Annotated in this window: 53 protein-coding genes and 1 pseudogene (1 of these 54 cut by a window edge); 38 read left to right on the top strand and 16 right to left on the bottom strand. The window is 45.1% G+C overall.

Annotation, left to right across the window (positions count from 1 at the left end; genetic code table 11):
- Both dinB and B2751_RS06300 read right to left on the bottom strand, forming a co-directional pair.
- Window positions 1–806 carry the 5' portion of a DNA polymerase IV gene (gene dinB, locus B2751_RS06305; protein ID WP_056059951.1) on the bottom strand. It extends 274 nt beyond the left edge of the window, so only the first 806 of its 1,080 coding nucleotides appear in the window; the start codon lies at window positions 804–806; its stop codon lies off the left edge, out of view.
- Window positions 807–869: 63 nt separating this feature from the next.
- A complete protein-coding gene (locus B2751_RS06300; RefSeq protein ID WP_290773580.1) occupies window positions 870–1,775 on the bottom strand; it encodes a magnesium transporter CorA family protein in 906 nt (301 codons plus the stop codon).
- Between the two features lie 104 nt (window positions 1,776–1,879).
- Between B2751_RS06300 and B2751_RS06295 the strand changes: the two genes are divergently transcribed.
- Both B2751_RS06295 and namA read left to right on the top strand, forming a co-directional pair.
- Complete coding sequence (locus tag B2751_RS06295) at window positions 1,880–2,800, top strand: HD domain-containing protein (protein WP_290773577.1); 921 nt, start codon at window positions 1,880–1,882, stop codon at window positions 2,798–2,800.
- Window positions 2,801–2,812: 12 nt separating this feature from the next.
- Window positions 2,813–3,844 carry an NADPH dehydrogenase NamA gene (gene namA, locus B2751_RS06290; RefSeq protein ID WP_056059956.1) on the top strand — a complete coding sequence of 344 codons (1,032 nt, stop codon included), beginning with the start codon at window positions 2,813–2,815 and terminating at the stop codon, window positions 3,842–3,844.
- A 60-nt stretch (window positions 3,845–3,904) separates the two neighbouring features.
- On the opposite strand, the gene B2751_RS06285 is transcribed toward namA, so the two are convergent.
- The 4 genes from B2751_RS06285 to B2751_RS06270 all read right to left on the bottom strand — a co-directional run bounded on the left by B2751_RS06285 (window position 3,905) and on the right by B2751_RS06270 (window position 6,619).
- Window positions 3,905–4,819, bottom strand: a complete 915-nt coding sequence (locus tag B2751_RS06285) for a peptidylprolyl isomerase (protein WP_035409413.1) — start codon at window positions 4,817–4,819, stop codon at window positions 3,905–3,907.
- A 265-nt stretch (window positions 4,820–5,084) separates the two neighbouring features.
- Entirely contained in the window at window positions 5,085–5,654 is a 570-nt protein-coding gene (locus B2751_RS06280; protein WP_035409411.1) for an HTH-type transcriptional regulator Hpr, read from the bottom strand.
- Between the two features lie 83 nt (window positions 5,655–5,737).
- Window positions 5,738–6,079, bottom strand: coding sequence for a hypothetical protein (locus B2751_RS06275; RefSeq protein ID WP_035409409.1), 342 nt, complete (start codon window positions 6,077–6,079; stop codon window positions 5,738–5,740).
- Between the two features lie 114 nt (window positions 6,080–6,193).
- Complete coding sequence (locus tag B2751_RS06270) at window positions 6,194–6,619, bottom strand: HIT family protein (protein WP_035409407.1); 426 nt, start codon at window positions 6,617–6,619, stop codon at window positions 6,194–6,196.
- Window positions 6,620–6,749: 130 nt separating this feature from the next.
- On the opposite strand from B2751_RS06270, the gene B2751_RS06265 reads away from it, so the two are divergent.
- The gene (locus B2751_RS06265; protein ID WP_290773571.1) at window positions 6,750–7,802 is read left to right on the top strand and encodes a TcaA second domain-containing protein; all 1,053 of its coding nucleotides are present in this window, start codon (window positions 6,750–6,752) and stop codon (window positions 7,800–7,802) included.
- Window positions 7,803–7,859: 57 nt separating this feature from the next.
- On the opposite strand, the gene B2751_RS06260 is transcribed toward B2751_RS06265, so the two are convergent.
- Together B2751_RS06260 and B2751_RS06255 are read right to left on the bottom strand one after the other, a co-directional pair.
- Window positions 7,860–8,111 carry a GlsB/YeaQ/YmgE family stress response membrane protein gene (locus tag B2751_RS06260; protein ID WP_023467348.1) on the bottom strand — a complete coding sequence of 84 codons (252 nt, stop codon included), beginning with the start codon at window positions 8,109–8,111 and terminating at the stop codon, window positions 7,860–7,862.
- Window positions 8,112–8,144: 33 nt separating this feature from the next.
- A complete protein-coding gene (locus B2751_RS06255; RefSeq protein ID WP_035409405.1) occupies window positions 8,145–8,393 on the bottom strand; it encodes a GlsB/YeaQ/YmgE family stress response membrane protein in 249 nt (82 codons plus the stop codon).
- A 316-nt stretch (window positions 8,394–8,709) separates the two neighbouring features.
- Here B2751_RS06255 and B2751_RS06250 point away from each other — a divergent pair.
- Both B2751_RS06250 and B2751_RS06245 read left to right on the top strand, forming a co-directional pair.
- A pseudogene (locus B2751_RS06250) lies at window positions 8,710–9,446 on the top strand (ABC transporter ATP-binding protein).
- Window positions 9,443–10,579, top strand: coding sequence for an ABC transporter permease (locus B2751_RS06245; protein ID WP_290773568.1), 1,137 nt, complete (start codon window positions 9,443–9,445; stop codon window positions 10,577–10,579). Before B2751_RS06250 ends, B2751_RS06245 begins: the two are co-directional and overlap by 4 nt.
- A 62-nt stretch (window positions 10,580–10,641) precedes the next feature.
- Here the strand turns inward: B2751_RS06245 and B2751_RS06240 are convergent, their stop codons facing one another.
- A complete protein-coding gene (locus B2751_RS06240) occupies window positions 10,642–11,940 on the bottom strand; it encodes an ammonium transporter (RefSeq protein WP_035409402.1) in 1,299 nt (432 codons plus the stop codon).
- A 117-nt stretch (window positions 11,941–12,057) separates the two neighbouring features.
- Here B2751_RS06240 and B2751_RS06235 point away from each other — a divergent pair, with 117 nt between their 5' ends.
- The 7 genes from B2751_RS06235 (at window position 12,058) to mscL (ending at window position 18,827) form a co-directional block, all read left to right on the top strand.
- Window positions 12,058–12,360 (top strand): MerR family transcriptional regulator, encoded by a 303-nt coding sequence (locus B2751_RS06235; RefSeq protein WP_035409401.1) that lies wholly within the window; start codon window positions 12,058–12,060, stop codon window positions 12,358–12,360.
- A gap of 142 nt (window positions 12,361–12,502) precedes the next feature.
- Window positions 12,503–13,549 (top strand): uroporphyrinogen decarboxylase, encoded by a 1,047-nt coding sequence (gene hemE / locus B2751_RS06230; protein WP_035409400.1) that lies wholly within the window; start codon window positions 12,503–12,505, stop codon window positions 13,547–13,549.
- Window positions 13,546–14,478: a ferrochelatase gene (gene hemH, locus B2751_RS06225; protein ID WP_290773565.1), complete on the top strand. Its 933-nt coding sequence runs from the start codon at window positions 13,546–13,548 to the stop codon at window positions 14,476–14,478. The genes hemE and hemH overlap by 4 nt, the downstream gene beginning before the upstream one ends.
- The gene (hemG, locus tag B2751_RS06220) at window positions 14,468–15,877 is read left to right on the top strand and encodes a protoporphyrinogen oxidase (RefSeq protein ID WP_035409399.1); all 1,410 of its coding nucleotides are present in this window, start codon (window positions 14,468–14,470) and stop codon (window positions 15,875–15,877) included. Before hemH ends, hemG begins: the two co-directional genes overlap by 11 nt.
- Window positions 15,878–16,013: 136 nt before the next feature.
- Complete coding sequence (gene cls, locus B2751_RS06215; protein WP_290773562.1) at window positions 16,014–17,465, top strand: cardiolipin synthase; 1,452 nt, start codon at window positions 16,014–16,016, stop codon at window positions 17,463–17,465.
- A gap of 75 nt (window positions 17,466–17,540) precedes the next feature.
- Window positions 17,541–18,422, top strand: a complete 882-nt coding sequence (locus B2751_RS06210; RefSeq protein WP_290773559.1) for a Cof-type HAD-IIB family hydrolase — start codon at window positions 17,541–17,543, stop codon at window positions 18,420–18,422.
- Between the two features lie 12 nt (window positions 18,423–18,434).
- Complete coding sequence (gene mscL / locus B2751_RS06205; protein WP_290773557.1) at window positions 18,435–18,827, top strand: large conductance mechanosensitive channel protein MscL; 393 nt, start codon at window positions 18,435–18,437, stop codon at window positions 18,825–18,827.
- Between the two features lie 51 nt (window positions 18,828–18,878).
- On the opposite strand, the gene B2751_RS06200 is transcribed toward mscL, so the two are convergent.
- The gene (locus B2751_RS06200) at window positions 18,879–21,041 is read right to left on the bottom strand and encodes an ATP-dependent helicase (RefSeq protein WP_035409392.1); all 2,163 of its coding nucleotides are present in this window, start codon (window positions 21,039–21,041) and stop codon (window positions 18,879–18,881) included.
- A 247-nt stretch (window positions 21,042–21,288) separates the two neighbouring features.
- Between B2751_RS06200 and B2751_RS06195 the strand changes: the two genes are divergently transcribed.
- A complete protein-coding gene (locus tag B2751_RS06195; RefSeq protein ID WP_035409789.1) occupies window positions 21,289–21,786 on the top strand; it encodes a GNAT family N-acetyltransferase in 498 nt (165 codons plus the stop codon).
- 50 nt (window positions 21,787–21,836) lie between these two features.
- Here B2751_RS06195 and B2751_RS06190 read toward each other — a convergent pair whose 3' ends face one another.
- From B2751_RS06190 to B2751_RS06180, 3 genes are all read right to left on the bottom strand, one after another.
- Window positions 21,837–23,303 (bottom strand): glycoside hydrolase family 32 protein, encoded by a 1,467-nt coding sequence (locus B2751_RS06190; protein WP_290773555.1) that lies wholly within the window; start codon window positions 23,301–23,303, stop codon window positions 21,837–21,839.
- A gap of 86 nt (window positions 23,304–23,389) precedes the next feature.
- Entirely contained in the window at window positions 23,390–24,973 is a 1,584-nt protein-coding gene (locus B2751_RS06185; protein WP_290773553.1) for a diguanylate cyclase domain-containing protein, read from the bottom strand.
- Between the two features lie 26 nt (window positions 24,974–24,999).
- Window positions 25,000–25,470, bottom strand: coding sequence for a GNAT family N-acetyltransferase (locus B2751_RS06180; protein ID WP_052019076.1), 471 nt, complete (start codon window positions 25,468–25,470; stop codon window positions 25,000–25,002).
- Window positions 25,471–25,622: 152 nt separating this feature from the next.
- On the opposite strand from B2751_RS06180, the gene B2751_RS06175 reads away from it, so the two are divergent.
- A complete protein-coding gene (locus B2751_RS06175; protein ID WP_035409389.1) occupies window positions 25,623–26,540 on the top strand; it encodes an ABC transporter ATP-binding protein in 918 nt (305 codons plus the stop codon).
- Entirely contained in the window at window positions 26,518–27,261 is a 744-nt protein-coding gene (locus B2751_RS06170; protein ID WP_035409387.1) for an ABC transporter permease, read from the top strand. The genes B2751_RS06175 and B2751_RS06170 overlap by 23 nt, the downstream gene beginning before the upstream one ends.
- A gap of 56 nt (window positions 27,262–27,317) precedes the next feature.
- Here B2751_RS06170 and B2751_RS06165 read toward each other — a convergent pair whose 3' ends face one another.
- Window positions 27,318–27,890, bottom strand: coding sequence for a hypothetical protein (locus B2751_RS06165; protein ID WP_290748644.1), 573 nt, complete (start codon window positions 27,888–27,890; stop codon window positions 27,318–27,320).
- A gap of 239 nt (window positions 27,891–28,129) precedes the next feature.
- Here B2751_RS06165 and B2751_RS06160 point away from each other — a divergent pair, with 239 nt between their 5' ends.
- The 14 genes from B2751_RS06160 (at window position 28,130) to B2751_RS06095 (ending at window position 41,509) form a co-directional block, all read left to right on the top strand.
- Window positions 28,130–28,693, top strand: coding sequence for a glycerol-3-phosphate responsive antiterminator (locus B2751_RS06160; RefSeq protein ID WP_290773549.1), 564 nt, complete (start codon window positions 28,130–28,132; stop codon window positions 28,691–28,693).
- Window positions 28,694–28,889: 196 nt separating this feature from the next.
- Window positions 28,890–29,714, top strand: a complete 825-nt coding sequence (locus tag B2751_RS06155) for an MIP/aquaporin family protein (RefSeq protein WP_035409382.1) — start codon at window positions 28,890–28,892, stop codon at window positions 29,712–29,714.
- Between the two features lie 30 nt (window positions 29,715–29,744).
- Window positions 29,745–31,235, top strand: a complete 1,491-nt coding sequence (gene glpK, locus B2751_RS06150; RefSeq protein WP_035409380.1) for a glycerol kinase GlpK — start codon at window positions 29,745–29,747, stop codon at window positions 31,233–31,235.
- 133 nt (window positions 31,236–31,368) lie between these two features.
- Entirely contained in the window at window positions 31,369–33,024 is a 1,656-nt protein-coding gene (locus B2751_RS06145) for a glycerol-3-phosphate dehydrogenase/oxidase (RefSeq protein WP_035409379.1), read from the top strand.
- A 146-nt stretch (window positions 33,025–33,170) separates the two neighbouring features.
- A complete protein-coding gene (locus B2751_RS06140) occupies window positions 33,171–33,851 on the top strand; it encodes a DsbA family oxidoreductase (RefSeq protein ID WP_290773547.1) in 681 nt (226 codons plus the stop codon).
- A gap of 39 nt (window positions 33,852–33,890) precedes the next feature.
- On the top strand, window positions 33,891–34,880 hold the full coding sequence (locus B2751_RS06135; RefSeq protein ID WP_214856732.1) for a lipoate--protein ligase: 990 nt from the start codon (window positions 33,891–33,893) through the stop codon (window positions 34,878–34,880).
- A 50-nt stretch (window positions 34,881–34,930) separates the two neighbouring features.
- On the top strand, window positions 34,931–35,818 hold the full coding sequence (locus B2751_RS06130) for a glucose 1-dehydrogenase (RefSeq protein ID WP_035409372.1): 888 nt from the start codon (window positions 34,931–34,933) through the stop codon (window positions 35,816–35,818).
- A gap of 124 nt (window positions 35,819–35,942) precedes the next feature.
- Window positions 35,943–37,490, top strand: coding sequence for a fatty acid--CoA ligase family protein (locus B2751_RS06125; protein ID WP_035409371.1), 1,548 nt, complete (start codon window positions 35,943–35,945; stop codon window positions 37,488–37,490).
- 66 nt (window positions 37,491–37,556) lie between these two features.
- Window positions 37,557–37,991, top strand: coding sequence for a methylglyoxal synthase (gene mgsA / locus B2751_RS06120; protein ID WP_029340960.1), 435 nt, complete (start codon window positions 37,557–37,559; stop codon window positions 37,989–37,991).
- A 96-nt stretch (window positions 37,992–38,087) separates the two neighbouring features.
- Window positions 38,088–38,243 carry a hypothetical protein gene (locus B2751_RS06115; RefSeq protein WP_290748659.1) on the top strand — a complete coding sequence of 52 codons (156 nt, stop codon included), beginning with the start codon at window positions 38,088–38,090 and terminating at the stop codon, window positions 38,241–38,243.
- 134 nt (window positions 38,244–38,377) lie between these two features.
- The gene (locus B2751_RS06110) at window positions 38,378–39,040 is read left to right on the top strand and encodes a response regulator transcription factor (protein ID WP_290773542.1); all 663 of its coding nucleotides are present in this window, start codon (window positions 38,378–38,380) and stop codon (window positions 39,038–39,040) included.
- On the top strand, window positions 39,037–40,419 hold the full coding sequence (locus B2751_RS06105; RefSeq protein ID WP_035409370.1) for a sensor histidine kinase: 1,383 nt from the start codon (window positions 39,037–39,039) through the stop codon (window positions 40,417–40,419). Before B2751_RS06110 ends, B2751_RS06105 begins: the two co-directional genes overlap by 4 nt.
- Window positions 40,420–40,529: 110 nt before the next feature.
- Window positions 40,530–41,003, top strand: a complete 474-nt coding sequence (locus B2751_RS06100) for a competence protein ComK (protein ID WP_035409368.1) — start codon at window positions 40,530–40,532, stop codon at window positions 41,001–41,003.
- A 98-nt stretch (window positions 41,004–41,101) separates the two neighbouring features.
- Window positions 41,102–41,509 carry a hypothetical protein gene (locus B2751_RS06095; RefSeq protein ID WP_023467385.1) on the top strand — a complete coding sequence of 136 codons (408 nt, stop codon included), beginning with the start codon at window positions 41,102–41,104 and terminating at the stop codon, window positions 41,507–41,509.
- Between the two features lie 44 nt (window positions 41,510–41,553).
- Here B2751_RS06095 and B2751_RS06090 read toward each other — a convergent pair whose 3' ends face one another.
- Entirely contained in the window at window positions 41,554–41,895 is a 342-nt protein-coding gene (locus tag B2751_RS06090; RefSeq protein WP_029340963.1) for a hypothetical protein, read from the bottom strand.
- Window positions 41,896–41,955: 60 nt separating this feature from the next.
- On the bottom strand, window positions 41,956–42,333 hold the full coding sequence (locus B2751_RS06085; RefSeq protein ID WP_231496881.1) for a truncated hemoglobin: 378 nt from the start codon (window positions 42,331–42,333) through the stop codon (window positions 41,956–41,958).
- Between the two features lie 138 nt (window positions 42,334–42,471).
- Between B2751_RS06085 and addB the strand changes: the two genes are divergently transcribed.
- The 9 genes from addB to B2751_RS06040 all read left to right on the top strand — a co-directional run.
- Complete coding sequence (addB, locus tag B2751_RS06080; protein ID WP_290773539.1) at window positions 42,472–45,903, top strand: helicase-exonuclease AddAB subunit AddB; 3,432 nt, start codon at window positions 42,472–42,474, stop codon at window positions 45,901–45,903.
- Complete coding sequence (gene addA, locus B2751_RS06075) at window positions 45,900–49,451, top strand: helicase-exonuclease AddAB subunit AddA (protein WP_290773535.1); 3,552 nt, start codon at window positions 45,900–45,902, stop codon at window positions 49,449–49,451. Before addB ends, addA begins: the two co-directional genes overlap by 4 nt.
- 198 nt (window positions 49,452–49,649) lie before the next feature.
- Window positions 49,650–50,027 (top strand): response regulator, encoded by a 378-nt coding sequence (locus B2751_RS06070; protein WP_035409361.1) that lies wholly within the window; start codon window positions 49,650–49,652, stop codon window positions 50,025–50,027.
- Window positions 50,008–52,551, top strand: a complete 2,544-nt coding sequence (locus tag B2751_RS06065; protein ID WP_290773531.1) for a HAMP domain-containing sensor histidine kinase — start codon at window positions 50,008–50,010, stop codon at window positions 52,549–52,551. Before B2751_RS06070 ends, B2751_RS06065 begins: the two co-directional genes overlap by 20 nt.
- A gap of 84 nt (window positions 52,552–52,635) precedes the next feature.
- Window positions 52,636–53,016 (top strand): DUF1516 family protein, encoded by a 381-nt coding sequence (locus tag B2751_RS06060; RefSeq protein WP_056060012.1) that lies wholly within the window; start codon window positions 52,636–52,638, stop codon window positions 53,014–53,016.
- 139 nt (window positions 53,017–53,155) lie between these two features.
- Window positions 53,156–54,154 (top strand): class I SAM-dependent methyltransferase, encoded by a 999-nt coding sequence (locus B2751_RS06055; protein ID WP_290773528.1) that lies wholly within the window; start codon window positions 53,156–53,158, stop codon window positions 54,152–54,154.
- A 106-nt stretch (window positions 54,155–54,260) separates the two neighbouring features.
- On the top strand, window positions 54,261–55,751 hold the full coding sequence (locus B2751_RS06050; protein WP_035409353.1) for a phytoene desaturase family protein: 1,491 nt from the start codon (window positions 54,261–54,263) through the stop codon (window positions 55,749–55,751).
- Complete coding sequence (locus B2751_RS06045; RefSeq protein ID WP_290773525.1) at window positions 55,748–57,229, top strand: phytoene desaturase family protein; 1,482 nt, start codon at window positions 55,748–55,750, stop codon at window positions 57,227–57,229. Before B2751_RS06050 ends, B2751_RS06045 begins: the two co-directional genes overlap by 4 nt.
- A partial coding sequence (locus B2751_RS06040) for a phytoene/squalene synthase family protein (protein WP_290773522.1) occupies window positions 57,189–57,671 on the top strand: 483 nt, incomplete at its 3' end. The genes B2751_RS06045 and B2751_RS06040, both read left to right, overlap by 41 nt.

The raw sequence follows: 57,671 nt of genomic DNA, 5'->3' as shown, positions 1-57,671 counted from the left end.
GATTCTCGAATCAACGTCTCAAATATCGTATCGATATCCTCCGTATCTTCTTCAAAGGTAGTCTCAGAACCAATCGATTTTCGCTCGCGTTCCGGACGAACTGGTCGTTCATCGATTCCATGCGCCATCGCATGTAGTTCCGTTCCCCGATCGCGTCCAAGCAAAGCCCGCAATTGTTCGACGGGCATTGCTTGAACATCTGCGACGGTTTCAATCCCTTGTTTTCGTAACGCTTGTTCCGTGACTTTTCCGACGCCATGTAAATCTCCAATTTTCAATGGAGACAAGAAATTGAGAACTTCTTCTGGTGGGACGACGGTCATCCCGTTTGGCTTTTCATATCCGGAAGCGACCTTCGCGACGAGCTTAGAGTTAGAGACACCGGCAGAGGCTGTCAGACCCGTCCGTTCTTTAATTTGTTTCAGGATATATTGCGCAATATACGTCGCACTTTTTTGATCGAAATAATTTTCCGTGACGTCAAGATACGCCTCATCAAGCGAGAGCGGCTCGACGAGCGGTGTCACTTCTCGAAAAAGCTCCATGATTTGCGCACTGACGGTCCGGTAGACATCAAAACGAGGACGAATGAAGACCGCGCGAGGGCACAGTTGGAACGCGCGTCTTGAAGGCATCGCGCTATGGATACCGTATTTCCGTGCTTCATAGGAACAGGTCGCTACGACACCACGGGCATGAGGGGGTCCACCGACGACGACAGGAACACCTTTTAATCGAGGACGATCGCGTTGCTCGACGGAAGCATAAAAGGCGTCCATGTCAATATGAATGATTTTTCGTTCCATCGGACAAGCGTCTCCTTTCAGTGGATATGATACAATTAGTATAACGAACTTATGTTCTGATATCTATTTTTTTGGTCGACTATTCTTTGGCATACGCACAAGAGCGCCTAACCATCCACGCCAGCGCATCCAGTAAAAGATACCACTAGTCGATAAAAAGATTAGACCGAGGGATATGGCGTAGCCGTATTTCCAGTCTAATTCCGGCATGATTTTAAAGTTCATCCCCCAAATCGCACCGAGGGCCATCGTCGGTGTCGCGACGGCAGTAAAGATCGTTAATGCCTTCATAATCTCGTTTCCTCGGAAGTTCGAAACGGTCGTTGATAAGTCGAGAAGGACTTCAATGTCTTTTTGGTAGTGTTCAATGAGCATCAACAGACGGCGGACACGTTTCGTAGCTAGTTTCAAGGAAATGTCCTCAAGATACGTTTCTTCCTCGAGAAACGACTCTTCGCCAGCCATGACGAGTTCTTGAAATGGAACGATCAAATCGGACCAGTTCTCAATCGTGTCGCGTAGCGCGAAGATGCTATCAAGCGAATCTTCATTGATGCTGCCGCGTAGTTCATCTTGTCTTGAAAACAGTTCTGTCTCAAACTGATCGATACCGGCGAAATACGTATTCAACTGTAAAGCGAGAATCGTATAAAAAGCCGCGAATGGATGAGCGGGAGAATAGGGTGCGACTAGGGACACGATTGAATCCGACAATCCGATCGTGATCAGTTTTTCTTTCGTTACATAAAAGCAAATCGAGCGACGGTCACTTTTGTCGACGGGATTTTGCCATGTGACGACAGCACCGTAAAGAACCCCTTTTTCTGAACGCGTGAAGTTCATATCTTTCGATCGCAACTGCGTGATCCAGTCCATTTCGGATTGGTCGACGGCAGCCGTCGGAAATATTTGTTCATAGTCAGCTAAATCAAGATAGCGGGACCAATTAAATTGAGGTTCCAGTTCCATGTTCATGACTCCCATATAGTAGAATGAAATAGTATATGCCTTAAGTGTAGTCAATGGAATATAAAAAAGACACCTATTTTACAGATAAAGGACGTGTTTCAAGAATGAAAGGAATCGGGAAGTTAGCAGTTGGAGAAACGCTCGATCAACGAGCGATGATCAAGCAAGCAGTCAAAGGAATTGCAGCAAATGGGAAACCATACCTGACGCTCATCTTGACGGATAAGACAGGCGAAATCGAGACGAAGATGTGGGATACGAGTGACCTTGAAAAATATGCGCCAAAGTCAATCGTTCATGCTGCTGGAGAAGTCATGGACTATCGAGGACGGACACAACTGAAGCTCAAACAAATTACGGTCCTAGAGGAGACGAATGTCGAGGACTATGTTCAATCAGCACCTATTCCACGAGAGCAGATTGAGACGGAAGTACTCGCGTTCATAGAATCGATTCAAAACAGTGACATGAAAAAGCTCGTCAAACATTTGATCACTTCACGATTTGACGCCTACTTCACGCATCCGGCAGCGGTCAAGAACCATCATGCCTTTTACTCGGGACTGTCGTACCACGTCCTTTCGATGTTGCGCTTAGCGGATCAAATCGCTCAACTCTATCCGACCTTAAACCGTGACGTGCTAATCAGTGGCATCATTCTACACGATTATGCGAAAATCAAGGAGTTATCCGATCCGGTTGCACCGGAATATACGTTGCCTGGTAAACTCGTCGGTCATATTACGATGATGGTAGCGGAACTCGAAAAAGTCGGAGCAGAATTACAAATTGACGCAGAAGTACTGACTGTCTTGCAACATCTCGTCTTAAGCCATCATGGACGACCGGAATGGGGATCTGCTGTAGCACCACAAATGCGTGAGGCTGAAGTCTTGTTCTTGATCGATAACCTCGATGCGCGAATGACGATGATGGATCGTCTTCTTGAATATGTCGAACCGGGACAGTTCTCAGAACGATCATTTGCACTAGATAATCGTGCTTTCTATCGTCCGAAGCTATAAGGGGGAAGAAAGATGAAGACGAAGTTGTTTGATACGGTTCAACTCGGAACGTTGACATTCCGCAATCGGGTCATTATGGCGCCAATGTGCATGTACAGTGCAAAAGAAGATGGACTCGTGACGGATTGGCACGTCACACACTATGCAACCCGTGCAATGGGAGGCGTTGGTGGTGTCATTTTAGAAGCGAGTGCTGTCACGCCAGATGGTCGCATTTCAGCTGGGGACCTTGGGATCTGGTCAGATGCACATATCGAAGGATTACAACGAATCGCAGAGCAAGTCAAAGCAGCGGGCGCAAAAGCGGGGATCCAACTGGCCCATGCCGGGCGTAAAAGCACGACGGCAGAACCACCCGTCGCACCGAGCGCTTTACCGTTTGATGATACGTATATGCATCCACATGCATTGACACTTGAGGAAATCGCGACAATCAAACAACAGTTCATCGATGCAGCATTAAGAGCGGAACGAGCAGGATATGACTTCATTGAAATCCATGGCGCACATGGTTATTTATTGAACACGTTCCTCTCTCCGTTATCCAATATTCGAGAAGACCAGTACGGCGGATCGACTGAAAATCGGATGCGCTTGTTGTTAGAAATCATTGATGGAATTCAAGCAGTCTCACAGCTCTCGATTTGGGTCCGGATTTCAGCAGCGGATCACGCAACAGGGGGAATGACGGCGACGGATTATATTCCACTTGCGAAAGAACTAGCAGCACGTAACATCGACCTACTCGACTGTAGTTCAGGTGCTGTCGTCGCCAATGCTGTACCGGAAGTATATCCGGGCTATCAAGTGAGCTATGCGGAAGAATTGAAACGAGAGACAGGCATGGCAACAGGAGCGGTTGGATTGATTACGACAGCAGCTCATGCAGAAGAAATCGTCCGTAACGGTCGAGCAGATATTGTCCTGCTCGCACGTGAACTTCTTCGCCAACCTTATTGGGTCTATCATGCGGCAGCCGAACTAGGAGATACGGTCGCCTTGCCGAAGCAATACGAACGAGCTCCGATCCGGACGGTTCGCTAATTCTTCACTCTCTATGAAAAACAACGTAAAAAAGGAAGCCTTCACGGCTTCCTTTTTTGATTATTGCTGTTGTTGCATCATTTGTTGTTGCATTTGTTGTTGTTCTTGTTTGTCTAGATCGAAAGCGTCTTTGAAGTCTTTGTTTTCGACTTTGACATTGTATTCTTTCATGAGTGAACGATAAATATCGTTCGGGTTGACTTGTGCTGCTTTTTCTTCAGCAAGTGCTTTTTTAATACGTGCTTTTTCTTTATCGAGCGTGAAGTTTTTCTTCTCTTTACGATCGACTACTTTAATGATGTGATAGCCGAACTGTGTTTTGATCGGATCGGAGATTTTACCTTCAACGCCATCCTTGAACGCGTAATCTTCGAATTCCTTGACCATCTTACCTTTTGTGAAGTACCCGAGGTCTCCACCTTTTGCACCACTACCTGTATCTGTTGATTTTTCTTTTGCAAGTTTCGCGAAGTCTGCACCTTTATCCAATTGCTTTTTGATGTCTTTTGCTTCTGACTCTTTCGCAACAAGGATATGGCTTGCTTTGACTTCGACTTTTTCTTGATCGAAACGCTCTTGGATTTCTTTATCTGTTACTTTGGATTTCGCAGATTTTGCTTCTGTTAAGAGCATTTGTGTGCGAAGTACTTTTTCGAATTCTTTTTCGTTCTTGATTCCAGCAGATTTCAGTGTTGAGCTGAACTGCTCTTTATCCGGGAACTGGTCTTTTGTTTTCTTGACTTCTGCTTCGACTTCTTTGTCCGTGACTTCCTTACCGTATTTCTTTTCAAGCAATTTGTTCATCGTTTGCTGGAAGGCGATTTGAGCACCAGCTTTTTCGTATGCTTCATCTTGGACGTCAGCCTTGTTGACTTCGCCACCTTTGTAATTGATGACGGCTTCGTCATTTGATCCACATGCTGCTAACGTAAATACACTTGCGACTGCTGCTGCGCCTAACAATTTCTTTTTCATACATACACCCCTAATTTACCATTTATTTCAACCGTTTTATCATATCATATTCTCGTTTGGTTGACAGCTGTATCTTGTCATGCCAAGAGATACTTGCTCTTTTCCATGCTATCACATCCAGGTAGTCGGTTGAGGATAATTTTTATGGGAAATTGTGAGGGAAATAACGCTCTTGAGACATAGTAGTAATGTCCCTGTCATGAGGAAATAAGACCTAAAAAAAGCATTCTAGCTGAAGGCTAAAACGCTTTTGATGATAGTATGCTTATGCTTTTTTTATCGAGTCCATGACAGGATCTTGCGGACGGCGATCTGCTTCTTCCGTGATCATCTTCGATGTCTCGGCAAAGATGTCCATGAAGCTGTCTCCGTACAAACGACGCACAATTGCAGAAATATCCGTCAGTTCTGGGAACTTACCGTACAATTCCTGAAGAGGAAGTGATGCGCGGAAGACGCCATTTTCTTCGGGACGGAATGCTTGGATCGTCTCGAGTAAAAGCGATTCGCCTGCCGGTGTCAACTGGACATAGGTATTTCGTTTATCGGTTTCCTTTTTCGAGAACGTCAACAATCCGCGGTCCTCTAACTTCTTCGAGAAGTTGAATGCCGTCGAGACGTGCATGACACCATACTTCGCGATCTCAGAAATCGAGGCACCACCTAGGGCATGCGAAATCCATAAAATATGGTGTTCGTTGATGTTCAGATCAAAAGGCTTGATCCAATTTTGCCAATCTTTTTCTACCGTTTTCCATAGTGCTTTGCTTAATTGGACAATTTTATGGCTATACAATAATGCTTCTTGTCCAGGATATAACTTTTCGTGTTCCATATCTGACTCATCCTTTCGAAAGGTGACAATGGCTCAAACGCGCAAAATGCAAACTATACAAAAACAAATCGAAGCAACGGATCTTACTTTTGTGGAGAAAGCTGGTCTGCTTCCTGTTTCGCTTCATCAGCGAGAGACTGGATCTTCGTGAGCGATGCTTGGACTTCCGTTTGGTATTCCGAGACGCTCTGCATGACTTCTTCCTTGAAGTGCATACCAGACACTTTTGCTGTCTCTACTAAGTTCTTGCCCTCGTGGGTCAAATCCTGCACATTCGTTACGATTGTAGAATAAGAATTTCGACGTTGATGACCGTTCGAAGAGTCGCTTTTCGTACCTTGGCGAAGCGCCTTCAGACCATAAAAAGTCACAAGTGTTAGCGTAGCACCAAAAGCGACCCAGTTACGGGCGGGACGCTTCGACATGATAAACCTCCTTTTTAATATTAAAATATTTGTTTCATATTATTTTACCGAAAATTGAGTGAAAGAAACCTATTTCGGCAATATTTTTCTAAGAAGAGAAGAAAAAGAACAGCCTTAGATATGCGAAGCGATTGAATTTGCGAGCTCAGCCAATTCTTCTGCCGTATACTCGTCGTTATGGACTTCCCACTTCGCGCTGAATCCGTCTTGCTTATCGTGACGAGGAATGAGATGCAAATGGAAGTGTGAGACTGATTGACCAGCTACTTTTCCTGTATTGGATAGAAGGTTCATACCAGCTGCATTTGTCTCTTGTTGAAGCGCACGGCTGATTTGCGGAATCGTCGCAAACACGTCCTGTGCCTGTTCAGGCGAGAGATCATACATATTATCGGCATGCTGTTTTGGGATAACGAGCGTATGTCCTTTCGTCACTTGTGACAAGTCGAGGAAGGCGAGAACGGTTTCGTTCTCAAATACGATATGACCAGGGACTTCTTTGCGAGCGATTTTACAGAAGATACATGATTCTTTTTGCATGGAACAGTCACTCCTTTGGGTAAGATAATATTAGTATACGGAAAGTTTCCGCCTTCCGCACGATTGACAGTCAACTTGAACCCGATACACTTAAGACCATACAGCTAATGGAGAAAAAGGAGCGAAGTGCATGGCATCACGAATAGCCTCAACGGCACAGAAAAAACGAAAACGACGTTTACTCATTGGTAGCGCCTTCATCGCCTGTCTGTTTTTGTTAGTTGCCTTTTGGTTTGGGCGCAACATGCAAGAGGCGGCAAAAATGGAGAAAACGGACGAGCGGCTTGCTACTCTATTGAAGGAAAAGGATCAGCGTGGATTCCAACAACTAGTCACGATGAACGATAAACCATTACCGATGAGTGAGGCGACACGACTCATTACTTGGTTGACGACTGAATCAGAACGAACAGATCGGGTCATCAAACAAGTTAAACAGGATCAAGACTCTGGTAAACAAGTAAAGGCACATCTATTTACGTTACAAAAAGAGGATGGATGGCTTTGGTATGACCGGTATTCTCTCGATCTGAATCCACAACGATTGATCGTTTCAAGTGATGTCCCTAAAACAGAAGTATCATTAGACGGGGAAGTCATTGGAACGATGGATGGAACATCACTAGAAATCAAGCGTTCTCCAGGAGAATATGATGTCCAGGTGAGTGCCGACCAATCAGGACAGACCGTTCAGGACTCAAAAACCGTTCAACTCGGTGATGAACCAAACACGGCAGTTGATTTTAAATTAGCTGATCAGTTCAATACGACTGTATCAAACGAATATGCAGTCGATATTAAAACATTACTTGAGACGGAAGTGAAAGCGCGGACTGGAAAAAGTATCGATACGATGACCAGCTATCTCGGGAAATCGCGCGATGCATTCGAGAACGCGTTCGGAACGCCTGATTCGACAGTTGCGAATCGAGCACGGTACGATGGATATGAAGTGACCTATCAGTCGGGACAGGTGGAGGAGTTATTAATCCGATTGAATAAAACTCCGGATGAATTGGAAGCTGTCGCTGGAAAACCAGAACGAAAGAAGCGAGAGCGCGTCGGTACGGTTTGGGAATATCCATCTAGCTTTCTCGAAGGCGTGTTCGAATGGTTGAATTTACGAGTGGAAAAACGTGTCGTCGAGCGAGAAGATGGCATGTGGTTACAATTAAAAGATTAAAGTATAAAAAACTAGCGCATAAAAAATCCTCGGACATCATGTCCGAGGATTTTTTGTTTATCGTTTATTCACCGCACGGAGAATGAACGATACAATGAGGATGAGAATGATAGCTCCGAGTAAAGCAGGTACGATTGCGAATCCAGCAACCATTGGACCCCAATTTCCGAATAATGCTTGACCGATCAATGCACCAACGAAACCAGCGATGATGTTACCAATGATACCGCCTGGTACGTCTTTACCTAAAATTAGACTTGCTAACCATCCAATAATACCACCAACGATTAATGCCCATAAGAATCCCATTTCAAAACACTCCTTTTCGATTAAAATATATGATTACTTGCGTACTGCCCGGAGAATAAGTGAGACGATGAAGATCAAAATGACTGCCCCGAGAATAGCCGGAATGACTGCAAATCCGCCAATTTCTGGTCCCATTGAACCAAAGATAGCTTGACCAATCATCGAACCGATGAAACCAGCGATGATGTTACCGATGATGCCGCCCGGCACATCTTTTCCAATGATTAAACTTGCGATCCAACCGATGAGACCACCAACGATTAATGCCCATAAGAATCCCATTTTTAAACAACTCCTCTACATATTAGTTTTACCTGTTTTCAGGCAGTTATAAACACGTGTGAAAGTGAAAAAATTGAAATCATTCATTCATTGAAAGGACTAGAAGATTAGACCACTTGATAAAGATTAAATGAACGATTCATCGTTTTCACTTTCGATTTGCATGTAAATCGTTTTCATATATTGATGTAACGATTACACTTAGAGTAATTGCCGAAAAAACAAGTATTAAAACATTATATTTTAAAAAATGAGGCACGAAGCTAGAAAGTCTAAGAAGATCTACCTTACGATGAGCTTAAAGGGAGTGGCAAACATGTTATTAGAGATCAAGGGTTTATCAGGAGGATACGGATCTAAAACAGTCCTTCATGATATCAATATTGAAGTGGATCAAGGGGAACTCGTTGGTTTAATCGGTTTAAATGGTGCGGGGAAATCAACGACGATTAAACACATCCTCGGTCTATTACCGGTCAAAACGGGATCTGTACGAATCAATAGATTGGATTTAGCGACGAACGAAACCGAGTATCGTCGTCAAGTCGCGTATATTCCGGAACAGCCGATGTTATATGAACAACTAACGTTACGGGAGCACCTTCGCCTCATGGCACAAGGATATGATGTCGAAGAAGCAGCAGCGATAGAACGAGCAAATCATTATGCTGAACGTCTTCGGATGACGAAACAATTAGAGTGGTTTCCAAGTGTCTTCTCAAAAGGGATGAAACAAAAAGCAATGATCNNTTGTGCGCCCTTGTCACGGGGAGTGAATTGTTGATCGTTGATGAACCATTCGTTGGACTTGATCCACTGGCAATCCGAGAGTTGCTTCAGATTTTCAGTGAACTCAAGCAGGACGGTAAAGGAATTTTAATGTCAACGCATATCCTGGAGACAGCCGAGCGCCACTGCAACCGATTCGTTCTCTTACATGAAGGACATATTGCGGCGGAAGGGACAACGGCTGCTTTACGAGCTCGCTATGGACTACAAGATGGAACGCTGGATGATCTGTACGTTGCTGCGATCGAGGAGGCAGAACGATGAATAGCCAGTCCTTATGGAAGGAACGGTATCAGGCGGCGATGACGGAAACAGTGAAATATACACGATATATGGCGAATGGTGGACTATTATTCACCGTCTACTTTGTTATTTTATACGCATTAGTCGTCTACGGTCGTTTCCTCGACCAACTCGATCCATCATTTCCAGGTCGATTCGTCATGGCAGCCTTATTTCTGATTCTGCCGCTCTACCGGACAAGTCGAACGTTTCTTGTCGAGGCGGATCAAGTGTTTCTATTACCCGTGTTAGCGAAGTTATCCAGTTTCATGCAGCAGGTGCGCGCATATAATGCGATTTTTGGTATCATTCGTGCCGTGATTCCGTTTCTAGCAGTCGTTGTTCTATATGTTCGGACAGAACAGACGACACCGTTTGAACTTGTCTTAATGGGCGTAGCTCTTGCCCTATTCGGAGCGGCAGCGAATTTGTCGAAACTTGAAGGCATCGCACATCGAACAGTGTTATTGTATGCATTTGGAGCAGCACTACTCGTCATCATCGATATGGCGTGGATGTCGATCGTCGTTGCCTTGCTGTTAATGATCGTCCTTCATCTGAAGCGTCAGGATCATCTTCCGTTACGTGAATGGATTGCGCTCGAACGAGAATCACGTGATCGTTTTTATCGACTAGCCAACTGGTTCGTCGATGTTCCACATCTATCGGCAACGTATAAACACCGTCGTCTCTTAAGTAACATGGTCGAGCGGTTTCCGTACCAAGCCCAGACGACATTTGATTATTTGTATGTCAAACAGTTCATCCGGAGTGGGGACGGCATCGGATTGATTGTTCGTTTAACACTGATCGGGGCTGTGTTCATGTGGTTGGCGAGCGGTAACGTTTGGTTCGTTGCACTTGCGATTCCTGCATTTGGTGGGCTGACGAGTTTTCAATTGGCGCCGTTTACGAAAGCAGTCGATCAGCATCTGTTGACTCGCTTACTGCCATTTGGGAATGCCGTACATGCTAAACGGAAAATCATCCGCTTCGCAGCAATCAGTCAATGCATCGTTTTGACGCTACTTGGATTCTTCTTAAGTGGATCCATGTATGTCGTTGGTGGGGCAGCCATAGCACTTGTAATTGGTGAATACTATGCCCGAAAATAATAAACAAGAAAGAGCCTACGCGATGGATGTTCATCGCATAGGCTCTTATTCGTTATGAACCATTAATTGACACGTTCGTTTGATAGATCTTCTTCTTCAACCATATGCAATTCCTTGCTGACAGGAGCAGGAAGATCGTAAGAAGCTTGACCATGTTCCGCGACGTCAAGACCACGGAGTTCATCTTCGCGTGTGATTCGAAGTCCGATCGTAAGGTCGAGGACTTTTAAGAAAGCATAACTTAAGACGCTGACGATGACGATAGCAAAGACGACACCAAGAGCTTGAACACCGAGTTGCGTGAAGCCACCTCCATAGAAGAGTCCTGCTTGTCCGATACCTGTGATTTCAACGAGTCGAGGTGAAGCGAAGAATCCAGTTGCGAGTGTACCCCAGATACCAGCGACGCCATGAACGGAGAAGGCACAAAGTGGATCATCCACGCGACTTGCGAGAAGAATGCTCGTTCCATACGTGATCACACCAGCAAGGAATCCAATGACGACGGCTGCCCATGGTTCGACGAAGGCACAGGCTGCTGTGATGGCAACGAGTGCAGCTAACACACCGTTGATGATCGAAGGGATATCTGCGACGCGACGGTGCCAGAACGAGATGGCAAGAGCGCCGAGGGCACCTGCTGCAGTCGCGAGTAACGTCGTCAAAGCAACGTAACTAAAGAATCCGTCGGCAATCGTTAATGTCGAACCAGCGTTGAAGCCGAACCAACATAACCAGAGGATGAAGGCACCGACGACAGAATAAATGACATTGTGTCCAAGCAACGGTGTTTTTTCAGCACCGATTCGTTTCTTAAGCAGTAAAGCAGCAACAAGTGCAGCAATCCCACCTTGTAAGTGGACGACCGTTGACCCGGCGAAATCTTGCATTCCGAGCGAACCAAGGAATCCACCTGCCCAAACGGAACGAGCAATGATCGGATAGATGATAGCAACGAAAAACGTTCCGAACAACAAGTAAACGGATAATTTAGCACGTTCTGCGAATCCGCCCCAAGCGATTGCGAGAGAGACGGCGACAAACGAGAGTTGGAAGAGGAACTTTACATCAATCGTGATGTTCGACCAATCAAGGCTGCTGAATCCTCCATGTAAGAAGAATCCTTCTGTTCCGATAATGGAGTTACCATCACCGAACGTCAATCCGAATCCGATAGCCCAAAAGGCGAGAGCGGCAACTGAGAAGCTGATAATTTGTTTAACAGCGACGTGCCCCGCGTTCTTTGCCCGTAACATCCCTGTTTCCAGAAGTAAGAATCCGATTTGCATCGTAAAGACGAGCAGTGCTGCGAATAAGACATAAAACGTATCGACTGAAATTGCGAGTTGTTCCAGTTTCATTGTCGTTCCTCCTTTATCCATTTAAAGTATGTGTTTACTTTAGACGGAAATACTTTCAAAGAAACGTATTGTGTCAGAAAATCTGACATGGTATTTTTGTGGAAAGGAGTGACGAAGATGAAGTACCGCGAAAAAAAGGTGATGTCGATCGGAATCGTCTGTGAATTGACCGGCTTGTCAGAACGTCAGATTCGTTACTATGAAGAACGGAAATTAATCTTTCCAGAACGGACAAATGGAAAGACGCGAAAATATTCGTTTACGGATGTCGAGCGACTCGTCGAAGTCGCGGAAAAAATCGAGGATGGTTGGCGCACGCACGAAATTCGAGAAAAAGAACGTAAGGTAACGGAACAGCAACGTTCTGACTTAATTCGTGGTCAGTTAAACGCTGCATTCGGTCTTTACAAGAAACAGTGAACATTTCATGAACTGGTAACAGAACTGTCATTTTGTAAACGATTTATTGGCACAGACTTCTTAATTTCAGATATAATGTTTCTGTGTTCACAAACTTATCGTACGTTTTTTGGGGCGTTAGAACGAGTATAAAGGGGTAGTTATGATGAAGAAATTCAATGATACGTTTTTGCGGGCGATCCGTGGCGAGCAGATTGATCACGTTCCCGTCTGGTACATGCGACAAGCAGGTCGTTATCAAGCGGAATATCGTGAAATCAAGAAGACACGGACGCTTTTCGAGATCACACATGACTCGGAGCTAGGCGCATATGTGACAGAACTACCTGTAAAACAACTAGGGGTCGATGCAGCGATTCTATATAAAGATATCATGACGCCACTTCCGTCGATGGGCGTTGATGTTGAAATCAAGAGTGGCATCGGTCCAGTCATTGCGAATCCGATTCGCACGATGGCAGATGTCGAAGCACTGCAACCGTTCAACCGTGAAGATATTCCGTACATTTATGAAACAATTCGTTTATTACGGGAACGACTTGAAGTGCCATTAATTGGTTTTTCCGGGGCGCCATTTACACTTGCGAGCTATATGATTGAAGGTGGACCTTCAAAGGGATACCATAAAACGAAAGCATTGATGTATGGACAACCTGAAGTATGGCATGCCTTAATGGAGAAACTAGGTGACATGGTCATCGATTACATCAAATCACAAGTAGATGCAGGGATTCAAGCGTTCCAAATCTTTGATTCATGGGTCGGAACGACAAGCCGGAAAGATTATGTCCGTTACATCAAACCGACGATGGAACGCATTTTCACGGAACTAAAAGATACAGGCGTGCCGATGATCATGTTCGGTGTAGGGGCGAGTCATTTGGCAGAAGAGTGGCATAGCTTACCGTTAGACGTCGTTGGACTCGATTGGCGCTTATCGATCGATGAAGCACGTGAACGTGGGCTGACGAAACCCGTCCAAGGGAACCTCGATCCGTCTTATCTGTTAGCACCATGGGATATCCTTGAAGCGAAAGCGAAGGAGATTCTCGACATGGGAATGAAACAACCAGGGTTCATCTTTAACCTCGGTCACGGTATCTTCCCGGAAGTTGATCCAGAAGTATTGAAACGTTTGACTGCATTTATCCATGATTATTCGAAAGAAAAAATGGAGGTAGAAAAATGAAGACGTTAGGATTACTTGTCATGGCGTATGGTACGCCGTATAAACCTGAAGATATCGAGCGGTATTATACGCATATCCGCCGCGGACGCAAACCGTCTCCAGAAGCATTGGCAGAGTTGACGGAACGCTACGAAGCCATTGGTGGAGTCTCACCACTCGCACAAGTCACGATTGACCAGGCAGAAGAGCTGCACCGTCAATTGTCTGAGAAATATGCCGGTGAAATCGAGTTTAAGCTTTATCTTGGTCTAAAGCACATCGAGCCATTCGTTGAGGATGCTGTCGAGCAAATGGCAAAAGACGGCATCACAGAAGCGGTCACAGTCGTTTTAGCACCGCACTATTCGACGTTCAGTATTCGTTCATATAATGGTCGTGCGAAGGAAGTCGCAGATCAGCACGGTATTCGTCTCGCATCCGTTGAATCGTGGTACAAAGAAGAAGCATTTCTCGATTGGTGGGGGAAAGAAATCCGCAAGACGTTCGACGCTTTACCAGTTCCTGAAGAAAAAGCCGTTCTCGTCGTTTCAGCGCACAGTCTGCCTGAGAAAATCATCGCAAACGGCGATCCGTACCCAGAGCAATTGAAAGAAACTGCCGAATTGATTGCACAACGTGCCGGTGTACCGCATATGATCACAGGTTGGCAATCAGCTGGACAAACACCTGAGCCATGGCTCGGCCCTGATGTTCAGGATCTGACACGTGATGTTTACGAAGAAAAAGGATACGAAGCGTTCGTTTACGTGCCAGTCGGCTTCGTTGCGGACCATCTAGAAGTATTATTCGATAATGACTATGAGTGTAAAGTCGTCTGCGACGAACTCGGAATCTATTATGCGCGACCTGTCATGCCAAACGCGGATCCTGCTTTCATGAAAGCTGTCACGGAAGCCGTCGCGAAACAGGTGGGTAGTTATGTCCAGTAAACGTCTCGTCATCGTGGGCGGCGGTATATCAGGACTTGCGGCCGCCTATTATGCAGAGAAACAGTTTCCGGAAATGAACATCACGTTACTTGAGGCAGAAGGTCGTCTCGGTGGTAAGGTGGCAACATATCGGGACGAAGGATTGACGATCGAGCGGGGACCAGATTCGTATGTAGCACGAAAACACGTACTGACGGATCTCATCGAAGAGATTGGATTAGGGGAGCAACTCGTTCGTAATAACACGTCGCAAGCCTATATATTGGATGCGCGAGGTCTCCACCCGATTCCAAAAGGTGCCGTCATGGGTATCCCGACGGATTTAGAGTTATTTGCAGAGACTTCTTTGTTGACGGAAGAAGAAAAAGCAGAAGTGTCAGAACGATTGCTTCACCCGGCTCCTGATTTGACGATTCCAGAAACAGATATCCCACTAGGAGAGTATTTGCGTCCGCGTCTTGGAGATGCGCTCGTCGAGAAGCTGATCGAACCGCTTCTTTCAGGCATTTATGCTGGTGATATCGATCGGATGAGTACGTTTGCGACCTACCCACAATTTGTTGCAAATGAACAAAAGGCAGGAAGTTTGTTTGAAGGAATGCGTCTCATGCGTCCGCTTGACCAACAACAAGGTCCGACGCTCAAAGCGACAGGTCAATTTTTATCGCTCGCTACTGGACTCGAGTCTCTCGTCGAGCGGCTAGAAGAGGTGCTTGAACGGACAGAAATTCGTCTTGAGACACCACTTCGCTCGATTAAACGGGAAGAAGATGGGCGGTATCGTCTCGAAACGGATCATGGTCCAGAGTATGCCGATGATATTTTGTTGACGATTCCGCATCGCCAAGTCGTGTCCCTGTTACCAGAAGCGACGCTGCCTGGGCTTGCGAACCTCTCGACACACTCGACAGCGACAGTCACGTTGATTTTCGATAAGGAAACAGCGTTGCCGATCGATGGAACAGGTTTCATCGTCAACCGTCAGGCACCGTATTCGATTACAGCGTGTACGGCGATTGATCAAAAGTGGAATCATGCAGCACCGAATCATACCGTGCTTCGTGCCTTCATCGGTCGTCCCGGAAAAGATGCACTCGTTCGTGAATCAGACGAAATGATTGAACGGGTCGTCTTAGAAGATCTTGAAGCCATCTGTGGTCGTCCGTTGCAACCGGAACGTGTCGTCATCAGTCGTCTATTAGACGGCTTACCGGCCTACACGGTAGGGCATGCACAGCGGATTCAAGAAGTGCGAGAAACCATCGCTTCGCACTATCCACACATTCATTTAGCCGGACTTGCTTATGATGGTGTTGGATTGCCAGACTGTGTAGCAGGTGTCAAAGCGACACTTGAACAAATGGCGTTACAACAACCGGAACCATGTCAAGAATCATGAAAGACCTAAACCTTTTTGAAGCCATTCGTGCTTTAAAAAGGTTTTTTTTGTCTTCAAAAGAATGACGCGGAAGGAAACGGGAATAGGAGACAAGGGACCAAAATCGAACAATACCGTTGAAACGGGAGGGAATCGTATGGTGGAAGTATGGAGTACGTTCACGATCATCATCGTCTACGGATTGCTCATCATGAATATCTTGGCGGTCCTAACGGTTATTTTTCTCGAACGGCGCGATATTGGTGCGACGTGGGCATGGGTGTTCATCTTGTATTTCGTTCCGCTCGTTGGGTTTCTCGTCTATCTGTTTTTCGGAAGATTGTTGAAAAAATCGAATTTTTATCGTATTACGGAAGAAGAACAACTAGAACACGATAGACGGATTGCCTTACAGAAAAAAGAACTCGTGACGATGGGGCGGCACCCGATGATTCAAAAGCACCGGGATATGATTCGGATGAATCTGATGTCGAACGGTTCGTTACTCAGTCTCTCGAATCAACTGCAGATTCTTTCGGATGGAGAACAGAAATTCAATCGGATGATTCAAGATATCCGCCAGGCAGAGCATGAAGTGAATATTCAATACTACATCATTCAGAAAGATCGCCTTGGGCTAGCGTTGATCGATACATTAACCGAATGTGCCCGTCGTGGAATCAAAGTCCGTCTATTATATGATGCTGTCGGATCACGTAGTCTCAAACGGACGGATTTCAAAGATTTACTGGTACATGGGGGAGAAGTGTTCGCTTTTTTCCCGTCGACGATTGGTTTCGTTAATTTTCGCTTAAATAACCGCAATCACCGTAAATCCTGTATCATTGACGGTCGAATCGGCTACATTGGTGGATTTAACGTCGGTACGGAATATCTAGGTATCGATGAAAAGTTCGGCTACTGGCGGGATACGCATTTTCGCTTGAAAGGTGATGTCGTTCACGATCAGCTCGACCGTTTTATTCTTGACTGGAATCAAGCGAGTGACGTCTATACAGAAAAATCATTGTTCTACTACGGGACACACAGGGTTCAGAATATATTACCGATGCAAATCGTCACGTCGGGTCCGGATTCCCGTTCAGAATATCTGAAGCTTGCTTTGATCAAGATGATCAATGAGGCAAAGCGGACGATTTACATTCAATCGCCTTATTTCATTCCAGACACGAGTTATTTAGATGCATGTAAGGCAGCTCTTCTGTCTGGAGTGGAGGTGCGCATCATGATTCCGAATAAGCCGGACCATCCATTCGTTTATTGGGCGACGACAGCTGCTGTAGGAGAGTTGTTGTCGTACGGAGCTAAAGTCTACACGTATGAACCTGGATTTTTACATGCGAAGACGATTGTTGTTGATGGAGAGATTGCTTCAGTCGGGACGACGAATATCGATGCACGAAGTTTCCGTTTAAATTTCGAAATGAATACAATTGTCTATGATCAGGAAGTAGCAATTGAACTAGAACGGCTCTTCTTAGCCGATTGTGATGTATCAAAGCTCATGACGGTCGAGTCGTATGTTGCGCGTTCAAGAATGATCAAATTCAAGGAAAGTATTTCGCGTTTGTTGTCACCGATTTTGTAAACCGTGTTTACGACCAGTCAAAATGTGAAAAATGGTATAGTGGTATGGAAATAGAAAAAGAGGAGAGTGAAGACGATGGCAAATCCAATTAAATTACTCGTATCAGACATGGATGGTACCGTTCTTTCGGGCAAACAACGAATAGAACCGGAGACGATTCAGGCAATTGAAGCAGCACGCGAACAAGGTGTCGAGTTTGCAATTGCAACAGGACGTAATTACTTAAATGCTAAAGAATTGACGGATGCCGCAGGCATTCATTGTCCGATCATTGCTTCAAACGGGGCACGTGTGATGACCGTCGATGGAGAAGAGTTGAGTGCGACGACTCTGACGACAGAACAAGCACAGCAAATTTACGGCATCATTAGCCAGTACGAAGTCTTCTTCGAGATGTTCTGTGATCAAGGACTCGTGACAGCGCAAGGAGCGACGATTGATGCAGTCTACGATTCGTTAAAAGAATTAAGTGAAGAAAGTGATCGGGCAAAACAAGTGCTTGATTTCTTCCACGATCGCTATTATGTCCACGAAGACGTCAAGATGATTGATGGATTCCGGTCATACATTCGTAATCAAGCGGGAAAAGTATTCAAGTTCATTTCGTTCTCATTTGATCAAGAATTGATGAAAACAATCTGGCAGGAAATCGAGCAGAAAGTCGAGGGTGTCTATGTCACGTCGTCAGGACACGATAACATCGAAGTCATGGCAGTCGGTGCCGATAAAGGAACGGCAGTTAAAATCCTCGCGGACCACCTTGGTGTGCCGATCGAACAAGTCGCTGTCATCGGTGATAATCTGAACGATCTTCCCATGTTTAAGGTTGCTGGAAAGGCGATCGCGATGGGGAATGGTCATGATGAAGCAAAAGCGATTGCGCATCATGTGACGAAAACAAACGATGAGCACGGCGTCGGATATGCGATTCAGCAACTGGCGTCCCGTGCTTGGTAAGGGGGACGTTTCATGTTTAAGGCATTTAAGGAGTTTGCTTTTCGAGGCAATGTGATCGATTTAGCGGTCGGAGTCATTCTCGGTGCTGCGTTCAGCGGGATTATCAAATCACTCGTCGACAGCGTCTTCATGCCGTTGATCGGTATCATCATCGGTGGTATTGATGTCAAAGGATTATCAATCATGGTCGGAAATGCAAAATTACAGTACGGTCAGTTCCTTCAGGCGAGTATCGAATTCTTATTGATTGCCTTTTATTTGTTCATCTTCGTCAAAGGAATCACTTCGTTCCGGAAGAAGGAAGAAGTCGTCGAAGAAGAAGCGGTACCAACGACAGAAGAAAAACTATTGACAGAAATCAGAGATGCCTTGATTCGTCAAAATGAGTCATCACCTAAAAACTGATATATACCAAAAGCCTGTCTCACATATTTATGTGAAACAGGCTTTTTTGGCTCATAAAATTTCGAGTAATGCATTTTCGGAGCAGACTTGTAACGAAAGCTGTTTTTTCATTCCTTGATCAAATGAAATTTCTAGCACGTCATCAACCAGGTGCAAGACGGTTCCGGGACCAAATGCTGTATGCGATACACGCATGTTCTCAGTGATCGGAAGTGGAGGAACTTTAGCTCGCGCTGCAATGGCAGGACGTTGGCGTTCTATTTTTCGTTTTGCGGAATCCGGTGTAACAAGACGATGAACGTCTTCGACGAATGGTGAGACATCGAACGATTTCGATTTAAAACGATAAGACAGGAGATGCAGTTCGTGTCGTGCCCGTGTCATCCCGACGTAAAACAAGCGTGCTGCTTCTTCCATATCATCGAGTTGTCCATTCTTGTACGCCTTGATCGTGTCAGCCGATGGAAGAATACCAGCAACGAGATCAATCATAAAGACGCGATCAAATTCAAGCCCCTTTGCACTGTGAAAGGTCGAAAGGGTGACCGCATTTTGATTTTTGTTTTGTTTCGCATCACGCATCAACTGTTCAAGATGCGCGATCCGCTCACGAAAGGCGAGTAACGTCGGTACATCACTTGCGATGTTATCGATCGTATTTAATGTCTCAAGCAGGTGATCGAGACTAAAACCGAGACTCTCACTCATTTTCCGCAAATTCTTTTCGTAGCCCAGTTCATGACGAATCAATGAGAGGGCAGCAGACGGTCGAACGGTCTGAATGGAAGCGAATGTGCGCTTCATTTGTTGAAGTTGTTTCTTTTGATAAAACTTCATCTCGATTTTGTTTATGAGTAGATCAAATACAGATTCACCCGAACCAAACTGTTGCAATTGAGCCAGTTGAGCTTTTGAGATATATCCGGCGAACTTCGTATGGATGGTTGCTAGAATCTCGATATCTGTTGGATCTTGTGCGAATGTCATGAAATTTAAAATATCCTTCAAAATCCAATGACTGAAGAATTTATGATCAACATCCTTAATGTAAAAAGGAATGTTTGCTTGATCTAACGCATTCATGACGTTGATCGAAGAAGCATTGTTGCGATATAAGATGGCGACTTCGCGGTAATTCGTTTCCGTCCGTAACTGATTCAATAAATAACGAGTCTGATCTTCATAAGTCGGTAGCGTCTCTAAGATAATTGGACGAACCGCAGCATTCTCCGTGAACATCTGTTTCGGATAACGTGCTTTATTACGTTGGATGAACTGATTGGCGACTGAGACGATGTCCTTTGATGAGCGATAATTTTGTTCCATGTAAAGAATCGTCGCATTCGGATACGTATCCTTGAAGTGGAGAATCTTGGATGCATCTGCGCCACGCCAACTGTAAAGCGTCTGGTCATCGTCCGCGACGACACAAAGGCGATTGTGGGGTAAGGCTAACTTTTCAACCAGTTGATGCTGAACGAGTGATGTATCTTGACTCTCATCTGTCAGAATATAATCGAAGCGACGTTGGTAATGTTGCAATAGACGACGGTCTTGTTCCAAAATCGTATTAGCATACGTCAACATATCATCGAAATCAAGTAACGGATGTAGAGGATCACGAGACTTGAATTGTTCATATGCGACGTAGATGTCAGGAAAGTGTTTGATCGTCGTCGGTACTGCCTTGATTTCTTTTAAAGAAAGAAGGCGATTTTTGACAAAGGAAATCATCCGTAACAACTCATCCATTTGATCATCGGTAATGACACTTCGATTAATTTCCTGGAAAATACGGCGCAGTAACATCCGTTTATGTGGCGCATTCGGATGTTGTTGATCCATCGGTCCTTCGATGATCGTATAGGAGAGGCGTTGTTGAGACGTATGGTCCCGGACGACTTGAAAAGCAAAACTGTGGATTGTCGAAAAAGCCGCTGTTGTTCCGATTAGTTCATGGAATAAATGATAAAATCGATCCGCCATTTCGCGAGCTGCCGCTTTACTGAAGGTCAGTCCAAGAATACGATGTGGTTCAATTTTTTTTTGTAAAATCAAATAGGCAATCTTAAAATTAAGGGTCGTTGTTTTTCCAGAGCCGGGTGAGGCGAGTAACAGCAACGGACCATGGTCATGTTCAATTGCCTGTTGTTGGACAGGATTCAATTGAATGCCGGTCAATCGCTCCATCTGTTCGAAAAAATCTTCATGCATGATACAGTTCACCTCGAGCGTTTAATTTCGTGTCCATTAAATCGAACTCTCCCTAGTGTAGCATTTTTAATGATCGGATTGGATTACTGAAAGACGAACCGTGGAATAAAGAGACAAAAGACTATTGGAAGCAATGTAAGAGGAGTGCCTTTAAAAGACTAGGCAAATGGACTCAAAAATATTAAAATGGGAATAGATGTAAGAGAGTACTCTCTTGTCCTGTACAAAGAGGGAAGGCGGAATGAGAATGTCTGTAGTGAAATTACACATGTATACAAATGAACATTATGAACAATGTGAGGCGTTCATTCTTCCGGAAGAACAAGTTCAGTTTACTTCTTTTCCAACGGATGTCGTTACGGATGCGGTTGCACATCCCGATAAGTTTCCGGTTGTTATTAAAAAAGACGAGCTCGTCGTCGGATTTTTTATTCTCCATCTCAATCCCCCTAAAACACACCGGACGGATGAACAAAGTGTCCTGTTACGTGCCTTTTCGATTGATGAACGGCATCAACATCAAGGATACGCGAAGGAAGCGATGATGCAGTTACCGGAGTTCGTTCATCATCATTTCCCGGAAGTCACATCGATTACACTTGCGGTCAATAAAAAGAATATCGCTGCAAAATCACTGTATTTCAAGACGGGATATGTCGATACGTTACAATCGGTCATGGGTCCAATCGGAGAGCAACATATTCTCGCCTTCGATTTAGAAAAGGAATCACGATTGAAGCAGTGAAGTAAAAAAGCATTTTCCTGATTATGTTCAGGAAAATGCTTTTTTGTTATTTAAGATAAATCATAAATAGAGAGGTGGGCAGTCGCCTCACCAGAGAATCCGATACCTCGACTCGTTGCTTTTGGGAAAATACGTCCGCTTGCGACGGCTTCTCCATCATTGAGGAAAAGTTCGAACGAGGACCGGTCCACAAACAAACGTAATGTCTGCAAGTCTTTCGAAAGGACAGTCGATCGTGATGTACCAAATGATTCAGCAGGAACGTCCACACCCGAACGACTCCGGTCAATCGTAAATTGACGCGAAACGACATCATATTTAAATAGGGTTTCTTCTGTAGCGTCTTGACGAATTGAGAAGCGGAACGAATCCGACGACAGCTTCAAGTCTGTCATCACGAGTTCGAAAATCTCGGCTTCCGCAACCGTCACATCTTGCTCGAAAAGAATCGTTTCGTCAAATAAGGTTTCTTTTCGTAGCTGTGTCAGTTCATGGACAGGTCGTTGACGAAGTTGTCCCTGTTCGATCGTTAATTCACGTGGCAATGTCAAAGCATGTGCCCAGTTATAAATGTCAGAAGGATAACTAATGTCCGGTAAACCCATCCAACCAACAAGAATCCGTCGACCATCTGCCGCCTCAGTTGTTTGTGGCGCATAGAAGTCGAATCCGAAATCGAGTTCTTGGAAAGGTTCATGTGTGAATGTTAAGTTGGGTAAAGCTAACGGTTCCCCGATGAAGTAACCGGACTGGAAAATATTTTGATAGTTCGTACCATCTGGCTCAATCCCTTGAGGACTAAAGAGAAAGACGCCTTTTCCATTAAGCTCGAAATAATCAGGACATTCCCACATATAACCGAATGTCGGGTAGCTCGTCCGTAACTCACCGACAAACGTCCAGTGCTCTGCATCTTGAGACTGATAAATGACAGTACAACCTGTCAAGTCAGTGCGCTGTGCTCCAAGTATGCAGTACCAGATGCCCGATGCATCTTGAAAGACTTTCGGATCACGAAAATGTTCTGTATAGCCTTCAGGAACGGTTGGAATAGCAGGTGGTAAGTGTTTTTCAATCCGTCCATCCGAACGAAGGTGCCCAACGATTTGACTCGTATGGCGATTCCACTCTGCGTCCCGTTTGTTACCGGTATACATGATGTGCACTTGATCATCTTTGATGAAGCCACTACCGGAATAAGCGCCGTGCGAATCAGGATCGTCATTTGGAATCAAGGCGGCCCCTTCATCGAACCAATGTACGAGGTCTTTTGATGTCATGTGATACCAGTACTTTAGACCATGAACAGGACCGAGTGGGAACCATTGATAAAATAAATGATAAAGACCGTCGTGGTAGACGAAGCCGTTCGGATCATTCAAAAGTCCGGTTGGAGGTTGGATATGGTAAGAAAATCGCCAAGGAGATGTTCTTACTTCTTCCTTCATCGCTTGGTATACGGTCGGATCGACATCCGAGAGGGGACGATATCGTGCTTCACGTGTCCATTGATTCATGCTGACAGCTCCTTGTTGAAAATTTATACGCTTCTCGTTCACCTTACGGAGGAGAACCGCGCTTGTCAATCCTCCGTTCCAAAAGGTCAATGAACGGACATACATCCTTTACCATCTTGCTTCGAACGATAGAGCGCTAAATCCGCATGGTGCATGACTTGCTCGAGCGATTCACCTGCTATCTGTTCAGCGAGTCCGATGCTCATTCCGATATGGACAGTCTGTTCTTCTAAATGATAAGGCATCGAGACATGGGCAATCCATTGTTCACCTAAGTGTTGTGCTTCTACTACAGACTGATGCGTTAAGACGATGATGAACTCATCGCCACCAAGACGAGCGACGAAGCCACCAGGTGGAAGTAACTGTTTGAGACGTTGACCGACCTCGATCAGGAGGAGATCACCAAGTGCGTGCCCATATGTGTCGTTAACTGCTTTAAAACCGTCTAAATCGAGACAAAGGTAGATGGAATGCGTTCCTATAGGTAATTGTTCGATGTATTGAGCAAGACCGTTTCGATTCGCAAGACCCGTGAGACTGTCACGTTGCGATAATCGTTCAAACGTCAGTTTTTCTTTTTCGGTATGCAGCAATCGACGAATCAGTTGCTGTAGGGCATCTGTTAATGTCTCGATTTCTCGGATTCCACGATGGTTCGGAAGTGATTTTGAAGGATCACCTTGCATTTGTTGTGCGGCATGCGTGATTTTTAAGAGTGGTCGAGTCAGCAGTTTCGCTAACATCCACCCAAGCAGAGCTGTAATGAGAGAGGCAATTAACCCAGCGATAAAAATCGTTTGGCGTAAAGCGTCGGCATCAGCGAAGGCAATCGATGTCGGTTGACGCACAAGAACCGTCCAACCTAGTCCATCATAGTCTTTGTAACCACGGCTCGTACTTTGACCAGAGACGAATTCTTTCTCTTTCCAAAAAGCGGTCGCAGGAGCATTCGAAGTGAGCGTTACACTAGTAGGCAATGTCTTACCACTCCATCCGTTTGGTCCAAGCAAAATCGTCTTTCGATCTTGACTAACGATGAAGACATCGACTTTTTGGAGAGAAGAGGTAGCGCTCTGGAAACTTTGTTCAATCGCTTTAGCCCACTCGAAACTGAGGTGTGTCGCGAGGACGCCGGAAAATCGTCCCTTATCATATAAAGGTGTACTTATATCGACAAATTGGAGTGGCTCACCACTTGGATTCGGCAATAATTTTGCGAGTAGGACGGCTTCATGAACATCACCGATGAATGGTTGCGATAATGCTTCTTGAAAAACAGGTCGTTCTTTGATCGATGTTCCTTCAAGAATCTGGTTCGTTGACGCAATGACTTTACCGTTCGCATCTAAACGACCAATCCAAGAAAAGTCGGGAATCTGTCGTTGTAACTCCTCTAGTGTCCGACGTGTTTCTACTTTTTGATCTGTTTGTTGAATCGTTGATAAAGAGCCAAGCAACTTCACTTCTGCATAGCGTGACCACATGTAATGATCGAGCTTGTCGGATAGTTGATGAGCAGTCGTTGACAGATTCATTCCGACTTCCGATTGGAGTCGGCTTGTCGCGTGTTGACTGATGAAGAAGGTCAACAACAGCGTCATGCTTAAAAATAATAGGGAAATCAATCCCGCTAACAGGATGTCAAAGCGAAGTGAGGGTCTGGACATTGTGTGATACTCCATTCATACGTTTCTCATTTGTTTTTGTTTGACTCATATACATAGACGTCTACTTGCTGTTTACGGTTCGAGATGCTCGTTCGTACGTAGCGGAATCCATGTTTTTCCCAAAACCGTCGGGCTTTTACGTTATCAGGTAATACGGCGAGATGAATCTGTGACTCTCGACTTAAGAATTGATTGAAAAAGGCGGACAGTAACCGACTACCCGTTCCGGTGCCATGATGAGAAGCATCAAGTAAAAATAAACCAATCCACGTTGTACCGTCTTGCGGATGCTTTGGGAGGTAGTCAATCAGTAAGACAGGTTCTCCATCGATATACCCGATCAGCGATACAGTATCGGGATTCAAGAATTCCTCCTGTAAGATCGAATCAGAGAGTGGTAGTGCCCGTTCTTCTAGGCATGCATACTCTGGAACGCTTGCGTACAGTGATTGAACGATCGGAAAATGTTCACGTGTCATTTCTTCAAAAAGAATCATCTGAAGACTCCATTCCTTATTTAGTCTCAAATTTCTGCGTTAGCGGATTTTTATTTGGAATCAGATTACATATTTGTAAGAAAAGAAACTTTCGCAGGGAATTCACGTACACTATATAGCATAGACAAAATATGAATGAGGAGGAAGAGCAGATGTTAAAGATTGAAAATATCTCAAAGCGTCTCGGAAAAGAGCAAATTCTAAAAGACGTCAGTTTTGAGGTATCCCCAGGAGAAGTGTTCGGCTTCCTCGGACCAAATGGGGCAGGGAAGACGACAACGATTCGTATCATCACGGGTCTGCTTGAGCAGGATGCTGGGCGAGTCACGGTCAATGGCTATGATGTCGTAGAAGAGCGTTCGAAGGCATTGACGCAAATCGGAGCAATCGTTGAAAATCCAGCTTTTTATCCTTATTTAACAGGCAAACAAAACTTGATACATGCAAAAAACCTGATTCCAGGACTCGGACAAGTCGACTATGACGCACTTGCTCGTCTCGTTGGTTTAGAAGGAAAGCTTTCGAAGAAAGTTGGAGAGTATTCACTCGGAATGAAGCAACGTCTTGGAATTGCTCGCGCGTTGTTACATAATCCGCGCGTCTTGATTTTAGATGAACCGACAAATGGTCTAGATCCGTCCGGGATCGCAGAACTTCGTGAGTATTTACGACAAATGGCGCGTGAGCAGGATATCGCAATTTTGATCTCAAGTCATATGCTGAGTGAAATGGAACAAATCAGTGATCGATATGCCATCATTGATCAAGGTGTCATCAAGTCGGTCGAATCGGTTCGTAACGAAACCGGAGCAAAGGTGGCACTTCGCGTCAATAAGGAAGCGATGACTGACGTACTTGAAGCCCTTCGCATCGCGAACTATCCATCAGAAGTACTTGATGAACAAATCATCATCACAGCACCAGAAAGTGAGTGTCCGGCGATTGCCCGACTTGTCGTGCCGATTGCTGACTTACATGAATTGACCGTCAAACGCTTGACGCTCGAAGAACAATTCCTGCAAGTAACGAAAAAAGAGGGGGATTCACATGCTTTCGCTCATACAAAATGAATGGATGAAATGGTGGACGACTAAAAAAGCGAAAATCGTCTTAGCGCTATATGTCGTCATTGCGGTTGGTATTATCATTGTGGCGAAGACAAATGATTTTGAGTTCACACGCTATGATTACTATTCCTTAACATTTGTGTTGTTGACCTCCTTATTAGGGATCATCACGATTGTCTTCACGGCAGAAGCTATCGGGAATGAAGTACGGTATGATACGATGAAACATCTATTAATGAGTCCATATTCACGAATGACGATTTATTTCTCGAAGCTGATCTTCTCGATCTTGATCATGTTATTCCAATTCGTGTTCATTGCTGCGATCGTCTACGCAGGCTCATTTGTGTTTTCAGAGGTAGGAGATCCGATCCTGTTCCGCGACACGATCGTTGAGGTCGTCAGTCCGATTTTTACGATATTTATGACGTTGTTCTTCTCATTATTATTCCGCTCGGTCGGTATGATCATTGGCTTTACCGTATTAGCGCAGTTCTTTACGAGCATTGCGGGAAGTCTATTGATCGGCTTTAAACCAGCGATTGCCAAATGGATCGTATTCATGCACTTGGACTGGTCGATGTATTTCAAGGATTCTGTTTCCTATGGTATCAGTGAAGCAATGGGAACATCTTTAACATTCTCCGTCTTGTTCGTAATGGCGCATATCATCGTCTTATTAGGCGCGTCAATTCTTGTTTTCCAGAGAAAATCCTACACGTAAAGAAAAGAGTTGCTCACGGACGAATTTGTCTGTGAGCAACTCTTTTCTTTGAGTATTTAAGAACTAGTTCGTTTAGGCGGACGAGCCGTAATCGGGAACAGTCGCTGAAACCATTCAATCAGCGGACCATTCAATATTAAGAAAATAAAAGTTCCGACTCCGATGCCGATCAATTGACGTTCAATCAGTGAAAAGAGACTGGCAATCAAAAAAGGAATCCCGAGACTAATCGTTGCTCCGATTGATGTACTTTTAAAGCGGGTGATGAGTGATTTCATCAAGTAATCTGGCGGCATCAACACGAAGCCGATCTGGAGATAAAGTGCAAGTCCAAGTGAAATCAACGGCATACCGATTAACATGTACAAGGCGCGCATCCATAGTCCTTGTGGTGTGTAGATCAATTGATGGATTGATAAGAAGAAATCAATTGCGGCGCCGAACAGTACGACGAGTGCGAAACTGAGGACGATCGTCCACCAACTGAAGCGGCTTCCAAGAGAAAGCGCTGCAATCAAGGCAAGCACATGTAAAACGATGATGGCCAGCCCGACAGTTAACGGTGAGATCGCCGCGACAGCTTCGCTTGCGGATGTCCAAGGTGCACTGCCGATCGAGGCGGTCACCATAAAGCTGTTACCTAGGGCATTAATTAAAATCGAGAATAAATAAATAGTGATCCGTTTTTGCTGACTCATTGACGTGCACAGACGGTAGGACTGCGCATTCACCTCCTGAAAATAAATCGTTTCGTTAAGCTATACCCTAATCGTAGCGCTCTTTTCACTTATTTTCATGAAAAGAGCATTGCCTAATACCTCAGTTTCACGACATACTTAGGACACATTACGAATCAGGGGGAGAACGCATGACATATTTTGGACAGAAGATCCTGCCTTCCGTTAGAAAATTAGAAGACTTTGAAAAGATGCTGAAGAGTCCATATGAGTATGGGGTCTTACTCGAAATGCACGTCTCGCGTTTAAAAGCAGTCTATGAGATGGCACATCGATACGATAAAAAAATGTTTTTGCATATGGATCTCGTCCAGGGGTTAAAAAATGATGAGTACGCGACGGAATATGTTTGCCAAGAACTGAAACCGTATGGCGTCATTTCGACAAAGGCGAGTGTCATCTTGAAGGCACGTCAAAAAAAGGTCAAGACGATGCAGCGTATGTTCTTACTCGATTCCAGTTCACTTGAAAAAAGTTATCAACTTATGGAACGCACACAACCTGATTACATCGAAGTATTACCAGGGTTGATGCCGAAGTATATTCAAGAAGTGAAGGAAAAGACAGGACGTCTCGTATTCGCAGGGGGACTGATTGATACAGTAGAAGAAGTCGAACAAGCGATTGAAGCAGGTGCCTCAAGCATTACGACATCGAATAAGGATTTATGGCGGCATTTTGAACCACACTCTTAATCGGATTGTGAGAAAAATCATTTGGAACGTTTGACAGCGTTTTCACCGATTGTTATAGTGATATCAAGTTGATACAAAGTGACGGAGAAAAGGGAGATTCACGTGTGAGTTCTACTTGAAGAAAATTCAAGTATGAGCTGACGTGGATCTCCTTTTTATGTTGCTTTTTTCACATAATAAAAAAGGAGGAACACTTATGTCACCTTTATTAGCAGAATTTTTAGGTACAGCCTTGCTAGTCGCGCTTGGAAATGGTGTTGGCGCAGGCGTTAGCTTAACGAAATCGTTCGCGAAGGACGCAGGATGGATCGTCATCACGTTTGCATGGGGATTTGCCGTAGCGATTGCCGCGTATGCCGTTGGTCAATTCAGTGGGGCACACCTTAATCCAGCAGTGACGCTTGGTTTAGCATTTGACGGCTCATTTGCATGGGCGGATGTACCAGGCTATATCGTCGCTCAAATCGCCGGCGGGATATTAGGTGCAAGTCTTGTTTTCGTGCACTACTTACCACATTGGGCGGAAACGAAGGATCCAGCAACGAAGCTTGGCGTCTTTGCAACGTCTCCAGCGATTCCATACACATTTGCTAATCTAATGAGTGAAATGATTGCGACGTTCTTACTTGTTATCGGGTTGTTATCAATCGGAGCGAATAAGTTCTCGGATGGTCTGAATCCTCTAATTGTCGGCTTCTTGATCGTCAGCCTCGGTATGTCATTCGGAGGTACGACAGGATATGCGATGAACCCGGCGCGGGACCTTGGTCCTCGTATTGCCCATTTCATCCTACCGATTCATGGAAAAGGATCATCGAATTGGGGGTACTCTTGGATTCCGGTTCTTGGACCAGTTCTTGGTGGAAGTCTTGGCGGATTGTTTTATCGTTCGGTCTTCACAGGAAAAGATACACCGGCTTTTTGGATTGTAGGACTTGTGACAATCATCATATTAGGCTTATGCTATAGATTCGGTGTTCGTCCGAACAAAACAACGTCAGTGAAGTCAAAGTCAGCTTAACTTATTTAGATACAAAAGGATGGGGAAGAGATGGAGAACTACATTTTGTCATTGGATCAGGGAACGACAAGTACACGTGCGATCCTGTTTAATCGTGCTGGTGAGATCGTACATTCAGCGCAACAGGAATTCACGCAGTATTTTCCAAAACCAGGTTGGGTCGAACACAACGCAAACGAGATTTGGGGAAGTGTCCTTGCGGTCGTGGCGACTTGTCTGACGGAAGCAAACATAAAACCGTCGCAGATTGCCGGCATCGGGATCACGAACCAACGTGAAACAGCCGTCGTCTGGGAAAAAGAAACAGGGAAACCGATTCACAATGCAGTCGTGTGGCAATCGAGACAAACGGCTGAAATTTGTGAAGCGCTTCGAGCAGCCGGTCATGCCGAGCTCTTCCGTGAGAAGACAGGTCTATTGATTGATGCTTATTTCTCTGGTACGAAAGTCAAATGGATTTTGGATCATGTCGAAGGAGCACGAGCGCGTGCTGAACGTGGTGAACTATTATTCGGGACGATCGATACGTGGCTCATCTGGAAATTATCTGGCGGAAAAGCACATGTGACCGACTATTCGAATGCGAGTCGTACGTTGATGTACAACATTCATGAATTAAAATGGGATGACGAATTACTCGACATCTTAGACGTCCCGAAAGCGATGCTTCCAGAAGTACGACCTTCTTCTGAAGTGTACGCAGAAACAGCAGGTTATCATTTCTTCGGAGAAGCGGTTCCGATCGCTGGTGCAGCGGGTGATCAACAAGCCGCCTTGTTTGGTCAAGCGTGTTTTGACACAGGAATGGCGAAAAACACATACGGTACAGGCTGCTTCATGTTGATGAACACAGGCGAAGAGGCTGTGAAATCAGATCATGGACTGCTCACAACGATTGCGTGGGGTGTCGATGGTAAAGTTGAGTATGCCTTAGAAGGAAGTATCTTTGTCGCAGGATCCGCAATCCAATGGTTACGAGACGGATTACGCATCATTGATGATGCAAAGGAATCAGAAGGATACGCAACGCGTGTCACGTCATCAGAAGGTGTCTACGTCGTACCGGCATTCGTTGGTCTTGGAACACCTTACTGGGATTCAGACGTTCGTGGTGCAGTCTTCGGTTTGACACGTGGTACGGAAAAAGAACACTTTATCCGCGCAACATTAGAATCACTCGCTTATCAAACACGTGACGTCTTATCTGCGATGGAGCAAGATTCAGGTATCGAGATGAAGACACTTCGTGTTGACGGTGGAGCGGTTAAAAATAACTTCTTAATGCAGTTCCAAGGTGACATCATTCAAGCGCCGGTCGAACGTCCGGAAATCAATGAGACGACGGCATTAGGTGCAGCCTACTTGGCAGGTCTTGCTGTCGGATTCTTTGAAAACCGTGAACAAATTGCTACGCAATGGAAAAAAGAACGCCGTTTCGAGCCGAGTATGGCAAAAGAAGAGACGGATGCGCTTTATGGCGGATGGCAAAAAGCTATTCAAGCTACGATGTTGTTCAAATGATGTGATCTATGTTATAGTAAGGTCAAGTTAATAAACCGGTCGGAGAATATGGAGAGACCACAGCAACAGTTGACATCGTCAGCGTGTTTGTTGTGGTCTCTTTTTTTTCGAACCTAAACAGGAGGAACTATTCATGGCTAACCAACCATTCTCAAGCAAAAACCGTGCAGATGTTTATAATCGATTAACACGTGAAGAACTCGATCTACTTGTCGTAGGTGGCGGGATCACAGGTGCGGGAATCGCCCTCGATGCGGCGTCACGCGGTATGAAGATTGGCCTCGTCGAAATGCAGGATTTCGCATCTGGTACATCTAGTCGTTCAACGAAATTAGTCCATGGTGGTCTACGTTATTTAAAACAATTCGAAGTTCAAATGGTCGCTGAAGTCGGTAAAGAACGTGCGATTGTTTACGAAAACGGCCCACACGTTACGACACCAGAGTGGATGTTACTTCCGATGCATAAGGGCGGTACATTCGGACCGTTCAGTACGTCAATCGGTCTTCGTGTCTATGACTTCTTAGCAGGTGTTAAACGTTCTGAATGGCGTACGATGTTATCTGCAAAAGAAACATTAGCAAAAGAACCACTCGTTAAACAACAAGGTCTTAAAGGTGGCGGTTACTACGTCGAGTACCGCACAGATGACGCTCGTCTAACGATTGAAGTCATGAAAGAAGCAGTCGAACATGGCGCACGTGTCGTCAACTATACAAAAGCAGAAGAAATCATCTACGATGCTGGAAAAGTCGTCGGGATGCGTGTGACAGACCTCTTGACAGGTGACGTGCATGAAATCCGTGCGAAAAAAGTCGTCAACGCGACAGGTCCATGGGTTGATGAATTACGTGAAAAAGATGGCTCGAAAGTCGGGAAACAACTTCGTTTGACAAAAGGTGTCCACGTTGTCATCGATCAATCGAAATTCCCACTCAAACAAGCGGTCTACTTCGATACACCAGACGGTCGTATGATTTTTGCGATTCCACGTGATGGAAAAGCATACGTTGGTACGACAGATACGTTCTTCGATAAAGATACAGCACATCCGAAGTTCACAGTCGAAGATCAAGACTACGTCCTAGACGCGATCCACTATATGTTCCCAGATGTTAAAGTAACAGCGGAAGATATAGAATCAAGCTGGGCTGGTGTACGTCCGTTGATCTATGAACAAGGAAAAGACCCTTCTGAAATCTCTCGTAAAGATGAAGTATGGCAATCTGAGTCAGGTCTCATCACGATTGCTGGTGGGAAATTGACTGGATACCGTAAAATGGGTGAGCACGTCGTTGATCTCGTTGCAAAACTCTTGAAAAAAGAAGAAAATGTTGCGTATGCACGTTGCTCGACGAAAAACATGCCAATGTCGGGTGGACATGTCGGCGGAGCAAAAGGATTTGCTGAATTCCTAAAAGCTCAAACAGCAACGAATGGTCTAACAACAGAGGAAGTTCAATTCTTAGCAAAACGCTACGGTTCGAACTTACCGAAAGTGCTTGAATATGCAGCAGCATATGATGCTGCTACGACAGATCTTCCACGTTCTGTCTACGCACAACTTCACTATGGTATCGAACATGAAATGGTCGCTCGTCCGATCGACTTCTTCATCCGTCGTACAGGTGCTGTCTTCTTCGACATTGCTTGGGCTCGTGCTCACAAAGACGCGGTCATCGAAGAAATGAAAACTGTCTTGAACTGGACAGCAGAACAAACAGCTGCTTACACGAAAGAACTCGATATTGAGATCGAAGATGCAGCACACGCGCTTGTAACAGAATAAGCGATGAACGCACTAAAGAACCAAGATCAAAACGATCTTGGTTCTTTTTTCGCACATATTCGAATCGACCTGGGCGGAAAGATTGCAACTCTGTCTAGAGGCGACTATGCTTAATGTATGAAACTGCACAAAAGGAGAGAACACAGATGAAAGTAGAAGTATGGTCGGATTATGCATGTCCGTTTTGTTATATTGGGAAGCGTCGTTTAGAACAAGCAATTGCGAACGAAAAGTTGGATGTTGAGGTCGAATTCAAAAGCTTTGAACTTGACCCAGATGCACCAGCAGTGCCGACGCAAGGGTTATACGAAATTCTTGCTTCGAAATATGGGACGACTCTCGAACAAGCACGGAATATGTCGCAAGGTGTCGTTGATACGGCACGTCAGGAAGGCTTGCACTACGAGATGGATCGTGTCATCCCAGCCAATACATTCGAGGCTCATCGCCTGACTCAATTTGCAAAAAAACATGGTAAGATGAATGCAGTATCGGAAGCTTTGTTCACAGCTTATTTCATGAATGGAGAAGATTTGAATGACCCAGCCATTCTGAAGCGGATCGCAGTAGAAGCAGGACTTGCTGAAGCAGATGTCACAGCGTTTCTCGCATCAAAAGAACTGGCGACAGATGTTCGAGAAGAAGAGGCGATGGCACAACAACTTGGTGTTCGTGGTGTACCGTTCTTCGTCTTCGACCGAAAATATGCTATTTCCGGCGCACAACCAGTAGAAGCATTCGAACAAGTCTTCGCGAAGATTCGCCAAGAACAAACACTTGAAATCATCGCTGAAGGTGATACGTGTGGTGTCGACGGCTGTAACTGATCACATTATGATTCCATCACAAAGGAGCACGAAACCCTTATGAAATTCATCTTCCATCCTGAGATTCGCGATGCGCGAATCAATCTCGCTGTCGAAGAGTTCATCTTGAACAACCTGAACGTCAATGAAGAAGACTATTTCTTGTTTTATATCAACGGTCCATCCATCATCGTCGGAAAAAACCAGAACACGAATGAAGAAGTTAATTTGAAGTATGTCGAGGAAAACGGCATCCACGTCGTCCGTCGTCTTTCCGGCGGTGGCGCTGTTTATCATGATGAAGGAAACTTGAACTTCAGTTTCTTGACGAAAGATGACGGTGATTCGTTCAACAACTATAAAAAGTTCACGGAACCGGTCGTGCAAGCGCTGCATAAACTCGGTGTCGAAGCGGAATTATCTGGACGAAACGATATTCATGTCGGAAGCCGGAAAATCAGCGGGAATGCCCAGTTCACGACAAAAGGACGGATGTTTAGTCATGGTACGCTGATGCTCGATTCGAACATCGAAGAAGTCGTCAATGCGCTTGTCGTCAGTGAAGAGAAGATGCGTTCCAAAGGCATTAAATCGGTTCGGAGTCGTGTCGCAAACATCTCGGAATTCCTGACAGAACCGTTGACGATGGAGCAATTCGTCGATCATCTCCTTGCCTCGATCTATGAAGGGAAAGAGATTGAACGGTATATCTTAACTGAAGAAGACTGGGATAAAGTACGTGCCATCTCGGCAGAACGTTATGGCAACTGGGAATGGAATTTCGGAAAATCACCGAAATTCGATGTCATTCAAAAAAAACGTTTCCCGATCGGAACGATTGACTTTCGATTGAATGTCAAAAAAGGCATCATTGAAGAAGCGAAGATTTACGGTGACTTCTTTGGCGTCGAGGACGCGGAAGAAATCGCACGGGCGCTTGAAGGTACACGTTATGATCGCGCGTCTCTTCGCGAAGTGCTCGGTCGGTACGAATTGAAAAAATATTTCGGCGCCGTCGAACTTGATGAGGTGCTAGACGTTTTAGCGTAAGTCTTTATGGGAAAACTCCTTCTATCAACAGCATAGGGGGAGTTTTTTTCATGGGCTATAATAAAGATAACTTTTTAGAAGGTTCGTTGACGGACTTTATCGATTTTGAACAGATTTCAAAACAATTACCGAAGACGGAGGACGAACAACCGTTACCTTATTATGAGCGTGATGATTATAAGGCAGCAGGTAAGCTTGAAGGAAAGGTCGCAATCGTCACAGGCGGCAATTCTGGAATTGGTCGTGCTGTCTCGATTGCTTATGTCCGTGAAGGGGCAAAGGTCGTCATTGCTTTCTATGGCGATCAAGAGGGAGCAGAAGAAACGAAGGCGCGTCTTGAAGAATTAGGAGGCGAAGTCCTACTTTCTAAAGGAGATATTGGGGACGCAGACTACTGTGAAACACTTGTTCAAAAAACGATCGACCATTTCGGTCGCTTAGATATCGTCGTCAACAATGCAAGTATGCAAAAACCAGAAGATAGTCTGAAGGATATCACGGATGAGTCGATGGAGAAGACGTTCAAGACAAATATCTTCGGAATGATGCGTCTTGCCCGTGCCGCACTACCGCACCTTTCACTTGGTTCTGCCATCATCAATACAACATCTTCGACAGCATACGAGGGGAACGCATTATTGATCGACTACTCCGCTACTAAAGGAGCAATCGTTAGCTTCACGCGGAGTCTTTCAATGAATCTGGCAAAAGAGGGAATTCGTGTCAACGCCGTCGCGCCTGGTCCGATTTGGACACCACTCATCACGGAGACGTTCCCGGATGAATCAGTCAAGACGTTCGGTAAGAATACACCTATGGATCGCCCAGGGCAACCGGCCGAGATGGCATCTGCTTATGTCTTCCTCGCCTGTAACGATTCAAGTTATATGACAGGACAGGTCCTTCACTTAAATGGTGGTGTCATCGTTAACGGTTAAAAAGAAACTCGGTGAAAACGTTTCCAAAAAGTGTTACACTATCCATACGGTCGCTTTTGACTACGTATGGATTTTTTTTACGTAAAAAATGAATAGTCATTCATTCGAAAGGGGAATTTTGCTCATGCTTGGATTGATTCAATCCGTTGAGGAGACAGCTCGAACACATCCGGACACAACGGCGTATGTGTTTGAGGACACGCAAGTCAGCTATCGTGAGTTCGTCGAGAAGTTTCACCGGGCAGCCGGCGCGCTTGAAGCAAATGGAATTCGAAAGGGCGATCATGTTGCGCTTATCTTAGGGAACAGTCCATCCTTCCTAGTCGCGTACTATGCCATCATGAAACAAGGAGCTATTGCAATTCCAATCAATCCTACATACACGCCGGATGAAATCGGGTATATCCTGATGAACGGTGATGTGAAAGGGATTTTAGGCATTGCTCCGCTTGTCGAAGCTGCAAAAGATCGTCTCGTTCATTTACCGAACCTCAAGATTGTCGTCTCTGTTCCCTATGCGGATCAGGAAGGACCAAACGAAACACATCAACAAGTTACGTTCATCACGCTCGATCGCTGGCTCGAAATCGAACATCCATTGACAGACGTGACGAATGAACTGGATGACATCGCCGTCATTCTCTATACAAGTGGGACGACAGGAAAACCAAAAGGTGCGATGTTATCGCATCGTAATCTGACGTCAAATGCGCGCTCAATCGGAGATTATCTACACGTATCAAGTAAAGACCGGACACTTGCCGTATTACCAATGTTCCATGTCTTTTGTTTGACAGTCGTCATCAATGCTTCGCTCGCACATGGAGCCTCAATCATCATTGCTTCACGGTTTTCACCACAAGAGACGTTTGAGTTAGCGAAAAAAGAACAGGTGACGATTTTTGCAGGCGTGCCAACGATGTATAATTTCTTACTGCAAACCGTGAAGGCACATCCGGAATACGCGACCTATTTTGAGTCAACCCGTCTATTCGTCTCAGGAGGAGCGAGTCTTCCAGTACCACTCCTTGAAGCGTTTGATCAGACATTCCAGTGTCATATCCTCGAAGGATACGGTTTATCGGAAGCATCGCCCGTCACTTGTTTCAATCCGGTCGATGGTGTTCAGAAACCAGGCTCGATCGGTACATCGATCGTCGATGTTGAAAACAAAGTTGTCGATGAACTCGGACAGGAATTACCAGATGGTCAGGTCGGAGAATTGATTGTTCGTGGACCAAACGTCATGACGGGTTATTACAAGATGCCAGAAGAGTCGCAAGCGACGTTACGCGATGGCTGGTTATATACGGGTGATTTGGCTCGTCGTGATGAAGATGGTTATTTCTATATCGTCGATCGCAAAAAAGATATGATCATCGTCGGTGGCTATAACGTCTACCCACGTGAGGTCGAAGAAGTGCTCTATCAGCATCCAAATATCATTGAAGCCGCTGTTATCGGCATACCGGACGAGGAGATGGGCGAAGCTGTCAAAGCATTCGTCGTTGTCCGTGAGACGATGACAGAAGAGGAGGCTCGGACATTCTGTGGCACATCACTCGCGAAATACAAATGTCCGACACAGATTGAGTTCATCGATCGATTACCTCGTAATACGACCGGAAAGATTTTACGGACCGTGTTGAAGAAGCAACCGACGAATTCATGAGTGTTTCAAGAACTTCAGGTTTCTGAAGTTCTTTTTCTGTGCATAGACAAGAAGGAGGGGATACGAATGAATATCGCATTGATCGCACATGATGAAAAAAAAGATGAGATGATGGGGTTTACACGAGCTTATGCTGCATTCTTCAAGAAAAATACATTGTATGCGACAGGAACGACCGGGCAACGGATCATGGAAGCGACAGATTTACATGTTCATCGCTGTAAATCTGGACCACTCGGCGGTGATCAAGAAATCGGAGCCCTCGTGGCGCAAGGAAAGATCGATATCGTGATTTTTTTACGCGATCCGCTAACGGCGCAACCGCATGAACCGGACGTCTCCGCACTCATTCGATTATGCGATGTGTACGATCTGCCGCTCGCAACGAATGTCGGAACTGCCGAAATTTTAATCAATGGACTTGAACAAGGACAATTCGATTGGAAGGAAATCATTCGAAAACGTCATGAACTAGAACAAAAAAAGTTTTTAGATGATTAATTTTGTGAGAACGCTTCTCATTTTCGTTTAAGCATGCTATAGTCAGTTTGAGGATGATACTGATTATCAATTGCGATGGAAAAGGTGGCGAAGAAAATGGAGATTCTATTAATGACGGGTGTAACAGTATTGCTAGGAGGCGGCGTTGGATTTTTGACGCACGTCGTGAAAATGGAACGACTTCAACAGGTGGCACCTGCGACTTCAAAGAACAAGCAAGTAGCGTATCCAGCGCTCCGTCTCGTCAAATAATAGAAAATTTATGACTTCGCCTTTCTTTTCTTTTGAAAAGAAAGGTTTTTTTGAATTATTATCCACTCTCCCATAATTTTGCGGAATTCCTTTGATACACTGAAACAAAGCACATTAGTCGAGGAGTGAGAGCCATGCATACAATCTATTTGGTTGATGATGAAGTGAACTTGAATCGTGTACTCGTAAAGTACTTGGAACAAGAAGGTTGGCAGGTTAAATCGTTTACATCTGGTGAGGCAGCTGCTTCTTCGATCGTAGAGAAGCCAGATTTGTGGATTTTAGATATCATGCTACCGGATATGGATGGTTTTCAATTGATTAAGCGAATCAAGGCGCATGATGAAACGACACCCGTCATTTTCATTTCGGCGCGTGATGAGGATATCGATAAGATCATTGGTCTTGAGATGGGATCGGACGATTATATTGCGAAGCCGTTCCTTCCGCGCGAACTGGTCATTCGTGTCAAAAAAATCTTAGCACGTACGTATGCGACACCGAAAAGTGGCGTCATTCAATACGGCGATTATATGATTTATCCTGAGAAACGAATCATCGAGGAGAACGGTCAAGAAATTGATCTAACCTCAAAAGAGTATGATCTACTGATTTTATTTGCGACACAAATCGGGACACCGATGTCTCGCGAGCAGATTCTCGTCAGTGTCTGGGGTGACGATTATTTCGGTTCGGACCGCGTCGTCGATGATCTTGTCCGTCGTGTCCGTAAAAAATTATCGAAACTAGAACTCGAAACGATCTATGGTATTGGCTATCGCTTGGTGTCTGCATGAAAAATCGCAGTCTCGGATTTCAGATTTGGGCGATGTTTCTGCTCGTCATCGTCACATTATCTGCAGTCATTCTCCTTGTCATCCGCTCATCGATCGGAAATTTCATCGATGAACAGGTCTATTCGACGCTTGAGAATAGTGAGGTCTTCTTCTCGAAGGATGCCTCTGTCATCGAGATGCTACAAGATAATCCGATTGAATTCGATCGTCGAAAACAAGAATCTCGATCAGTTAATATCCTATTGCTATCTAAGAACGGAAAACTTTATTACGGTGGGGCACCGCAACAACTGATCAATCAGATGTACCGTGATGCAATTGATCAAAAAACAGTTACGGCAAAGTATACGACGCGTCTTGATAAAGAAGACGTTTATTATAGTATTCGTAAAATGGAAGAGAGCGGCGAAACCTACTATCGTGTCTCTTACGTCTGGGATGCTTATCGACAAGAACTGATTACACAACTGTTTTCAAAAATCGGCTTCGTCGTCATCATCGGTAGTATCTTTACGTTATTCATTGCCTTCTGGTTGGCGCGTCGTCTAACACATCCGCTCGTCGAAATCGAAAGAGCAGTCGGGAAAATCGCGGCTCAAAAGTGGGATACACCACTTCCGCTCGATCGTGGGGATGAAATCGGTCGACTGGCACGGTCCGTCGATGCGATGCGGATGGATCTTGAAAAGCAGGATAAGGCACAAAAATCGTTGCTTCAAAATATTTCACATGATTTGAAGACGCCAATCATGGTCATTCGAAGTTATGCTCAGTCCATTTCAGATGGGATCTATCCAGATGGTGATTTAACCGGCTCCGTATCGGTCATTGATGAGGAAGCGGAACGATTAGAGAAAAAAGTGGCGGCTCTTCTTTACGTCACGAAGCTCGACTATTTCGAGCTCGATCGTTCTACGTGGGATAATGTCGATATCGATCGGATGATACACCTGCTGAAAAATCGTTTTTCTGGAACGAAGTCACTCGAATGGCATGTTAGTGGAGAAGCGGGAATCGTCCTTGGTGAAGGGGAACAATTACGAGTTGCACTCGAAAACGTCATGGACAACGCGATTCGTTATGCTGAAACACAAATTGACATCCGACTGTCTGGGACAGCGGATCAGGTTCATATCGAAATTGAAAATGATGGACCGCCACTTGATGACTCTTCGCCCTTGTTTCATCAATTTTCACGGGGCAAAGAAGGGAAGTTTGGGCTTGGTCTTTACATTGTCAAAAGGATCGTTGAGCGTCATGATGGTACGGTAGCAATTGAGAATCGCCCTGCGGGAAATGGAGTCGGGAAAGTTTGTGTGATTTTTAATTTCCCACGTCACTTTATTGAACAAGAGGAAAAAAAGCCAGAAGAATTTTAAAAACGGGATCCTAGGATCTCGTTTTTTTCATTAGGAAATAATCGGTATACTCATGCAGAGTAGAAGGAAGTTTGATATAACCAATATAATTCAGGAAGGGAGTGAAGGAGATGTCATACCCAGTTACGGAAGAAACGTTAGCTTTGATTCCACGATATGGTCAATATGGTGAACCACAGACACTTGTCATCAAGGAGCATTCGGAAAGTATTTTAGAGGGTCATCCGATTAAGTTGATTGAAGAATCCTGTTTATATTTTGGTTCATCGATGCGTGGACGGATCGAAGCAGCGCGACATATTCTTGGTCCGAACCGAAAGACACCTGTTTTAGTAGATTGGCAGGCACAAACGATATTTTTTCCGACGACCGCAAAAGAAAAGGCGGAATGCATTTGGATCAATTTCAAGCAAATGAAGACTGTTCAAAAAAAGTCTGGAAAAGTACAGGTAGAGTTTCAGACAGGTCAATGTATTGATACGGACGCATCCGCATACAGCATCGAACGGCAACGAATCAAAACGTTGGAACTGGCGTATGAAATGCAACGGCGCTTCCAATTGCCGGAGTTTAAGAATCGATGAAAAGTGGAAACACATAACAGGAATCTTACTTATGTAAGGAGAAAGAAGTAGAGAGAGAAATCATAGGGAGGTGAAGCGGTAACTTTTACCGCGACACGATGAATGAATCATATGAATGGTTAAATCGCCGAAAATTGCAGCCTGGATTTGGTGCGACAGGTGGCAGACGCTTTATCAGTTCTCGCATCGTACGTCCGGAAAATACACCGGGTAAACGAATCAAAGGAATCAAACGCGCGCGACAACTAGTCGTCGATGATGCCGGAAATCGCCGTTGGGTCACGAAACGAATCGTTGTGACGGATGCTGCGAAGCATGTCACGATGAATCGTCGAACATCGATCGCCTTAAAAGAGACGAATGAATCGCGACTTGAACAAGTCAAACAAAAACTAGCATCTAATAAAAAAGTCTTACTTCCAATCTTGGCGGCAACAGGAATCGCTGTCGCAGGTGGCGTTCTTGCCTATGTCCTTCGTCGGAAGAAAAAACAATCCGATCAATAAAAAAGAAGCCGTTCTCCAGTTGGGAGGACGGCTTCTTTTATGTCTTAAAGGAATCGTTTCCGTAAAGAAGTCGAAAGTGCTTTGTCTGCGATTTCTTCTAGTTCCGTCAAGTTCGTCGGATCAAAGCTATCATTGTAGAACCGACCTACAAAGTCGACACGGTCGTAATCGAGTTCCTTGAAAATCAAGTGTTTATGATCGTCATAAAAAACGACACGGTAGTAATCAGAACCGCGTTCAAGGGTGACGAGACCTTTGATATGGTCCAATTTTTTTTGTTCTTCGGTTTGTTCTTCTTCGAGTGTATCGTCCTCGTTCGTCGATGCTTCTGCTTGCTCAATCGCATTCTTTACGAGTTCCGGTCGTTGTTCTTGTTCTTCCGTCATGTTATATCGCCTCCATTTATTATTTTACATGGAAATGGACAGATGAGAAAGAAAAATCCCTCAGTCCATCTGGTGTGCTTCGCAAACACGTAAGACATTCGTTGCGCCAATCCGTAATCGCTCGAGGAGTTGGAGTCGCGCTTCTTCATTTGGAATCGTATCAAGAGAAGCTATTTCCATCAGTTCCAACCAACGGATGGCATGCTCTTTTTGAATCGGCAATAGCCGGTGAATCATCGCTAAACTCGTCGGCGGTTGATTCGGATCGCGTGGACCTCCTGTCATTTGGGTCAAGAAGGCGAATTGTGCCTGTTCGACACGGTGTCGATCATCAGGGAATAACGGACGCAATAAGGAATCATGATAGACTTGATGATAGAACGAATGAATCAAAGAGGTGAGTACTTGCTCGCCTCCAAGCATTTCATAGAGCGACAAAAATCATCACCTGCCTTACATTAGGATGTGTTCTGATTATAGCAAATCTATATCGAAAAGACATGCGTCGAAAACAGTACATTTGTTCTTATTTGTGCGATAATAATGATACATAAAAACGTAGAGGAGGTTTTCTTGATGAACCATATGCACATTGGTCGTGCTGGTAGTGGGAAAACGACACAATTGATTGAGCGCGTCGTACAAGAACTCGAGCAACGACCACTAGGCGAGAAGATGTATTTCATCGTTCCGGATCAGATGTCATTTGAAATGGAGCGTCGGATTGCGACAGATGAACGGATAGCAGGTCTTGTTCGTCTCGAAGTCATGAGTTTACGGCGCTTTGCGTTTCATATTTTACGCGATTACGGAAATCAAGCAATTCCATTTCTCGATGAGACAGGAACACAATTATTACTCCGACAGGTCGTCGAGGAATCAGAAGACGAGTTAAAGATTTTTAAGCGTACGAAAAATATGCCAGGATTTTTCCAAGGACTTGATGAACTCATCGCGTCGTTTAAACGCTCATTGATCGAGCCAGATATGTTGCGTCAAGTGAGTGATCGGTCTCTCGAACGGTCACCAAAATTGAACGACCTTGCGTTGATTTATGAGCGCTTTGCGGAACGAATCGTCGATAAGGCACTCCATGCGGATGATTATTATACGACGTTACTTGAGTTGCTTCCGAAAGCGCGACTGGATCAAGCGACGATCATCGTCGACGGATTTTATGAGTTTTCGCTTCAGGAACAACAAGTACTGCTTGCCTTGATGCAACAAGTGGCTGAAATGCATATTAGTTTTACAATGGACGCGGCGGATCCTTATGCAAAACAAACGTCTTTTGGTGTGTCCCAGCGTTGCTACATGCAGTTGATCGGGCAAATGCAGGAACAATCGATTCCGTACGAAGAAATCTTGTATGAACAGCCAATCAAATTTCAATCAGAAGGGCTACGGCATTTAGAGCAGGCCTTGTTAAAGCCAGGTTATCCATCTGTCGATCATGACGTTGACGGCTTTCAGATGACAGCTGCAGTCAACCGGCAAGTCGAAGCAGAATCAGCCGTGCGGAAAGCGATTCAACTTGTTCGACAAAAAGGGTATCGATTTCATGAAATGGCATTCGTCGTACGACATCTTGAACCGTATGCGGATCACTTGGAACGAGCCTTCCACATGTATGATGTTCCGTATTTCTTGGATCAACGTGAGCCGATGATCCATCATCCGCTCGTTGACTTGATTCAATCTGCTTTAGACATCGTGACATCGGGTTATCGGGAAGAAACGGTCTTTCGTTTACTGAAGACGGAGCTCTTACCGATTCCAGCAGAAGATGCGCGTCTAGCGCTCGATCGTTTCGAGACGTTCGTGCTCGAACGCGGCATCAAAGGGTCGATGTGGCAACAACCGTGGCAATTAAAGCGACGCTTAGCAGAGGAAGTTCGCTTAACGGAAGAGGAAATCGCGCAAGAAGAGGAATTGAATCATCTCCGTACGTTCGTCGTCGACTTGATTGAACCGTTACACCGTCGGTTAAAGCAGGCAAAGACGATGAGCGCGTATACGAAAGGTCTTTATCAATTCCTCGAAGAACAAAAAATTGCAGAACATTTAATGGAATGGCGCAAGCAAGCATTAGAGCAAGATCAGTTACTTGCTGCTCGGGAACATGATCAAGTGTATGAAGCGATTCTTCACCTATTCGAACAGCTAGAAGCTGCTGCGCCTGAGCATACTTTATCAATGGACTTGTTCGTCCAAATGGTCGAGACAGGACTTGAGAGTCTGCGTTTTGCACTTGTCCCCCCATCGCTTGATCAAGTCATTGCGACGGATTATGTGCGTGGACGATTGCAACGAGTGAAAGTCGTCTTTTTACTGGGAGCGAATGATGGTCTGATTCCGTTCGTCCAAGATCAATCGAAGTTACTGTCCGAAAATGATCATGACTTTTTACATGAACATGGTATTCCGGTCGGAAAAGCGTCCCTCGATGTGTTTGATGATGAACTATTTTATCTGTATCAAGGGATGATGGCTCCAAGTGAAGCATTGTATGTCAGTTATGCGCTTGTCGATGAAGAAGGAAAGGCGTTGCAGCCGGCGGCAATTACGAAACAATTGAAGCGGCAACTGTTGCTTGATCGTCCGATCAAAACACAGTTTGCGGAGGCTGGCGAACATGCACCGCAAGAACAACTCGATTTCGTGACGAGTCCCGATCGCGCGGCAGCAGCGACGGCGATTGAACTCCGCCGTTTGCAACGACGTTATCCGATTCAGCCAATTTGGTTTCAAGTATATAATTCACTTCTTGAAAACGGACAAGGACGCGAGCGAATGGGTCTATTCTCAAGTGCCTTGTTCTATCAAAATCAAGCGGAAGCGTTACCGGAAGGGTTGGCGCATCGCTTATATGGCGAGTCTCTGCAAGCGAGCGTTTCGCGCTTTGAAACGTATAATGCTTGCTCGTATAAACATTTTGCTCGGTATGGACTTCGTTTACGCGAGCGAAAGCTCTATAAATTCGAAGCGCCGGACATCGGAAATCTGTTCCACGGCGCATTAAATGATCTGTCGCTCAGTATCAAAGCTTCCGGACGGCACTGGCGCGAGCTCGATAGTGAGACATGTGGAACACTTGCGAAGGAAGCTGTTGAAAAGGTGACACCAGAAATCCAGAATGCAATTTTGATGAGCTCGAGTCGATTTGGTTATATCAAGAAAAAGTTGACGGATGTCGTCGAACAGACCGCTAAGATGCTCGTCGAGCAGGCGAAGCGAACGGATTTTGAACCAGATCTATTTGAAATCAGTTTTGGGAATGCGACGTTTCCACCATTACGCTTTACGCTACCAGACGGAACGGAAATTGAATTCACAGGACGCATTGACCGTATTGATCAGGCGATGATCGGTGACCAGTTATACGTCCGTATCATAGATTATAAGTCGAGTGCACGAGGACTGGATTTTGCGGAAATCTATTACGGACTCGCCATACAGATGTTGCTGTATTTGAAAACAGTCGTGGAACAGTCAGAGTTGCTGTATCAACAGCAGGCAAAACCTGCTGGTGCGCTGTATTTCCATGTTAAAAATCCGATGCTACGAGGCGATTTATCTGCTGATGAAGCAGAACGTAATCGACTATTACTTGAGTCCTATCAGATGCAAGGCGTCATTCTCGAGAATGATGAGGTACTGCGAGCGATGGATCATATTGCATACGATGAACGAAAAAAATCCCCACTCGTCAAAGTGACCTTCACGAAAAATGGACTGCATAAATCACAGACGAAGGGTGTTGTACAAGAGGCAGATTTATCGGCACTGATGGATCATGCGTGGGAGGCATTAAAAGACAGCAGTCAAGATATCTATGATGGGGATATTGCAATCAATCCATTCGATTATCAGGAACGGACACCGTGTAGTTTCTGCGAATATCGTTCAGTCTGTCAATTCGATGAATCACTCGGAAATCAATATCGTCCATTAAAACCGATGTCTGAAAAAGAGGTACTGGAACGATTGAAGGAGGATGAAGAATGAGCGTGCGTTGGACGGAAGAACAACAACAAGCCATTTCAGCAAGGGGAGGACATATCTTAGTCTCAGCAGCTGCTGGATCAGGGAAAACAGCTGTCCTCGTCGAACGGCTGACGCAACGATTGATCGATCCCGAAGATGAGTTGTCGGCGGATCGGATTCTTGTTGCTACCTTTACGAATGCAGCAGCGCGTGAGATGAAAACGCGAGTCATTGAGGTCATGGATCAGCGTATCAAAGAGGCACCGGATGATCTGTATCTAAAAAAACAACGTCAATTAATGAACCGGGCACAAATTACGACGATCCATTCATTCTGTCTATCGATTCTACGTGAGAATTATTACCGGATCGGTTTGGATCCGGCGTTTCGGATTGCTGACGAATCTGAACTGTTATTACTGCAAGATGATGTCTTAGAAGCGGTCTTTGAGTCGTTCTATGCCTCTGAGGATCCGGGATTCTATGATTTGATCGATAGTTATACATCAGATCGGGACGATCAAGCGATGCTTTCGCTGATTTCAAATCTCTACCGTTTTTCTCGATCCTTACCTGATCCGGAAGCGTTTTATGCGCATTTAATCAATCAGTACGATCAACCAATCGATCCGGATGAGTCTCCGCTCATGCAACGATTGGTCGAACTGGAATGGGAGACGTTGTCGAATCTACTAGGACGTTATCGAGAACTTGCTTTTGAATTGGAACAGTCCGGATATACGGAAATGGGACAGATGATGCGACAGGATATCGCTCCTTTTGGAGTACTTGAAACGTCAGTACGGCAATGGTCGATGGTTGCTCTTGCGTTTCAAGCAGTAGAATTCGGTCGTTGGAAAAGTCCGCGCGGAGATGAAGGCATCAAACCGTTCCAGACAGAGCGGACACGACTCGTTGCAGAATTCAAGAAAATGAAAGAACTGTTTGTCCAAAAAACAGGTGTCGATTACTTGGAGGATTTACGATCACAGCTCCGACATGTAGAAACGATTGTTACACTCGTGCGTCAATTCGCAAATGATTATCTCGAAGCGAAACAACAACGTGGAATTGTTGATTTTTCGGATCTTGAACATTTTGCATTAGAGATTTTGACGGAAGAGGGACAACCGTCGGATGTGGCAAAACTTCTAAAGGAACGCTTCGTTGAGGTACTGGTCGACGAATACCAAGATACGAATGAAGTCCAGGAACGCATCATTCAACTGGTTTCGAAAACGGACGAGGCAACAGGGAATCTATTCATGGTCGGTGATGTCAAACAGTCCATTTACAAATTTCGACATGCAGAACCAGGATTGTTCCTGGAGAAATTCAAACGATTCCAGCAGACCGACGTCGGAACACGCATCGATTTAACAAAGAACTTCCGCAGTCGCCTCGAGGTGTTGGATGGAACGAATCAAATCTTCCGCCAAGTCATGGATGAGACAGTCGGAGAAATTGATTACGATGAAGCGGCGCACCTTCGACTCGGTAATTTAAGTTATTTAGAATCAGAGCAAGTCGACCCTGAATTACTCTTGATTGATCCGCTTGATAGTGAAAAAGAAGAAGTTGAAGCACGAGCGATTGCAACACGAATTCTAGAACTCGTCGACTCTAAACATCCACATCTGATTTACGATGCGAAATCGAACCGATTCCGGACATGCGAATACCGTGACATCGTCGTCTTGGCCCGTTCGCGCGGCAAGCGTGTTCAGGCACTCGTTGAAGTACTCGAACAGTATGAGATTCCGGTCTATGCAGATACGACGGGCGGATATTTCCAAGCGACGGAAATTCAAATCATGATGGCGTTACTCAAGACAATCGATAATCCACTTCAAGATATCCCGTTCGCCAGTCTGTTACGATCGCCGATTTTCGGTGTGGCGGATCGTGATCTAGGGCGGATTCGAGCAAAACAAAAAGAAGGAAGCTTTTATGAGGCGGCACTCGCGATGGCGACAGAGGAATCAGCACTTGGTATTCGAATAGACGAGATCATCCGTCAGATTCAAGCATGGCGAACCGAAGCACGTGGGAGTGCGCTTCCTGCCTTCATTCGATCATTGTTTGATCAGACTGGCTATTTTGAGTATGTCGGCTGTCTCGCTGGAGGCAGAAGTCGTCAAGCTAACTTAAATGCCTTATATGAGCGGGCAAAGCAATATGAGACGTCCGGTTATCGTGGGCTATATCGTTTTCTACGCCTGATCAATCGGTTGATCGAACGAGGAGAAGACTTCGCAGAAGCCCGTTCGCTTGGAGAAGACGAGGACGTCGTTCGAATCATGACGATCCACCAATCAAAAGGACTCGAGTTCCCCGTGACGATTGTCAGCCAATTGACGAAGCAATTCAACAAACAGGATCAAATGCAGGCCATTCAGTTGCATAAGACGTATGGCATTGCTCTAGACGCCATTGATCCGATTCGTCGTTTGCGATCTGGAACGCTATTGAAGGAAGTCATCCGTCGGGAAATGGATCGCGAGATGAAGGCAGAAGAGATGCGCGTCTTGTATGTTGCGATGACTCGAGCGAAGGAAAAATTGATTCTCGTCGGGACAGTCAAGGATTTAGAAGATCAAATGGTGGCCTGGCAGATGACGCCACTCGACGAAGTCTTACTACCTGAAAATGACCGGCGCCAAGCGAAGAGTTATGCGGAATGGGTCGTTCCGGCAGTCTTACGCAGTAGTTTACTACGTCCGGATGAGACGAACTGGTCGATTCGCATGATGTCTTTAGAGGAGTTAGCACCGTATCAAGAAATCTCAACACTCGTGGAGCAACTCGAACACGTCCAAAAGCTTGAAAAAATTGATGTGCCCGTCAATACGCACGTCAAAGAAATCGTTGAATCGGCATTTTCGTATCAGTATCCGCATCTACTCGCGACAGAGACGGCAGCGAAACAGACCGTTACGGAACTGAAGCGCGCGGAACAGTTGGAACGCGCAGCATTTGAAACGACGTATCGCCAGACGACGTATTACCGAACGCCACAATTCCTTGGACCTGTACTTAGTGGAGCGGAACGAGGAACGGTCCTACACCTAGCGATGCAATTATACAAACCGGATACAGCGATTTCAGAACAGATCGATCAATGGGAAACGATGGAACGAATCACACCTATCGAAGCGACGACGATGCGGGAAGCAACACCACAGTTGCAAGAGTTCCTAGACTCCGAGATCGGACAATTGTTCAGCGAACGACTACGGACAAACCACGTCTATCGAGAGTTACCGTTTACGTATAAAATCGGAGCATCACGTTTTCGGAAAGACTGGACGGGTCCAGTGGATGACGCAGTCATGCAGGGAATCGTCGACTGCTTGATTCAGGATGGGGAGTCATATATCTTACTCGACTATAAATCGGATCAAATCGTTACGACGGAAGTCGGACAGACACCTGCTGATGTGTTACGTGAACGGTATGCGACTCAATTGAATCTATACCAAGAAGCATTAGAAGCTATTCTTCATATTCGAATCTCGCGGAAAGTCATTTATGCTTTTGCTTTAGGAGAAACGATTGATTTAGTTTAATTTTACGACTGAGACCTCTCTTGTCCTCCTACTTCAGGTAGAGGCGAGGGAGGTTTTAGTATAGTTCGAAAGAGGGATGAGGAATAAAGGAATAAAATCAAGGTATGGAGTGATTTCCGTTTCTTATTGTGAAAAAACTGTGTAAAATAAAGAAGATATGTCACTTTAATGATGGATAATTTTGGGAGGTTTTAATAGATGGCACGTATTTTATTAGCAGAAGATGAAGATGTCTTACGTATGTTGGTACTTGATACACTAGAAGATGAAGGATATACGATTGATGAAGCGACGGACGGAGACGAGGCATATCAAAAAATCATGAACACGGAATATGACCTCGTTCTGTTGGATTACATGATGCCTGGGATGACAGGAATCGAAGTCATCGAAAAAGTTCGACAACATCCAGATAAGCAACACTTGAAAATTATGATGTTGACCGCTAAAAGTCAACAATCTGATCGAGAGCGCGCGGAAGAAATCGGTGCAAACTACTTCTTTTCGAAACCCTTTAGTCCTCTTGAGTTGATTGATGTAGTAGGAGGAATATTGAGTGATCACCAAGTGGATTAATCGAAAAATCGGACGCCAACTTATGGCATCCTTTTATGTCGTATTAGCTACATTGATGATTTCATCATTGATCGTCTACAACTACACGGATACGAAATTGCAAGCGACACGGGCGAAATTAGAAGACATCCGAGATCGCAGTGCACGCGCAGGGGCTCTATGGGAAGAATGGCAGGATGTTCAATTCAACATGCGTGGCTATGCCTTGATGGGAAATGAAGAATTGTATACCCAAGTCATGGCTCAACAAGATAAGATTGCTCAGCAAACGGATTGGTTCGAAAAAAATGCAATCTACGATCAAGGAAAGGCATTCGCCCAGTCCTCGAGAGAACTATATCAATACTATTTCGATGCAATCTTGCCGCTTGTTCAATCCTATGTCAAAGCGAAAGAGTCAGGAGATATTACAGAATCCTTCTTGAAAGGAACGACGCTAGCTGAATTGCCACTCGGTCAAAAGTTGTTAACTGAAGGAAAGATTCAGTTAGATAGTCAAGGAAACATCGATGTATTATCAGAGATTAATAAAAGTGAACTGGCACTCGGCGGTTATCGTGAATTTTTGGAAGATTGGGCACAACGGACAAGTGATCAATTGGAGCAGGAAATCCGAACGACGCAACTGATTTGGTTAGCGAATATCGTCGTTTTGATCGCTGTTTTGATCTTCTTCATCTATCCATTCATTCGTCGCATCACGATTGAATTATTGTCTCTCGTTAAGAACAGTCAACGGCTTGCGAATGGTGAAGATGTTTTAAGCGTCAAAGTACCGAATCGTAAAGATGAGATTGGTATTTTAGCACTATCGTTTAATCAGATGGCAAGTTCGATTTCTGAGAATAAACAGCATCTATTGGCAAAAAATGAAGAGTTGCAAGCCCAGCAGGAAGAATTACAAGCGCAACAAGAAGAATTGCAAGCACAACAACAGGAACTTGAAGAAGCATTGGAACTGACGATGCGCAATGAACAACACCTTCAGTACCGGAATGATCTGACAGAGACGCTCGCGGCACGTGAATCGTTGACCGCTTATCCGGAAATCATCGAGAAGCTCGTCACGATCACGGATTCTGAAATTGGTGCATTAGTATTCGTCGATGAGGAAGAGAGTTATTCCGTCGTCACCTATGGTATGACGGATGAACTGGCAGAGCAGTTACTTCAAAACGATGCGTCACTGTTAAAACGAGCAAAATCACTCAAGACACCAGTTCACTCCTCTAAACAAGTCGTGAGCAATCATCCGTTACCGTACCCGTACTATATGTATGAAACGGCTGTGCCGATTCTCGATCCAACCGCAGATGATATCATCGCGTATATCTATCTGGTCCGTTACCGCGATCAGTTTACGAATGAACAGATGCGGGATGTCATGTCCTTCTCTCGTCAATTGTCGTTATCCCTTCTCCGGATGCGTTTGTTTGACGAGATGACGAGAGAAAAAACGAAAACGGAACGGATTCTCGATTCAATTCGTGAAGCGGTCATCTATCTTGAGCCAGGGAAAGAAGAGGTTTTCGTCAATCGACCACTGTACGATCTATTCCCGGAACTGCGATATGGTGTCCAGGCGGAACAAGAAACACTTCAAACATGCTTAGAAGTCATTCAATCCGTCGTCGATGAACCGGAAAACTTCAGTCGATATGTTGATTCAGTTCTTCGTGGAGAATTACCGACAGATAGTCTACAGTTCTCGATTAGAAACGAAACGGTATTCATTCAATTTTATGTCGAGGTGATTCACATTCATCAGGTGCATAAAGGAACGATGCTTGTCATGCGGGATGTGACGAAAGAAACCGAAATGGATCGTTTGAAATCAGAACTCGTTTCGACTGTATCTCATGAACTTCGAACACCGCTTTCTTCGATTTATGGTTTTACAGAGCTCATGCTCAATCGAGATATTGAAGAATCGCGCCAAGATCGATACTTACGGACGATCCATTCCGAAACAGAACGTCTTGCGAATCTCGTCAACGATTTCTTAGACGTCCAGCGCATGGAGTCAGGTACACAATCGTACAAAAAGACATCTGTGAACATTCATGCGATTGCTGAAGAAACGACACACTTTTATGCGGCTTCGACACAAGCCCACCGGATTATGTTCCGTCACGAAGGAAATCAGTTGCCTGTCATTGAAGCAGATGAAGAAAAAATCAGACAGTTACTCAATAATTTATTGAATAATGCGGTGAAATACTCACCATCTGGTGGTGCGATTGATGTCGTACTCACGACATCACGTGATCAAGTCATTCTTCAAGTTCGGGATGAGGGAATCGGGATTCCGAAACAATCACTCAGTCGTCTATTCGAAAAGTTTTACCGCGTCGATAACTCGGATAGTCGGAAAATCGGTGGTACGGGCCTTGGTCTAGCCATCTGTAAAGAAATCGTCACCGGTCATGGGGGAGAAATTCATGTGGAATCGGTCGTAAGAGAAGGGAGTCTTTTCACTGTCAAATTCCCACTTGTTCAGTCCACACATGTGACAATCTCCTGAAAAAATCATATAGCAACAAAATAACACTAGGTGTTCGTACGGAAATCAGATACGATGAAATAGGAAAAGAAAGGAGGAAATGAAATGCCAATCACAGCATTCGTTCACACACACGTCTTACTTTGGGTACTTTTATTGGTTACGTTCTTCGTCGCGTTTTCGATGTACAAGAACAATAAGAAAGCCGCAAAAGGCATTCATATGGCGTTCCGTCTTCTGCTTTTATTGACGTTCGCGACAGGTCTTTACCTGTACATTAAAATCATGGGGGTGTCTGAAAATCCAGATCCACTCTACCATGCGAAGATCACAGCAGGTCTTTTGACGCTCATCTTCGGAGAATTGACACTCGTTCGTGTCAAAAAAGGAAAAGCCTATTCCGGTTTCGTCATCGGATTCATCGTGCTTGTCCTTGTGACAGTATTCCTTGGCTATTCGCTTCCATACGGTATGAAGTTTTTCTGATTTTATGCGAAATCAAAGAGTCCTTTTCGACCTTTTGGGTCGAAAGGACTCTTTTTGTCGTGTCTGCTAGTAATTTTTGTTTACAAGTGGTTGTTATTTGGGAAAAGGGATGTATTACACAGTAGAGAGGGGAACGCTTGTGGCACAGTTGAAGGAATGGACGAAGGTCTTCCGGGCACGGAAATGGATGAAACGCGCAGAACCGGTGTTACCACTCTGGCATGGATACATCGGTTATAAATATGGGTTATTCGATGCTCTTCAATCGGGAGCGACGCAGGCGGAAGCGCAACTACGGATGCGACGTCCGCTGACACAGGAAGCGTTATCCCGCTGGTTTGAGGTTGGCGTAGCTGTCGGTCATTTAAAGAAAAAAGATTTACGTTATACGGCGACGCGTCATGTATTGCCAGAACTTTCTCAATCAGACGATCGTAGTATCGGTTTTATGTTATCTGAGATGATGGAGCTACATTTACCCGCCTTGTTCTCTTATCCACAATTCCTAGAAGAGGGGCAACAGAAAGTCTTTAATGGAGAAGAACATGGCGACATCGTTGCCGAAACGTCGGCACTTGTCGAGACCGTTGCTTTCCCGGCTGTACGTCATATCATTCGAAGTCGCAATCTGACATCACTGCTCGATATCGGCTGTGCCTATGGCGGTTATCTTCGCAAAATTCATGAGGCGTTGCCTGATTTGCGACTCGCTGGAATCGATATCGAAGAATCGGTCATCGCCGAAGCGAGACGACGAGATACGAGTGGAGAGATTGACTTCGTCGTCGGAGACATCAAAACGTTTGACGTAAAAGAAACGTATGATGGTGTCATGATGAATAATATTTTGTATTACTTCCCACAACCGGAACGTCTTGCTTTACTAAAAGGGGTACGCCGTTTTGTCAAAGATGATGGAACAGTCATTCTCGTCACTCCACTTCGTGACAGTTCACATGGTGCACCGTTCTCAGCAGCATTCAATGCCTTTATGACACTGCATGAGAATTTGTATCCATTACCAAGCCAGGAAGAATTGAAAGAAGATTTATCGAAAGCTGGGTTTGGAAATATTTCGATCACACCATTCTTAAAAGAAGGTGCTTGGTATATCGTGACTGCAAACGCCACTTCCTAAGCGAAGTCTGGCGTTTTTACAGTTGGAAGACAGTTCAAATTTGTCGCTCTTACTATGTGCTTAGTATAATAGTTGAAACGATGAGAGATAAAAAGGAGAGATTTGGGTGAAGCGACGCGTAGCAGTGATAGGAGCAGGACCAGGGGGACTTGCATGTGCCTTGTTATTAGCAGGAAAAGGAGTAGACGTCACCGTTTATGAAAAACAACCGCAAGTCGGTGGACGAACTTCTGCCGTCAAGCTAGGTGAATACACATTTGATCGAGGACCGACTTTTCTTAATATGCCGCATATTTTAGAAAACGTCTTTCACGAAGCCGGTCTACGGTTAGAAGATTATTTAGATCTAAAGGCACTTGATCCGATGTATACACTCTATTTCAAAGGTGGAACAGAACAGTTCACGATGACGACGGATCGGGACCGGATGAAAGAGACGATCGAGCGCCACTTTCCGGGAAATGGGGAAGGGTACGATCGATTCATGGCAGAGCAAGCGTTAAAGCTCGGTAAGTTGATGCCGATTCTACAGACACGTCATGACCGATTAACGGACTACTTGTCACCGCGTGTCTTAACAGCACTTCCGCGTCTCTCACTCGGGCGATCACTTTATGATGTCTTGTCCGACTATTTCACGAGCGAAGAACTGAAGTATGCCTTTACGTTCCAAGCGAAGTACTTAGGGATGTCGGCTTGGGAATGCCCAGGAGGTTTCTCCATCTTGTCTTACATGGAACATGCATACGGTGTCCATCATCCGATTGGTGGGATGCATCAGGTGCCACTTGCGATGCAACGTGCCATCGAAGAACTCGGTGGAACGGTTCAGTTAGGTACAGGCATCAAGCAATTGATCTTAAACGGCAAAGTCGTCGAAGGGGTCATCCTTGAGTCAGGTCAACATGAGTTATTTGATGAAGTCATCGTCGGTGCTGATTTCGCACATGCGATGAATCACCTTGTACCGGAAGGAGTACTGAAAAAATGGTCCCGACCAAAAATTGATCGCAAAAAATTCTCGTGTTCGACGTTTATGTTGTATCTTGGCGTCAATCGGACATTCGATGCGCCACATCACACGATTTATTTTGCGGAAGACTACGAGAAAAACGTTCGCGAGATGACGCAGACTTTAGAATTATCCGATGATTTTTCATTTTATGTTCAAAATCCATCCGTTCTTGATCCGACACTAGCACCTGAAGGAAAGTCCGCCATGTATGTGTTAGTTCCGGTTCCGAACAACTACTCGGAACTCGATTGGTCGATCGAAGGACCAAAATTACGTCGACGTGTTCTGGATACGCTTGAAACGCGTTCACCGTATCAAGGGATTGAAGCGGCAATCGAAGTCGAAGAGATGTTCACGCCGGACGATTGGGAAGCGATGGGGATCCATCAAGGAGCGACGTTTAACCTTGGGCATCAGTTGACACAGATGATGTATTTCCGACCGCATAACCAGTTTGAAGAGCTGGATCACTTGTATCTTGTCGGGGGAGGCACACACCCAGGGAGCGGCTTACCAACAATCTTCGAATCCGCGCGTATTACGGCAGAACTCGTGCTCAAAAAAGAAGGGGTGCGGACATGAAAATAGGATTCGTAGGAGCAGGCGTCGGAACACTGCATGCAGCACTTTTGCTGACAGCAAGACATCCGGGAGTCGAGATTACGATTTTTGAAAAAGAAGCGCATGTCGGTGGTCGATTACGATCCGTCGATTTTGAATCCGGTGGACGCATCGATGAAGGTCCGACAATCGTCCTGATGCCAGGTAAGTTGAAAGAGCAGTTGGCAGAAGCAGGCGTGACGGGAGTAAAACTCGAACGGGTGGATCCATTGTATGACCTTCACTTCGACGACGGGACCGTCGTTACGAAAGTATCTGATGTCGTGGACCAAGCCATTGCGATCGAACGCCAATTCGGCGAAGGTCGTGGATTTTATGAATTCATGCATCAAAAAGAAAAGGATTATAAGACGAGTGTATCGAAATTTTTAGAACGTGGTTATCGTCGGAAAACGGAGCTGTTGCATCCAGAAATGATGCGTCCATTATTACAGATGCACGCTTTAGAGACAGCGCATGATCATTTGAAGCGATACTTCAAGAGTAAATATTTGCGCATGGCATACAGTTTCCCAACATTTTATATCGGAGGAAATCCGTATACGACACCATCCATCTATGGTTTGATTCCATACCGGGAACAAGCAGAAGGTGTCTGGTATGTAAAAGGCGGTTATTTCTCACTTGCTGAACGCATGTATGACACATTAGTCGAACGAGGTGTCCGGTTCGTCTTCGAGGCACCCGTTGAACGAGTCGTCGTTGACCAGGGACAGGCGAAGGAAATCGTCTTACAAGGTGGAACACATGAAGCATTCGATCAAATCGTACTAAATGGAGAGTTTCCATTAATGGAACGTCTTGTGGAAGGTAAACAACCTAAAACATATACTCCTTCAGGCGGGACGCTATTGCTGTATTTCAAGATGAAAGGGAAAGTTGACTTACCGGTGCATCGATTTTTGATGCCGAATGACTTGGAACCACTCATGACAAACATCTTTAAAAAAGGACGATTACCTGAACATCCGGCAGTCTATCTGTTCCATCCGAGTCAGATTGATCGTAGTTTAACAGGAACGGACGATAGCGTCGTCTATTCATTAATTCCTTCTCCCCGTGGCTATGGTGTGAAAGATTATGAAAAAGTAGACTTCGTCGAGACCGTACTCGAAAAAATCGAGCATCATCATCCGGGATTTCGGGAAAAGATACAAGAAATGAAGATTCGTACACCGAATGATGCACAGGCATTTGGACTATACGAAGGTGGCAGTTTTGGAATTGCTCCGACGATTCGTCAATCAGCTGCCTTAAAGACACAGGCAAAACCATATCCAGATATCGATCGACTATATGCCGTCGGTGCATCGGTGCATCCGTGTGGAGGAGTACCAGTCGTCATGATGGGCGCAACGATACTCGTAAACCGAATGGAACAAGAGATGGGGTGGAAACATGAATTCAATGACGATCCAGAACGCGTATATCAAATGTGAGGAAGTCATTCAGTCCGGATCTAAAACGTTCTATAAAGCCTTTTCACTCTTACCAAAAGCAGATCGACAAGCTGTTTATGCGATTTATACATTTTGCCGGTTCCTTGACGATACCGTCGATGAGTCGGATACGCCGAAAGAGAGTTTACTAGCTTTCTTGAATGAATTCAAACGATTCCGCAATGGTGAAGTACTAAATAAACCGTTATGGATTGCGTTAGCAGATGTATTTGAACGTTACGAAATGGATGAGACACCCTTTCTCGAACTCGCGGAAGGTATGCGTTGGGACATCGAGAAAAATCGTTATCAGACGCTTGAGGAGACAGAGCAATACAGCTACTACGTAGCGAGTACTGTCGGTTTGATGTTGTTGCCCATCCTTGCACCGCAACAGCCTGATCTCCGTAAATCTGCTATTGATCTTGGAATCGCGATGCAA

Origin of the sequence: Exiguobacterium sp. UBA6282, assembly GCF_002440475.1 — a bacterium.
In the GTDB taxonomy this organism is placed as follows: domain Bacteria; phylum Bacillota; class Bacilli; order Exiguobacteriales; family Exiguobacteriaceae; genus Exiguobacterium_A.
The sequence above is the reverse complement of the archived record's forward strand: the minus strand, read 5'-3'. Positions and strand labels throughout refer to the sequence as shown.

What these genes read in the sequence shown, in the direction of transcription:
- B2751_RS06300 (WP_290773580.1), bottom strand. Translation starts at nt 1,775, where the DNA reads ATGGAACTGGAACCTCAATTTAATTGGTCCCGCTATCTTGATTTAGCT.
- B2751_RS06295 (WP_290773577.1), top strand. Translation starts at nt 1,880, where the DNA reads ATGAAAGGAATCGGGAAGTTAGCAGTTGGAGAAACGCTCGATCAACGA.
- namA (WP_056059956.1), top strand. Translation starts at nt 2,813, where the DNA reads ATGAAGACGAAGTTGTTTGATACGGTTCAACTCGGAACGTTGACATTC.
- B2751_RS06285 (WP_035409413.1), bottom strand. Translation starts at nt 4,819, where the DNA reads ATGAAAAAGAAATTGTTAGGCGCAGCAGCAGTCGCAAGTGTATTTACG.
- B2751_RS06280 (WP_035409411.1), bottom strand. Translation starts at nt 5,654, where the DNA reads ATGGAACACGAAAAGTTATATCCTGGACAAGAAGCATTATTGTATAGC.
- B2751_RS06275 (WP_035409409.1), bottom strand. Translation starts at nt 6,079, where the DNA reads ATGTCGAAGCGTCCCGCCCGTAACTGGGTCGCTTTTGGTGCTACGCTA.
- B2751_RS06270 (WP_035409407.1), bottom strand. Translation starts at nt 6,619, where the DNA reads ATGCAAAAAGAATCATGTATCTTCTGTAAAATCGCTCGCAAAGAAGTC.
- B2751_RS06265 (WP_290773571.1), top strand. Translation starts at nt 6,750, where the DNA reads ATGGCATCACGAATAGCCTCAACGGCACAGAAAAAACGAAAACGACGT.
- B2751_RS06260 (WP_023467348.1), bottom strand. Translation starts at nt 8,111, where the DNA reads ATGGGATTCTTATGGGCATTAATCGTTGGTGGTATTATTGGATGGTTA.
- B2751_RS06255 (WP_035409405.1), bottom strand. Translation starts at nt 8,393, where the DNA reads ATGGGATTCTTATGGGCATTAATCGTTGGTGGTCTCATCGGTTGGATC.
- B2751_RS06245 (WP_290773568.1), top strand. Translation starts at nt 9,443, where the DNA reads ATGAATAGCCAGTCCTTATGGAAGGAACGGTATCAGGCGGCGATGACG.
- B2751_RS06240 (WP_035409402.1), bottom strand. Translation starts at nt 11,940, where the DNA reads ATGAAACTGGAACAACTCGCAATTTCAGTCGATACGTTTTATGTCTTA.
- B2751_RS06235 (WP_035409401.1), top strand. Translation starts at nt 12,058, where the DNA reads ATGAAGTACCGCGAAAAAAAGGTGATGTCGATCGGAATCGTCTGTGAA.
- hemE (WP_035409400.1), top strand. Translation starts at nt 12,503, where the DNA reads ATGATGAAGAAATTCAATGATACGTTTTTGCGGGCGATCCGTGGCGAG.
- hemH (WP_290773565.1), top strand. Translation starts at nt 13,546, where the DNA reads ATGAAGACGTTAGGATTACTTGTCATGGCGTATGGTACGCCGTATAAA.
- hemG (WP_035409399.1), top strand. Translation starts at nt 14,468, where the DNA reads ATGTCCAGTAAACGTCTCGTCATCGTGGGCGGCGGTATATCAGGACTT.
- cls (WP_290773562.1), top strand. Translation starts at nt 16,014, where the DNA reads ATGGTGGAAGTATGGAGTACGTTCACGATCATCATCGTCTACGGATTG.
- B2751_RS06210 (WP_290773559.1), top strand. Translation starts at nt 17,541, where the DNA reads ATGGCAAATCCAATTAAATTACTCGTATCAGACATGGATGGTACCGTT.
- mscL (WP_290773557.1), top strand. Translation starts at nt 18,435, where the DNA reads ATGTTTAAGGCATTTAAGGAGTTTGCTTTTCGAGGCAATGTGATCGAT.
- B2751_RS06200 (WP_035409392.1), bottom strand. Translation starts at nt 21,041, where the DNA reads ATGCATGAAGATTTTTTCGAACAGATGGAGCGATTGACCGGCATTCAA.
- B2751_RS06195 (WP_035409789.1), top strand. Translation starts at nt 21,289, where the DNA reads ATGTCTGTAGTGAAATTACACATGTATACAAATGAACATTATGAACAA.
- B2751_RS06190 (WP_290773555.1), bottom strand. Translation starts at nt 23,303, where the DNA reads ATGAATCAATGGACACGTGAAGCACGATATCGTCCCCTCTCGGATGTC.
- B2751_RS06185 (WP_290773553.1), bottom strand. Translation starts at nt 24,973, where the DNA reads ATGTCCAGACCCTCACTTCGCTTTGACATCCTGTTAGCGGGATTGATT.
- B2751_RS06180 (WP_052019076.1), bottom strand. Translation starts at nt 25,470, where the DNA reads ATGATTCTTTTTGAAGAAATGACACGTGAACATTTTCCGATCGTTCAA.
- B2751_RS06175 (WP_035409389.1), top strand. Translation starts at nt 25,623, where the DNA reads ATGTTAAAGATTGAAAATATCTCAAAGCGTCTCGGAAAAGAGCAAATT.
- B2751_RS06170 (WP_035409387.1), top strand. Translation starts at nt 26,518, where the DNA reads ATGCTTTCGCTCATACAAAATGAATGGATGAAATGGTGGACGACTAAA.
- B2751_RS06165 (WP_290748644.1), bottom strand. Translation starts at nt 27,890, where the DNA reads ATGGTGACCGCCTCGATCGGCAGTGCACCTTGGACATCCGCAAGCGAA.
- B2751_RS06160 (WP_290773549.1), top strand. Translation starts at nt 28,130, where the DNA reads ATGACATATTTTGGACAGAAGATCCTGCCTTCCGTTAGAAAATTAGAA.
- B2751_RS06155 (WP_035409382.1), top strand. Translation starts at nt 28,890, where the DNA reads ATGTCACCTTTATTAGCAGAATTTTTAGGTACAGCCTTGCTAGTCGCG.
- glpK (WP_035409380.1), top strand. Translation starts at nt 29,745, where the DNA reads ATGGAGAACTACATTTTGTCATTGGATCAGGGAACGACAAGTACACGT.
- B2751_RS06145 (WP_035409379.1), top strand. Translation starts at nt 31,369, where the DNA reads ATGGCTAACCAACCATTCTCAAGCAAAAACCGTGCAGATGTTTATAAT.
- B2751_RS06140 (WP_290773547.1), top strand. Translation starts at nt 33,171, where the DNA reads ATGAAAGTAGAAGTATGGTCGGATTATGCATGTCCGTTTTGTTATATT.
- B2751_RS06135 (WP_214856732.1), top strand. Translation starts at nt 33,891, where the DNA reads ATGAAATTCATCTTCCATCCTGAGATTCGCGATGCGCGAATCAATCTC.
- B2751_RS06130 (WP_035409372.1), top strand. Translation starts at nt 34,931, where the DNA reads ATGGGCTATAATAAAGATAACTTTTTAGAAGGTTCGTTGACGGACTTT.
- B2751_RS06125 (WP_035409371.1), top strand. Translation starts at nt 35,943, where the DNA reads ATGCTTGGATTGATTCAATCCGTTGAGGAGACAGCTCGAACACATCCG.
- mgsA (WP_029340960.1), top strand. Translation starts at nt 37,557, where the DNA reads ATGAATATCGCATTGATCGCACATGATGAAAAAAAAGATGAGATGATG.
- B2751_RS06115 (WP_290748659.1), top strand. Translation starts at nt 38,088, where the DNA reads ATGGAGATTCTATTAATGACGGGTGTAACAGTATTGCTAGGAGGCGGC.
- B2751_RS06110 (WP_290773542.1), top strand. Translation starts at nt 38,378, where the DNA reads ATGCATACAATCTATTTGGTTGATGATGAAGTGAACTTGAATCGTGTA.
- B2751_RS06105 (WP_035409370.1), top strand. Translation starts at nt 39,037, where the DNA reads ATGAAAAATCGCAGTCTCGGATTTCAGATTTGGGCGATGTTTCTGCTC.
- B2751_RS06100 (WP_035409368.1), top strand. Translation starts at nt 40,530, where the DNA reads ATGTCATACCCAGTTACGGAAGAAACGTTAGCTTTGATTCCACGATAT.
- B2751_RS06095 (WP_023467385.1), top strand. Translation starts at nt 41,102, where the DNA reads ATGAATGAATCATATGAATGGTTAAATCGCCGAAAATTGCAGCCTGGA.
- B2751_RS06090 (WP_029340963.1), bottom strand. Translation starts at nt 41,895, where the DNA reads ATGACGGAAGAACAAGAACAACGACCGGAACTCGTAAAGAATGCGATT.
- addB (WP_290773539.1), top strand. Translation starts at nt 42,472, where the DNA reads ATGAACCATATGCACATTGGTCGTGCTGGTAGTGGGAAAACGACACAA.
- addA (WP_290773535.1), top strand. Translation starts at nt 45,900, where the DNA reads ATGAGCGTGCGTTGGACGGAAGAACAACAACAAGCCATTTCAGCAAGG.
- B2751_RS06070 (WP_035409361.1), top strand. Translation starts at nt 49,650, where the DNA reads ATGGCACGTATTTTATTAGCAGAAGATGAAGATGTCTTACGTATGTTG.
- B2751_RS06060 (WP_056060012.1), top strand. Translation starts at nt 52,636, where the DNA reads ATGCCAATCACAGCATTCGTTCACACACACGTCTTACTTTGGGTACTT.
- B2751_RS06045 (WP_290773525.1), top strand. Translation starts at nt 55,748, where the DNA reads ATGAAAATAGGATTCGTAGGAGCAGGCGTCGGAACACTGCATGCAGCA.